47 protein-coding genes and 3 pseudogenes are annotated in these 43801 nt (G+C 60.7%); 24 read left to right on the top strand and 26 right to left on the bottom strand.

The window, feature by feature from the left end; translation table 11 throughout:
• The first annotated feature begins 32 nt into the window (after positions 1-32).
• Positions 33-1235, top strand: a complete 1203-nt coding sequence (locus tag I6F36_RS36670) for an ABC transporter substrate-binding protein (protein WP_225173118.1) — start codon at positions 33-35, stop codon at positions 1233-1235.
• Positions 1236-1729: 494 nt separating this feature from the next.
• Here I6F36_RS36670 and I6F36_RS36675 read toward each other — a convergent pair whose 3' ends face one another.
• Positions 1730-3169: an MATE family efflux transporter gene (locus I6F36_RS36675; protein WP_225173119.1), complete on the bottom strand. Its 1440-nt coding sequence runs from the start codon at positions 3167-3169 to the stop codon at positions 1730-1732.
• A 67-nt stretch (positions 3170-3236) separates the two neighbouring features.
• Between I6F36_RS36675 and gcvA the strand changes: the two genes are divergently transcribed.
• Positions 3237-4151 (top strand): transcriptional regulator GcvA, encoded by a 915-nt coding sequence (gcvA, locus tag I6F36_RS36680; protein WP_225173120.1) that lies wholly within the window; start codon positions 3237-3239, stop codon positions 4149-4151.
• A gap of 489 nt (positions 4152-4640) precedes the next feature.
• On the opposite strand, the gene I6F36_RS36685 is transcribed toward gcvA, so the two are convergent.
• Entirely contained in the window at positions 4641-4898 is a 258-nt protein-coding gene (locus tag I6F36_RS36685) for a hypothetical protein (RefSeq protein ID WP_225173121.1), read from the bottom strand.
• 409 nt (positions 4899-5307) lie between these two features.
• On the opposite strand from I6F36_RS36685, the gene ligD (I6F36_RS36690) reads away from it, so the two are divergent.
• Entirely contained in the window at positions 5308-6234 is a 927-nt protein-coding gene (gene ligD, locus I6F36_RS36690) for a non-homologous end-joining DNA ligase (RefSeq protein ID WP_225173122.1), read from the top strand.
• Between the two features lie 413 nt (positions 6235-6647).
• Positions 6648-6809, top strand: a complete 162-nt coding sequence (locus tag I6F36_RS36695) for a hypothetical protein (RefSeq protein WP_225173123.1) — start codon at positions 6648-6650, stop codon at positions 6807-6809.
• A 60-nt stretch (positions 6810-6869) separates the two neighbouring features.
• Here the strand turns inward: I6F36_RS36695 and I6F36_RS36700 are convergent, their stop codons facing one another.
• The 4 genes from I6F36_RS36700 to I6F36_RS36715 all read right to left on the bottom strand — a co-directional run bounded on the left by I6F36_RS36700 (position 6870) and on the right by I6F36_RS36715 (position 11683).
• Entirely contained in the window at positions 6870-8039 is a 1170-nt protein-coding gene (locus tag I6F36_RS36700) for a GAF domain-containing sensor histidine kinase (protein ID WP_225173124.1), read from the bottom strand.
• A gap of 216 nt (positions 8040-8255) precedes the next feature.
• On the bottom strand, positions 8256-10412 hold the full coding sequence (locus tag I6F36_RS36705) for a 3'-5' exonuclease (RefSeq protein ID WP_225173125.1): 2157 nt from the start codon (positions 10410-10412) through the stop codon (positions 8256-8258).
• Between the two features lie 72 nt (positions 10413-10484).
• The gene (locus I6F36_RS36710; RefSeq protein ID WP_225173159.1) at positions 10485-11231 is read right to left on the bottom strand and encodes an SOS response-associated peptidase; all 747 of its coding nucleotides are present in this window, start codon (positions 11229-11231) and stop codon (positions 10485-10487) included.
• A 2-nt stretch (positions 11232-11233) separates the two neighbouring features.
• Positions 11234-11683 carry a hypothetical protein gene (locus I6F36_RS36715; protein ID WP_225173126.1) on the bottom strand — a complete coding sequence of 150 codons (450 nt, stop codon included), beginning with the start codon at positions 11681-11683 and terminating at the stop codon, positions 11234-11236.
• A 77-nt stretch (positions 11684-11760) separates the two neighbouring features.
• Between I6F36_RS36715 and I6F36_RS39945 the strand changes: the two genes are divergently transcribed.
• Together I6F36_RS39945 and I6F36_RS36725 are read left to right on the top strand one after the other, a co-directional pair.
• The gene (locus tag I6F36_RS39945) at positions 11761-12042 is read left to right on the top strand and encodes a hypothetical protein (RefSeq protein ID WP_346656706.1); all 282 of its coding nucleotides are present in this window, start codon (positions 11761-11763) and stop codon (positions 12040-12042) included.
• Between the two features lie 204 nt (positions 12043-12246).
• Positions 12247-13173 carry a Ku protein gene (locus tag I6F36_RS36725; RefSeq protein ID WP_225173127.1) on the top strand — a complete coding sequence of 309 codons (927 nt, stop codon included), beginning with the start codon at positions 12247-12249 and terminating at the stop codon, positions 13171-13173.
• Positions 13174-13592: 419 nt separating this feature from the next.
• Here the strand turns inward: I6F36_RS36725 and I6F36_RS36730 are convergent, their stop codons facing one another.
• On the bottom strand, positions 13593-13859 hold the full coding sequence (locus tag I6F36_RS36730) for a DUF2934 domain-containing protein (RefSeq protein ID WP_225173128.1): 267 nt from the start codon (positions 13857-13859) through the stop codon (positions 13593-13595).
• A 154-nt stretch (positions 13860-14013) separates the two neighbouring features.
• Here I6F36_RS36730 and I6F36_RS36735 point away from each other — a divergent pair, with 154 nt between their 5' ends.
• Complete coding sequence (locus I6F36_RS36735; RefSeq protein ID WP_225173129.1) at positions 14014-14202, top strand: hypothetical protein; 189 nt, start codon at positions 14014-14016, stop codon at positions 14200-14202.
• A gap of 229 nt (positions 14203-14431) precedes the next feature.
• Positions 14432-14911 (top strand): annotated as a pseudogene (locus I6F36_RS36740) (amidohydrolase family protein); the annotation flags it as partial.
• Positions 14912-14955: 44 nt separating this feature from the next.
• Here the strand turns inward: I6F36_RS36740 and I6F36_RS36745 are convergent.
• Complete coding sequence (locus I6F36_RS36745; protein WP_225173130.1) at positions 14956-15681, bottom strand: alpha/beta hydrolase; 726 nt, start codon at positions 15679-15681, stop codon at positions 14956-14958.
• Positions 15682-16066: 385 nt separating this feature from the next.
• Between I6F36_RS36745 and I6F36_RS36750 the strand changes: the two genes are divergently transcribed.
• Positions 16067-16720 carry a GDSL-type esterase/lipase family protein gene (locus tag I6F36_RS36750; protein ID WP_225173131.1) on the top strand — a complete coding sequence of 218 codons (654 nt, stop codon included), beginning with the start codon at positions 16067-16069 and terminating at the stop codon, positions 16718-16720.
• Positions 16721-17307: 587 nt separating this feature from the next.
• On the opposite strand, the gene I6F36_RS36755 is transcribed toward I6F36_RS36750, so the two are convergent.
• Complete coding sequence (locus I6F36_RS36755; protein WP_225173132.1) at positions 17308-19146, bottom strand: serine hydrolase; 1839 nt, start codon at positions 19144-19146, stop codon at positions 17308-17310.
• Between the two features lie 896 nt (positions 19147-20042).
• On the opposite strand from I6F36_RS36755, the gene I6F36_RS36760 reads away from it, so the two are divergent.
• Positions 20043-20225: a hypothetical protein gene (locus I6F36_RS36760; protein ID WP_225173133.1), complete on the top strand. Its 183-nt coding sequence runs from the start codon at positions 20043-20045 to the stop codon at positions 20223-20225.
• 566 nt (positions 20226-20791) lie between these two features.
• Here I6F36_RS36760 and I6F36_RS36765 read toward each other — a convergent pair.
• Both I6F36_RS36765 and I6F36_RS36770 read right to left on the bottom strand, forming a co-directional pair.
• Positions 20792-22129 (bottom strand): aldehyde dehydrogenase family protein, encoded by a 1338-nt coding sequence (locus I6F36_RS36765; protein ID WP_225173134.1) that lies wholly within the window; start codon positions 22127-22129, stop codon positions 20792-20794.
• A 4-nt stretch (positions 22130-22133) separates the two neighbouring features.
• Positions 22134-23054, bottom strand: coding sequence for an oxidoreductase (locus I6F36_RS36770; RefSeq protein WP_225173135.1), 921 nt, complete (start codon positions 23052-23054; stop codon positions 22134-22136).
• A gap of 270 nt (positions 23055-23324) precedes the next feature.
• Here I6F36_RS36770 and I6F36_RS36775 point away from each other — a divergent pair, with 270 nt between their 5' ends.
• The gene (locus I6F36_RS36775; RefSeq protein ID WP_225173136.1) at positions 23325-24227 is read left to right on the top strand and encodes an AraC family transcriptional regulator; all 903 of its coding nucleotides are present in this window, start codon (positions 23325-23327) and stop codon (positions 24225-24227) included.
• 71 nt (positions 24228-24298) lie between these two features.
• On the opposite strand, the gene I6F36_RS36780 is transcribed toward I6F36_RS36775, so the two are convergent.
• From I6F36_RS36780 to I6F36_RS36810, 7 genes are all read right to left on the bottom strand, one after another.
• Positions 24299-24607 carry a putative quinol monooxygenase gene (locus I6F36_RS36780; RefSeq protein WP_225173137.1) on the bottom strand — a complete coding sequence of 103 codons (309 nt, stop codon included), beginning with the start codon at positions 24605-24607 and terminating at the stop codon, positions 24299-24301.
• A 105-nt stretch (positions 24608-24712) separates the two neighbouring features.
• Positions 24713-25609: an AraC family transcriptional regulator gene (locus I6F36_RS36785; protein ID WP_225173138.1), complete on the bottom strand. Its 897-nt coding sequence runs from the start codon at positions 25607-25609 to the stop codon at positions 24713-24715.
• A 185-nt stretch (positions 25610-25794) separates the two neighbouring features.
• Complete coding sequence (locus I6F36_RS36790) at positions 25795-26226, bottom strand: ester cyclase (RefSeq protein WP_225173139.1); 432 nt, start codon at positions 26224-26226, stop codon at positions 25795-25797.
• An 85-nt stretch (positions 26227-26311) separates the two neighbouring features.
• The gene (wrbA, locus tag I6F36_RS36795) at positions 26312-26911 is read right to left on the bottom strand and encodes an NAD(P)H:quinone oxidoreductase (protein WP_225173140.1); all 600 of its coding nucleotides are present in this window, start codon (positions 26909-26911) and stop codon (positions 26312-26314) included.
• A 133-nt stretch (positions 26912-27044) separates the two neighbouring features.
• Entirely contained in the window at positions 27045-27815 is a 771-nt protein-coding gene (locus I6F36_RS36800; RefSeq protein ID WP_225173141.1) for an SDR family NAD(P)-dependent oxidoreductase, read from the bottom strand.
• A 74-nt stretch (positions 27816-27889) separates the two neighbouring features.
• Complete coding sequence (locus I6F36_RS36805; RefSeq protein WP_225173142.1) at positions 27890-28495, bottom strand: NADPH-dependent F420 reductase; 606 nt, start codon at positions 28493-28495, stop codon at positions 27890-27892.
• A gap of 38 nt (positions 28496-28533) precedes the next feature.
• Positions 28534-29445: a pirin family protein gene (locus I6F36_RS36810; protein WP_225173143.1), complete on the bottom strand. Its 912-nt coding sequence runs from the start codon at positions 29443-29445 to the stop codon at positions 28534-28536.
• A 117-nt stretch (positions 29446-29562) separates the two neighbouring features.
• On the opposite strand from I6F36_RS36810, the gene I6F36_RS36815 reads away from it, so the two are divergent.
• The 3 genes from I6F36_RS36815 to I6F36_RS36825 all read left to right on the top strand — a co-directional run bounded on the left by I6F36_RS36815 (position 29563) and on the right by I6F36_RS36825 (position 31406).
• The gene (locus I6F36_RS36815) at positions 29563-30540 is read left to right on the top strand and encodes a LysR family transcriptional regulator (protein ID WP_225173161.1); all 978 of its coding nucleotides are present in this window, start codon (positions 29563-29565) and stop codon (positions 30538-30540) included.
• Positions 30541-30666: 126 nt separating this feature from the next.
• On the top strand, positions 30667-30915 hold the full coding sequence (locus I6F36_RS36820) for a hypothetical protein (protein ID WP_225173144.1): 249 nt from the start codon (positions 30667-30669) through the stop codon (positions 30913-30915).
• Positions 30888-31406, top strand: a complete 519-nt coding sequence (locus I6F36_RS36825) for a ribonuclease HII (protein ID WP_346656707.1) — start codon at positions 30888-30890, stop codon at positions 31404-31406. The genes I6F36_RS36820 and I6F36_RS36825 overlap by 28 nt, the downstream gene beginning before the upstream one ends.
• Positions 31407-31434: 28 nt before the next feature.
• Here I6F36_RS36825 and I6F36_RS36830 read toward each other — a convergent pair.
• A pseudogene (locus tag I6F36_RS36830) lies at positions 31435-31605 on the bottom strand (DNA ligase); the annotation flags it as partial.
• A 268-nt stretch (positions 31606-31873) separates the two neighbouring features.
• The gene (locus I6F36_RS40110) at positions 31874-32095 is read right to left on the bottom strand and encodes a LuxR C-terminal-related transcriptional regulator (protein ID WP_225173145.1); all 222 of its coding nucleotides are present in this window, start codon (positions 32093-32095) and stop codon (positions 31874-31876) included.
• A 609-nt stretch (positions 32096-32704) separates the two neighbouring features.
• Between I6F36_RS40110 and I6F36_RS36840 the strand changes: the two genes are divergently transcribed.
• On the top strand, positions 32705-33184 hold the full coding sequence (locus tag I6F36_RS36840; RefSeq protein ID WP_225173146.1) for a hypothetical protein: 480 nt from the start codon (positions 32705-32707) through the stop codon (positions 33182-33184).
• Between the two features lie 2 nt (positions 33185-33186).
• Positions 33187-33904, top strand: a pseudogene (locus tag I6F36_RS36845) (SOS response-associated peptidase).
• Positions 33905-33937: 33 nt separating this feature from the next.
• On the opposite strand, the gene I6F36_RS36850 reads toward I6F36_RS36845, so the two are convergent.
• Positions 33938-34129: a DUF3606 domain-containing protein gene (locus I6F36_RS36850; protein ID WP_225173147.1), complete on the bottom strand. Its 192-nt coding sequence runs from the start codon at positions 34127-34129 to the stop codon at positions 33938-33940.
• A 143-nt stretch (positions 34130-34272) separates the two neighbouring features.
• Here I6F36_RS36850 and ligD (I6F36_RS36855) point away from each other — a divergent pair, with 143 nt between their 5' ends.
• The 6 genes from ligD (I6F36_RS36855) (at position 34273) to I6F36_RS36880 (ending at position 39868) form a co-directional block, all read left to right on the top strand.
• Entirely contained in the window at positions 34273-35163 is an 891-nt protein-coding gene (gene ligD, locus I6F36_RS36855; protein WP_225173148.1) for a non-homologous end-joining DNA ligase, read from the top strand.
• Positions 35163-35378 carry a hypothetical protein gene (locus tag I6F36_RS36860; protein ID WP_225173149.1) on the top strand — a complete coding sequence of 72 codons (216 nt, stop codon included), beginning with the start codon at positions 35163-35165 and terminating at the stop codon, positions 35376-35378. Before ligD (I6F36_RS36855) ends, I6F36_RS36860 begins: the two co-directional genes overlap by 1 nt.
• Entirely contained in the window at positions 35375-36925 is a 1551-nt protein-coding gene (locus tag I6F36_RS36865; RefSeq protein WP_276573752.1) for a recombinase family protein, read from the top strand. Before I6F36_RS36860 ends, I6F36_RS36865 begins: the two co-directional genes overlap by 4 nt.
• A 333-nt stretch (positions 36926-37258) precedes the next feature.
• On the top strand, positions 37259-38713 hold the full coding sequence (locus tag I6F36_RS36870; RefSeq protein ID WP_225173150.1) for an amidase family protein: 1455 nt from the start codon (positions 37259-37261) through the stop codon (positions 38711-38713).
• Between the two features lie 65 nt (positions 38714-38778).
• Complete coding sequence (locus I6F36_RS36875) at positions 38779-39270, top strand: DUF302 domain-containing protein (protein ID WP_225173151.1); 492 nt, start codon at positions 38779-38781, stop codon at positions 39268-39270.
• A gap of 25 nt (positions 39271-39295) precedes the next feature.
• Positions 39296-39868 (top strand): TetR/AcrR family transcriptional regulator, encoded by a 573-nt coding sequence (locus tag I6F36_RS36880; protein WP_225173152.1) that lies wholly within the window; start codon positions 39296-39298, stop codon positions 39866-39868.
• A gap of 269 nt (positions 39869-40137) precedes the next feature.
• On the opposite strand, the gene I6F36_RS36885 is transcribed toward I6F36_RS36880, so the two are convergent.
• From I6F36_RS36885 to I6F36_RS36905, 5 genes are all read right to left on the bottom strand, one after another.
• Complete coding sequence (locus I6F36_RS36885; RefSeq protein WP_225173153.1) at positions 40138-40395, bottom strand: hypothetical protein; 258 nt, start codon at positions 40393-40395, stop codon at positions 40138-40140.
• A gap of 68 nt (positions 40396-40463) precedes the next feature.
• Positions 40464-40640, bottom strand: a complete 177-nt coding sequence (locus I6F36_RS36890) for a hypothetical protein (protein WP_225173154.1) — start codon at positions 40638-40640, stop codon at positions 40464-40466.
• 717 nt (positions 40641-41357) lie between these two features.
• Entirely contained in the window at positions 41358-41564 is a 207-nt protein-coding gene (locus tag I6F36_RS36895) for a hypothetical protein (protein ID WP_225173155.1), read from the bottom strand.
• Positions 41554-41901: a PilZ domain-containing protein gene (locus I6F36_RS36900; RefSeq protein WP_225173156.1), complete on the bottom strand. Its 348-nt coding sequence runs from the start codon at positions 41899-41901 to the stop codon at positions 41554-41556. The genes I6F36_RS36895 and I6F36_RS36900 overlap by 11 nt, the downstream gene beginning before the upstream one ends.
• Complete coding sequence (locus I6F36_RS36905; protein WP_225173157.1) at positions 41861-42238, bottom strand: hypothetical protein; 378 nt, start codon at positions 42236-42238, stop codon at positions 41861-41863. Before I6F36_RS36905 ends, I6F36_RS36900 begins: the two co-directional genes overlap by 41 nt.
• Before the next feature lie 408 nt (positions 42239-42646).
• On the opposite strand from I6F36_RS36905, the gene I6F36_RS36910 reads away from it, so the two are divergent.
• Positions 42647-42844 (top strand): hypothetical protein, encoded by a 198-nt coding sequence (locus tag I6F36_RS36910; protein WP_225173158.1) that lies wholly within the window; start codon positions 42647-42649, stop codon positions 42842-42844.
• 812 nt (positions 42845-43656) lie between these two features.
• A partial coding sequence (locus I6F36_RS36915; protein WP_225172381.1) for a twin-arginine translocation signal domain-containing protein occupies positions 43657-43801 on the top strand: 145 nt, incomplete at its 3' end.

The raw sequence follows: 43801 nt of genomic DNA on the forward strand, positions 1-43801 counted from the left end.
TCAAATCATAACAAGCTCAGGAGGGAATTTAGATGTTAATGAGGAAACTCGCGCTTTCCATGGCCGCGCTTGCGGCATTTGTCGCGATGCCGGTTCATGCCGACACGCCCGGTGTGACGGAATCGGAGATCAAGGTCGGGGCGACTTTCCCATTCAGCGGCCCCGCGTCTCCGCTCAGCAACACCGGCAAGGGCCTCATCGCCTACGTTCGTTCGATCAACGACCGTGGCGGCGTCAATGGCCGCAGGATCAACCTCATGACCTATGATGATGCCTACAGCCCGCCGAAGGCCGTCGAGCAGACCAGGAAGCTGATCGAGGGTGACGAGGTGGCATTGCTGTTCAGCCCGCTCGGGACACCCGGTCTCAGTGCGACCGTGAAATATGTGAACGGCAAGAAGGTGCCACACCTTTTCGTCGTCAGCGGGGCGACCAAGTTTGCCAATTTCACCGACTTTCCGATGACGACCACGGGACTGCCGAGCTACAACACGGAAGGCAAGATCTACGCGAAGTACATTAGCGAGACCAAGCCCGACGCAAAGATTGCGATCCTGTACCAGAACGATGACCTCGGCCGGGATTTCGTCGCGGCGTTCAAGGAGGCGCTGAAAGCCGATTTTGACCGGAAGGTGGTCGCCTCGCCCTACGAAGTTACCGAACCCACCATCGAATCTCATGTGGTGTCGCTCAAGGCCTCGGGGGCCCAGGCCTTCGTGATCGCGGGCACGCCGAAATTCACCGCCCAGGCAATCAAGAAAGCGAGCGAGATCGGCTGGTCGCCGCTGACCATTATCAACTATGTCTCGAGCTCGGTCTCCGCTACCATTATGCCTGCCGGAGCGGACAAGGCGGTCGGGGTTATTGCAGCGACCGTAACAAAGGATCCCAACGACAAGCGGTGGGCCGACGACCCGGGTATGAAGTGGTATCGCGAGCACTTCGAGAAATATCTTTCCGGCGCCGACATTGGCGACAACAATTACCTGTTCGGGACCCAGCAAGGTCAGATCCTGGAGCAGGTGCTCAAGCAATGCGGCAACGACCTGTCGCGCGAGAACATTCTGAAGCAGGCGCGCAACATCAAAGGACTCGTGCTTCCGACGCTGATGCCGGGCATTGCCATCAACACCGGCCCGAGCAACAGTATGGCCTACACGCAACTTCAACTGCAGCGCTGGACTGGAAGCTCTTGGGAGCAGTTCGGCTCGGTTTTGAGAGCCGACCAGAACTGATCAGCCCAGGGAATCTTGACGCCGCGCGCAGCTATGCCGCATGGGACCTGAAGGGCGAACCTTGGTAACATTGCTCTTCGAGTAAGGCTGTGCGGGGCGTAATCGACTGCAGAATCGCCCGGGCGAAGAGAAGGAACGCTATATTGGTCGGCGCTGGATTCCCGGCCGGATCGCGTTGAGCGCGTCTGATAGGCTCCGGGTGACGTCGCTCCTGGTCCGCCCTGTCATACAATGTACCCAGCTGCTGAAGTGGGGCTTAAGATCAGTAAATAGCTGTGATTTTGTCGGAATTCATGGACGCTTAGGATGCCGATAAACCGCACGGCGTCATTGAGCGAGGATGCTCGATATGGACGATAGCATTGAAATCAATGCAAGGTTAATTCGACGATCCCCGTACCGGCATGCTGCGACCGCCGACCACTCGCGGAATCTATCGCCAATTCCTAATCTTGCAAATTCAAGGGTCTCAGCGGACAGCCAATCTGGCTACTCTAAATCGATCCACGCGGCTTTGGTGCAACCTGGACTGGATCAAAGCCAATGCCGCGGATCAGGCTCCAGAGTGGAAATAGCCCGAACGCCATCATGCCGGCGGACACCGCAAAGAAATTCATATCGAGCCCAGCTTGCCAGAGCAGGAGCACATATCCGCCCCCCGCTGCGATGAGCGCGCGGGTGAGCGCGCCTGCCAGCGAGGCAGACATCCGGCGAGTCCCCTGGCCAATGCAATACAGCACGAAACCCAGGCCGAAGAAGCCGAAGAATGGGCCGACATCGTGAAGATATTGCACTCCCGCTCTGATCGTTTCGGGATCATCGTTGAAGAGGCTCATCCAACTCGGCGCAAACAGAGCGGCGGAGAGGCCAATTGCGGCAGTGACGGAGGTGCCGATAGCCGCCCCGATCCAGGCAGTTCGGCGTGCGCGATCGACGAGACCGGCTCCAAGGCTGGCACTGACGACCATTCCGACCGGTCCACCGATGCCGTAGGAGATTGGCACAAGCAAAAACTCAAGCCGGGACGCGGAACCGTAACCAGCGAGCGCAGCGAGGCCATGCGCGCCGACATAGGCGGTGACCAAAGTGAGTGTCACATTGGTGCTTGCGGCGATGATTGCGGAGATGCCGCCGATCTTCAGCACTGTGAGCGCCGGTGTAAGCGACAGTCGCGGAGGCAATCGCGGGGGCCGCAGAACGCCTAGGTGACCCCACAAATAGGCGGCATAAGCGAGCGTGCCGAGGGCGTAATAGATCAGCAGCGCGACGGCGCCGCCGATCGGGCCTAGCGCCGGCACGCCCAAACCTCCGAAGATGAGGATAGGCGAGAGCGCCAGCAACAGCGCTGCGCCGGAGCAGACCACAATAACGGGCACACGCAGATTACCGGTGCCGCGCACGGCGGCCATTAGCAAATTGAACGTCCAGATCAATGTCGCACCACCGAATACGATACTGGAATATTGCAGTGAGACTGTCAGCGCGCCGCCTTGGCCACCCATAGCGCTATAGATTGCAGGTCCGAATAGGAACATGAAGGTAGTGGTCGAAAGTCCGAGCGGGACAGCGAGCAGCAACGCGTACCAGGGATAAAGATTGGCTTCGGCCGCATCGCCTCGTCCTAGCGCGCGGGCAACTGATGTGACGATGCCGCCGCCGATGGCTCCTTGAGAAACAGCAACCGTCAACGCCAGAAGTGGAAACACCAGCGTCACACCGGCGAGTGCGTCCAAGCCAAGCTTGGAGACAAAAAATACTTCGATTATCCCTATCAGGACTTGTACAAGCATCACGGTGGAGTTAGGGAGCGCAAGTCTGATGATGGTCCATGCCACCGGATGCCCCAACAGCACGTCAGGAGCGACATGATCTGATTGGCCGTCGCGCGCCCTCAGGCGTCCAGCTGAGAGAGAAAAAGTGACGCCGCTATTCACAGCCAAGCCCTCCGGTTAAAGCACGCAAAACTGACCACTCCCACCGCAACTCGTCCAATCATATGATTTGACGAGTTTTGTTAGAAAAACTAACAATCTGACCATGGGCAAATTGCCGTCACTTGAAGCGATGCGGGTGTTTGAGGTCGCCGGGCGCCACCAGAGCTACTCTAGGGCAGCCGAGGAATTACATGTCAGTCACGGCGCGGTGAGCCAGAGAATCCGCCAACTCGAAGAGCGCCTCGGGGTCGTTCTGTTTCAACGCGCGGGACACCGGATGGAGCTGACCTCAAGCGGGCGGCGCTTGCATGCTCAAGTCTCGCGTTCATTAGCCGAGCTGACGATGGCTTTGGCCGCAGTCTCCTCGTCCGGGGTTGGGGCCGAAGTCACTGTGAGCGTGCTGCCGGTGATGGCAACACGCTGGCTCATGCCACGCCTGCCGAAATTCAACCAACGGTATCCCCGGATCCGCATTAGTGTGCGATCTGATCGGCAGCTTGCAAACTTCCGGTCTGACCGGGTCGATATCGCCCTGCGTCTGGGTAGCGGGACGTGGAAGGGTTTAAAAGTGTCCTGGTTGATGGACGAAGAGGTCTTCCCGGTTTGTAGTCCGCATTACAATGACGGTCATTTCAGGAAGGATCCAAGCAGTTTTGCAGACGAGCGGCTATTGATCGATCCAAATGTGCCATGGGCAGCTTGGTTCAAGTCGGCTGGCATACGGGTCGATGGCAAGATCGCCGGCAATTCATTTTCAGATGCAAATTTGCTGATTGAAGCGGCTATCAATGGACAAGGGTTGGCGCTCGCTCGGCGTTCTTGTACCCGTTCCGATTTGCTCTCCGGCAGATTGGTTTGCCTGTCAGAGCACAGCTATCGCCTCCCGGTTTCTCATTTCATGGTTTATCCCCCATCCTTGGAGACGAACGGTCCTGCAATGGCTTTTCGGGATTGGCTGTTGGCGGAGGCCGCCGGCACTTGACAAGTCGCGTCAGGATCACGGGCATATGGCCCTTGGCGGTTAACTCCTACAGGACCGCGCATGTCCGGTTATGAGGTACAATCCACTATTGTGATCTTTGCCGCTGGGCCACTAACTCTTGTGAATCCCAAGCCGCTCAGTGACGACTATATTTCGGAATGGCGTGGGTATTTGACTTGGTTGGGGGAGTGCTGCTGACGCTCGATGGCGGGAAAGTGGTCGCCTCCGTGAACAGTTTTGTTCGTGGAGTCAGTCAAGTTGCTTTCAGAAAAATTCAGTGAGCGAACCATTTCCAATATGGATGTGTCGCATTGGAGCGAGCGTGTAGATTGATGCCGCTGGCATTCGAAGTCATCCAGCCCGAAAGTTCGTGGCGGAAAAGATCGTCGAGTGCGCCAACAAGCACACGCAGACGCTCGGCGGTTTGACCGAGGCGGGCAGGCGGGGCTGTCGCTGAACTCGCGGCCGAAATCGTCGAAGCGAATTGAGCTACTGCAAGACTTTCGGCAGCACGAGCACAATCTCGATTTCCTGCTTGAGGATGCGGCTGGCTATGTCTGCGATGAGCAGAGAGAAGTCGTCCTCTATCGTAGCGGCTGCAGGTTCGTCCTTGGCGTAGACGTACAGCAGAGGACCTTCAACCTCAGCAAAACGAACACCGGCAAAAACGCGGTCGAACTCAGTCGCTCCGAGGATCGCAGCTACGCGAGCCTGAATGGCGAAGTCCTGAATGTCGGTTAAGTTCATGCTAGCCAGATAGATATTAGGTACGGCTAAACAAGAGCGCCTGCAATCACTTGGCACGAGCGTTTGTCCACATGGAAAGCTGGTTGAGCACCCTTGGCTGGAGGGGCGTAGACGCGAGCGCACCCGTAGGAGGAAAGGACGGCCAGGTCCTGTCGTTGCCGAAACGAGAACTCCCGTTTGGCGGAGAGGGTGTTCGCGGCAGGGAACGCTATCGGCTTGGTGTTCCCGAGCCGTTCGGCGGGCGTTCTCGTTGACGTTGAAAATACAACCAGGAATCGAGATCTCGGTTGTATGTGAGAACACGCTCGGAACGCCGCCTCAGCTCCGCGGTTGGAAAGACGTGAGTAAGGTAGGTAAACTGCCCGCCGTTGGCTCCAACCTGACGGTGGGCTTTTTGTGAGTTGCGTAAGTGGCGAAGCGTACCAGAAGGGCACCGGCCAAAAAGCCACGTGCCGCTATGCCATTCTTTATCAGCCCCCAGCTTGCGACCATGAAGATGAAAGCGCCTTCGGGGTCTCAGTGGATTCATGAAGTCAAATACGATGGCTACCGCGTCCAGCTTCATATCGATGGTGACGACCGCAAGGTCTTTACCCGCAATGGCCTCGACTGGACTCATAAGTTCTCCGTCATCGCCGGCGCCTTTGACATCCAAGGAAAAGCCATCGTCGATGGCGAGGTGGTGGTCATCCACGAGAACCGGACCAATTTCTCCGAACTCCAGGCAGACCTCGCCAGAGGCGAACAGGATCGCTTGCTATTCTTCGCGTTCGACCTTCTGTGGCTCGATGGCAAGGACCTTCGGAAAGAGCCGCAGCTTGAGCGGAAGAGGCTGCTGCAGGATTTGATTGATCTAAACGAGCTGGGGCAGCCCATCTTCTACAGCGAGCACCATGAGGGTGACGGGCAGGCACTGTTCGAAGCTGCAAGGAAGCTGAATTACGAAGGTATCGTCTCCAAGAGAGTTGACGCCCCATATCGGTCGGAACGTGTGGAAGCTTGGCAGAAGGTTAAAGTCGTTCAGAAGGGAAAACTCCCCGTCGTCGGGTTCATCAAGGATCCAACCGGCGTCGCCGCTCTCTACCTCGGCAAAGAGAAAGGGAAAGAACTGGTCTATATGGGCAAGGTCGGAACCGGCTGGAGCCGGACGACATCGCGCAAGATCAGGGACGCCCTGGATACGGTAGTGAGCCCGAAGCAGAAGCTCACCAAGCCCGTCAAAAAGCCGAAGGCCACCTGGGTGGAGCCGAAGTTCTACGCAGACATTGAGTACCGAGACATCACGTCGGAAGGATTGCTACGTGCGAGTTCCTTCAAGGGGTTGTCTCGGAAATAACTTATGTTCCGCCGGCCTTCTCGTTGCGAACGTACAATCGTTCGCACACAGTATAAGGAAGACACGATGGGATCAGACGATTTAAGCAGGCGGATTCCCTGGAGACCAGACTGGCATAGTTTGCGCGGGATATGCGCGAACGAGCCGAGAAGGCACCCGCACAGGTGCGGACCGACTTGCTCAAGCGCGCTTGTAACGCAGATCAAGCAATCGACCTGGAGCGTTCGTGCGCATCGTTAGGAACGCAGCTCAGAAGGCAAGCTTAGAGCGCATTAGATCCTTCCGCCCCTAGACTAGGCCTCCGCCACCCGGAGGCCTTTCCTGGCGTATTGGTCCATTTTGTCGCAGGGCGACAATCGGCTGCAACAAAAGCTCACTTGGCGACTTCTGCTTTCGGCAGGAGACCAATTTGAATGACCGACGCACTGGATAGACAAGCGCTTGAAGTACGGCTGGCCCGGTGCCTTGAGCTGGCCAAACAGTTTCCGACTGGCCCCACCGCTCAGATGTTAGAGGATCTGGAAGTCGAGCTGCGCGACCAGATCCGTGTCCTTGAATTTAGGCGATTGGCCTGAGCGCACGCGATATCGGGTTGCGTTTAGGGCTCCCTCTAAGACGCGGTCTCCCTTTGCCAGTTAGTCAGTGCGCGCTGGAAAGGTTGCAGTGAAAATGGTGCTGTCGTCCGTCGAAATGGCGGAGATCTCTCCACCATGCGCCCTTGCGATTTCCTGTGAGATATAGAGACCAAGCCCCAATCCTTTCTGGTTAGGCAGAACGTCACCGCGGTGAAAGGCGGTGAAAAGGTGCGGCATCGCTTGTGCCGGGATCGGCGGTCCTTTGTTGATCACCTGGATCCTAAAGCCCGCATCACTAGACTTGGCAACAATATTGATCGGTTTATCGGGCGCGCCATATGTAATCGCGTTGCCGAGCAGATTGGATATCATCTGGCTCAATCGGCCCGCGTCAACGTTCACGGCCGCTGGCGCGTCAACATCCGACACGATGCGGCGGTGGGAGTGCACTCTTTCGAACTCGGATACGATCTGCGTTATGATGGGCTGCAAGTCCTGGGGGTGAGACCTCAGTTGCATCCCGGATCCCAAACGGGAGCGGGCAAAATCCATGACATTATCTATCAAGCCCGCCATCCGATTGACGCTACCGTGCAAGAGTGCAATCCAATTCTTTCCTTCCTGATCGACCTTCTTGTCCAGGAGCCTGAGACCTCCCTGGATCGAGGCAAGCGGATTTCGGAGGTCATGGCCGAGGACGGCGATAAATTGCTCGCGAAGCTCGGCATTCTTCCGTTCCGCTGCAAGCTTGGTCTCGGTCAATTCCACTCGGTCGGCTGCATCGAGATGCGCCGCAATCAGTTCTGCAAAGAGCTTGAACATGCCCACGACTTCGGGGGTATTCAGCTTGCGCGGTTTCGGGTCGATCGCGCAGAGCGTTCCGAAGAATGAACCATCCGGAAGAATGATCGGCACCGAGATATAGCTTTGGAAGCCGTACAGGGCCGGCGTATGGTGGTTGCAGTACTCTGTGTTCTCGCTGACATTATCGATGATCACAGCCTCGCGGCTTTGGCGGATCTCGTGGCAAATCGTGCTCTCGATCTTCAGCTCGTCACCCGGCTTCAGTCCGAAGGCAAGGTCGTCTCGTGAGGCACAGGTAATCCATCTGTCGTCGGTGACGCGGGCAACTGCGGTAAACCCCATGCCCGTCGTTCGGCTCACCACGTCTAGAATGCTGGAGACGGCGGCAATCCCGCTGACTTTTGCGATGTCATGTTCGAATTCCATCCACCCCTCACATAGGAACTCTTTATCCCGGTCTGAACTGCTTTAGCCTAACCAGATAAAGTCCTGTCTGCACAGCGGGAAATGCGCCCTGCAATGCTGCCATCGAACGCCCGCCCGCTTATTTTAGTCAGCGCTCTTTGGTTATAGCGGTAGCGAGCCTTGTCTCGCTGAACTGGCCGACGTCTTGATTGTGGTGAACATCCGTCCGGAGCGCATCTAAGCCGCTTCAGCCTCCAGCATCTCCTCGCTACGCCTTTGATTGATGAGGTTCAACAGATGCGCCGAAGCTCGCGCATCGCACAGCGCTCTATGGTGATTTTCGAGCTCGATCCCGTAGATCTCGCAAAGCTTGCCCAGCCCGTAAGATTTGTGCCCCGGATAGCGGCGCCTCATTCCGGCGCACGTGCAGAGCTTCGGAAACCGAAAGCGTCGCCCGATACGCTCGAATTCGTAGGCAATGAAGCCGTAGTCGAAGCTGACGTTGTGAGCGACGAAGATGCCGTCGCCCATGAACTCCATGAAGCGGTCCGCGACTTCGGCGAACAGAGGTGCGTCCCGAACCATTTCGTTGGTGATGCCGGTCAGTTGAACGATCTTTGCCGGGATGGAACGTTGCGGGTTTAGGAGTGAGTGCCACTCGTCCACGACACGGTGGTTGCGCACCTTCACAGCGCCGATCTCGGTGATGCGGTCGCCGTTCGACCATGAGCCGGTGGTCTCGATGTCGACAACCACATAATCCTGCTCGGGGTCAAAACGATAATCCACCCGACCGATCTCGGCCACGATGCCGGCGGCGCCGAGCTGGCGAAGGCGGGTCAGTTGGTTACGACGGATCACATCCCCTTCGGCCTTGACCTCCATGAAGGAGGCCTTGCCGTCCTGGACCAGCATCAGGTCGGGGAAGCCGTCTCGCATCCCGCGGAAATCGTCGCACATGCTGCGGACGATGCTGGCGACGCCGGCAGGATCGGATCCTTCGAGCAGGGCGCGCAGCGCCTCCACTTGTACGTGATCCCAGCTGAAGATCCCGTTCGCGTGGCCCCATCTCGCTGCGACAGTGCGGAGGATCAACGGGAGGGCGGTTCCAGACGCGATGGCCGTCAACTTCTCGTCGATGGTCGCGGCGAACAGGCGACGGAAGCTGCGGTCCGTCAGACAATGAGGTAACCAGTCGAACTCGCTGGGCATCCCCGTGCTCTCGAACAGCTCGTTCCAGAAGAGCAGGCCGAACAGCGTGTGCCACAACACGTTTTCGGTAAAGAAAACTTGGGTACCCTCGCGCCGCAGCACGCCAGCGACGCCCGCCTCGGGATTGCCGCGATGGGTATCGTCAACAGTGATCGTGCGGCCGGAACGCAGTAGCTCAGTGTAGAGGCCTGTCCGTCTGCCGCCGAACTTACGGGCATAGAAATCGGTGGCGAAGAGATGTTCGCCGTCGCTGGCGGGATCATCGATCATACGCTGCAGCAGCGCTTCGGCCTCGGCCTTGTCGCCATTGTTGTAGAGCAGGCGAACCAAGCGCTCGTTGCAGTCAGGGGAAGGCCCGGCACGGTAGAGCTGCCGTGCGAGATCGCTCTCGCCCGCCTTCTCGTAGAAAAGCCCCGTCTGATGCGCGGCTCGGCAGCGGAGATCGGCGGCAAACTGAGTCGTGCAGGGGGGCCCGCCGAGCACGTCGATGGCGGCCCCTCTGAGCGCGGTCTCCGATCCGTCCTCCAGGCTGTCCAGAACCTGGCTGTAATGGAACGAGGCGAGCGCCTCCTCGGCATCGCTGAAGCGCGCGCTGAACGATGTCTCGCGGTTGGTACGAAGGATTCCTAAATCGCGCAGCGCGAAATTCTTTAGATCCACCTCGGTCTTGCCGAAATACAGGTAGAGCAGGAACTCGATCGGCCGCGTCCCATCGAGCGCAATGAAGTTGCGGGCGCCACAGTGCTGCGCGGCGACCGAAAAGGGGATGCTCTGTAGATAATAATCGATGAACTTCGGCTTCGACCATGATTTGCGGACATCTCCTCGCCCGGCCGCCTGCGCGCCAGTCACAAGGATGTCCTTTGGCAGGCATGAGACGAACGCTGCATAGTCCGCCTCGCCGAGCTCGCGTGCGTGACCGACTGCAGTCAGATCGGATGCCGCCCGCTCGACGTCATCGATCTCGGGGTAGTTGAATAGCGATCGGTTGAATATGGCACCGCGCCGGTTGATCATGCGGACCAACAGGCATCTCGCATCCCTCGATAGGCCCTCGAACCTCGCTATAAAGCCGTGATGCTCCGGACCAAGCACGGGCGCGTACGTCCGCTGCACGAACCCCAGCATTTCGGTGAAGTGGTCGAGATAATAGTAGACGGGCAGTTGCGGCAGTTTGGCCAAGCGGACCTTCGCGGCAGAATCGTTTGTTCTATTTCTGTTCTAACGTCGTCCTCGGAGTCAAGTGTCGACTGGCTACTGACCAGAGCCGGCGACATCTGCGGTCGCAGGCGCAGCGTCTTCCTTCACGCCGCGCGCGACGATCTGCAGTGTGCCGTCAGGAAGTGGCCGCTGCAGTTTCAAGGCTTCGTCCGCCGGAGCCGTCATCCAGATCTCGACCTCCTCGGGCGTGGTCAGGATCACTGGCATGGCCTTCGGATGGATGGCGAAGACTTCGGCATTCGCCTCCGTCGTCAGGAACGCATAGAGATCGTTGGTGGTCTCGCCTTCCTTGACCTTCCTGACCGAGGTCCAGTTGGTCCAGATGCCGGCGAAGCAGGCGAGGGGACGGCTCTCGTCGAGTGCGAACCAGATGTCGCCGCCCTCGGCCTTGTTGAACTCGCTGAATGAGTTGAACGGCACGAGGCAGCGGTTCTCCGCGCCCAGCCAGCGCGTCCAGTGCTTGCTCTTCAAGTTGCGGATGTTCGTCGTGCCGCTGTCGGGCTCCATTCGGAGCAATTCCTTGAAATCGACGGTCTGGCCCTTGGCCTGCAGCTTCTCGGCGCGCTTCTTCGTCGCGTCCATGAGGGCCTTCGAAGATGACGGCATGCCCCAGCGCGCTGTCGCGAGCTCACGGCCATCCGGGCCGTTTCGGACGATGGGCGCCTTGTAGTCGGGAAACACGCCCGGCATCGGCGCGAGGTTGCCAACGTACCGGTTGACCAGGCGGAACAGCGCGCTGATGGCGGCCTGGTTCGTGGTGATCGAGTAGAGATTGCACATCATCAGGTCTCGGAGGGAGCGGAGCGGGGGTGGTGCGCGAGTTGCAGCAGCGTTGCGGAAGGGCGACGACCCGCCTTAGCACATTTGTTGCAGCGGAGCCTGCCGGCGAGATCATGCACAAAAGTTGTCGTGACATGCGGCAATGCAGCCAGATCAACATCGCGACGGGTCTTGCAGCGCGAGCACTGGATTTCGAGCCATGGGTAGCCGCCGTTGATTGCCTGATCGATCGTGGGCGAGGGATCGATTGGCTCGCCGTTCGCCCACATGCGTTCGTTCCAGCTCTCACACAGGAGGCGATCGGCCTGCTTGATCAGCGCCTCGCCTTCGGCGCGAGCCGCTGCGGACTGCGCTGCCAGTATGGTGGTCATCGCACGTGCCTTGCCGAGCTCCTTGCCCAAAGCCTTTCGGTCGCCACCGGAGAGCGGCGTCGGGTGATGCTTCGGAGCCATCCGGGACGCGGCTTATCAAGTCAGACAGGCTCGAAGGACGGCCAGCAGCCATCCTCCTCATATCGCCCGGTCCGATTTTGGCAGGTGTTGTTCAGCAGGCGTTGCGCGACCTCCTTGCAGATCGCGTGCTGCCCGTACAGGCGGATGGCATCGGCCTTCTGGATCTCAACAATGCGCTCGCACCGGCGGCAGGAAACGCGAAGAACGTGCTGTGGGAGCTCAGTCAGGCGAAGTCCCACGCTCCGTCCCACGGGCTTAGCGTCAGCCGGCAGTTCGTCAAACAGGGCCCGCCAATATTCCTCCGGCATATCGTCCTGGGGACGAAGCGGGCGCGCCTCTGCGGGCTGATTACCCCTTGACCTTGATAGCTTTTCCATTTGTTTCGGGGTGGGCATCCGCCAACTCGCAGGTCGATCGCTCATGCCGCGAATTAGAACATAAAGAGAACAAAAGTCGAGTCCGACCAAATGAGGCTGGCTGAAAATTTTGCGGCCGGAGGAGTCGGAACCAGCCGCTATGGATCGTCTTGAATCCGAGCCACCTTGAAACGGAGTACTGCGTACATGGCCCCGCGCGCCAACTGGAAAGGCTTCCTGCGTCTGTCGCTGGTGACTTGCCCCGTGGCGCTATACCCAGCGACGTCAGAGTCGGAGAAGATCTCCTTCAATCAGCTCAATCGGCAGACGGGTCACCGCATCAAGTATCTCAAGGTGGATGCGGACACGGGCGATGAGGTGCCCAACGATGACATCGTGAAGGGCTATGAATTGGAGAAGGGCCAATTCATCAAGGTCACCAAGGAAGAGCTCGAAGAAATCGCGCTGGAGTCCACTCGCACGATCGAAATCGACGAATTTGTCGACAAGAGCGACATCGATCCGCGTTACCTGATCCGCCCCTACTACCTGCGACCCGACGGCAAGGTCGGCCACGACGCGTTCGCGGTGATCCGCGAGACCATTCGCGAGATGAACAAGGTCGCGATCGGCCGTGTGGTGCTAACCAATCGCGAACACATCATCGCGCTCGAGCCCATGGACAAGGGAATGGTGGGAACGTTGCTGCGGTACCCTTATGAGGTCCGCAGCGAGCAGGAGTATTTTGACGAGATCCAGGACGTCAAAGTCACTAAGGACATGCTGGATCTAGCCAAGCACATCGTGAACCAGAAGGCTGGCAATTTCGATCCTGAAAAGTTCGAGGACCACTACGAGAGCGCCCTGGTCGAGCTGATCAACCAGAAGCGTGCCGGCAAGGTGATCCGGCCGAAGGAGCGGCCGAAAGGCGAGAACGTCGTCGATCTGATGGATGCGTTGCGCAAGAGCGTGGGTAGGGAAGCCGCTCCAGCGAAGGTCGACAAGCCCGCCAAGAAGGCGAAGAGGGCTGCTGCTGGCCAGAAGGAGATGTTGATGCCGATAGCCGGAAAGAAACCGGCAAAAGAGGCCGTTTCCAAGAAGTCGGCGGTCGGAGCGCGACGTAAATCGGCTTGACGCTCCAGGCGCCATAGCTTGGCTAATGGCGCTGAAGAAGGCCTAGGCGGCAAGATCGAACGATGCGATTAAGGCACGCACATCGTTGGCGAGCTCGCGGTAGTGTTGGCACGCCCGCTGGTACAGTTCGCGATTACTTCCTTCCGATCGATTAGCGATCAGCTCGCACTCCGCAGCGAGGTTTTCAAACCGCTCCAACTTAGCCTGGAAGCCACTCATTGCCCGACCCACATTTTACTCAAAGGACGGCGACGATATCCGCCCAACTTGGTCAGTCAAACATATTCAGTGTTGCATGTGCGAAGTCTGGTCCTTCCGCTGTTTATCAGCGGTTGCAGAGAAGCGATGGGATGTCGCGCAAAGTGTGAAGCTACTGATATCCTCGTTGAAAATTTAAAGGTGGTCATGCGCGCCGTGCTCTAAGCGGATGTCTCGTCGGAACGCCCTTTGATTTCACGCTCCGCCTCAAGCCAGAAGTCCACGTCGCGACCTACGGGGCGGCCCGCGTGCTCCCAGAGCTCCCGCGCTCGCATCTTGATCTCTCGATCTCGCGTGGACGGGAATAGCCTCTGCCTCAGTTCGTCGGCAAACCGTCTCAAGCGGCTGGCGGTGCTCTCGTCTCGAATGTAGCTTGCCGCCTTTGTCGCTAACTCGATCTGGTGCTCCAGCTTCGCCTGGTCGTCCATCTGAGCCGCTCCCATCCTCTTTTGACGAAGACGACTCCAACAGCGGGCTATTGTTTCGCCCGCAGGCTCGCTTCTACAATGGTCGTCTGACTCAGAGTTCACTTTTGCACACAATGGGCTCTTAGCCTCTTGGGCGGATGCGCCCGCCCTCCTGATGGCCGAAGGAATGAAGTGCGCGGGGCTCGCGCGCGCCGGCCGGAACACGGCAACGCCGAATTCGTTTTTCGTGAATGAGCACTTACGTCGTGGTTCTGATCAGCGCGTTTTTGATTGTGGCGGTAGCGAGCTTCGCCTCGCTGAACTGGCCGACCTCCTGATGGTGGTCGAGACCATGACCGAATAGCTTCCTGACGGACGATGCAATCGCAAGATCAGCGCAGAAGGACCTTCGGTGAGTGCGTCATCGTTTCGGTTCGTCTTTGAAAGTGTCTGCTCGTCGCGCCAGAGCGGACCAGATTTGCTCAACCTGAGTTCTTCGCATTTTGACCCAACGCGGACCCGCCGTCCGAGGCGTCGGTGCCGAACAGTCAAACCCTTGCGCCTAGTCGTTCGCCGCCGGTGCGGGCGGCACCGGCCCCGGCAATTTCGCCGGCTTCCGCAAGCATGTGATCGAGCCGAGCCAGGTCCGCATTCTCGCTTATCTGCACGTCTCGCATGCCGGCATCTTCGGTTTCTCGCACCGGATCATGGTCGGCGAGAGCACGCGCGCCATGCTCGCCAACGGCTTCTATCCCGACACCATCTCCTCCGACATCCACCAGCTCTGCATCGACGGCCCGGCCTTTGACCAGGTGACGACCATGTCGAAATTCTTGTGCATGGGCATGGAGCTGTCGGACGTGATCGCGGCGTCGACGGTGAATGCGGCGATGGCGCTGCGGCGTCCCGAGCTCGGCAGCCTCAAGCCGGGCAGCGTCGGCGACGCCACGCTGATTTCGGTGAAGCAAGGCCAGTTCGACTACGAGGACGTCGTCGGCGAGCACCTGATCGGCGATCGCAAGATCGTCTCGGAGGGCGTCGTCATCGGCGGCCGCTGGTGGCATCCGAATTGAGCGGCGGGCGCGGATCGTGACCGCGCGCTCGCATGGCGCACTGATCAGTCGCGTCCCGCCTCCATGATCGCCTTGGCGAGCCGCGCCGGGTCCGAGAAGCACAGCTCGTGGCTTCCCGGCACCTGCACCAGGCGAAACAGGCCGAGCTTTTCCGACAGCCGCGGGTGCCAGGGATGGCTGTGCGGCATCGCGACGTCCTCGGTGCAGTTGATGTAGGATTTGGCCAGCGGCATCTCGGCCGGATTGCCCTTGAGCGCGATCTTGTCGGTGAAGGTCGCCAGCGGATGCGGATTGAGCACGTCATAAGCGCGCTGCGCCGTCTCCAGATCGGCATCGTTGATGAAGGCCTCGCGCCAGATCGGGAAGGGCAGCACCACCGAGCCGTCGCCGCGCTCGGCCGCGATGGCGTCGAACAGCCCGATATAGTGCGGCGGCACCATGTCGTTGAGGCATTCGCCGTCGTTGGGCACGAAAGCATTCCAGTAGACCAGGCGACGGATACGCTCGGGCGTGAGGTCGGCGACCCCCGTGATGACCATGCCGCCATAGGAATGGCCGAGCAGGACGACGTCCTTCAGATCGTTCTCGGCGAGGTAGTCGGCGATCGACTGGATCGCTTCTTTCAGCCCGGTCGTCTTGGCATCGCCCGGACGGTTGCCCTTGATGGTGGGGGTATGGACCTGATGGCCGGCGGCGCGGATCGGCGCGGCGACCGGCTCGAGCTCGGCGCCTGTGTGCCAGGCGCCATGGACGAGAACGTAGGTCGACATATTGTGGCTCCTCCCCAGGGTGTGGTTAGATCGGCGCAGCGTCGCCGCAGGCTAAGTGTGGACCGGCGACCGATTTGCCGCTTGGCTGGTCGCCCGCGGCTGGTCCGGTATTGAGGGCCGTCCGGATCTCGCATCAGCGATCCTTCTAGCGCCGCTCGTGACCCATAGCGGGCATTCGACAGCTTTTCTGGCGACATTGTGCTGGGCCCCTTTCTGTAGGCCGTGAGTGGGTTTAGTCTGCTTCAGAGCTGCTCCTTGAGACGGGATGCGCCGACATTTCCGTTAGGACTGAATGAGCGACGGGCGTGCTATCGGCGAGCATCGCATACTTCAAGGCCGATAATCCTTTTGTGCCGGTCTTCCACGAATCACATGGGAGAGCACTATGAAATCAGCGCTCGGGAATCACGTCACAGTCGTCGCGCTATGCTTCGTGCTAGCATTGGCGGCAGGCAACGATGTTCGTGCTGACGATAGGATGGTCAAGATCGTTATGATCGGCGATTCGATGACCGAAGGAAAAGTGCCCGAACTTGATCGCATCCCGATCCAACTCGAATTTGCGTTGAAAGCGAAAGGTCACTCAGTATCAGTTACCAACGCGGGCGCGGGCGGTGACTCGGCGGCGAAGGGACTCGGCCGATTGAGCCGAGTTGTCAAAGACGACACCGACGCGGTGATTGTGGCACTCGGTTGGTGGGACATGGACAGGGGGCTCGATCCAAACGTCACGCGCGCTGCCCTAGCAGCGATTCTGGAGAACCTTCAAGCTCGGAAGATTGCTGTGCTCCTCTGCGGGGTGCGAGCGCACACAAACTTTGGAGAGGAACATGAGAAAGCATTTGCCTCAATGTTCGCGGGCCTCGCCCGTGAATACAATGTTCTATTCTTCCCGGCCATCAACGATGCGGTTCTGGGCAATGCTCAACTGAACGCTGTGGACGGCCTGCACCCCAACGCGGCTGGGAACAAGGCGATCGTCGCGAAGATTCTTCCAACAGTTGAGGCTCTCATAGATCGAGTGCGCACCAGATCGTGATCCACCGGTTTTCCGAGACGGTGAAGGTATCGCAGGAGTCCGCTATCGGCCCGAATGCGAAGTTCGGGCGGCGCCCACAATCGTCGGCTCATCCAGGTAGACCGGAAGCAACCGGCCGATCTTCCAAGCGGCCCTCGTTGTGCGTCGGCGTGGGCTCTCAACCATGATCGGCGCGGGGGCCCACCACTCCATTTCATTAAATTCAATGGTCTGAAGGGCACATGGCGACGCCAATTAGGCGTCACTATTCGATCAGCATTCGCAAGCCTCGCGCAGCGCCTTGTTGCGCCTGGCCCCGGTAAGATTTCCAGCACTATACTTCCCAGCGCTCTTCCCATTGCGGAGCACCATCATCGAGTATCGCGTCGATGTCAGTGCCATCCGACGTCTCCCTCGAGATCGTGCTTGGCTATGCTCGGCCTGTAGCTCATGATGTCGGCGCACTTCATCATCTGCCCCTTCCAGGACGCGCCGGCGAGCCGCCGATGAAAGCAACGAGTTAGAGGCTGGCGCGCTTTGGCAACTGGATGAGCGTCCGCCAGAATCCTCACCGGGTCGTGGAACACTGTGAATGATCCGACACCACCTCAAATCGCGTCGCCCGCCGGCCAATCGGTGATGCCGTTCTTGATCGTCCATCCGAGATTGTCGATCGCCGTTCGCATGGCATTGAGCTGGGCGTCGTTGCGGGTGTTGGCGAGGATCGCCCAGCAGAAGCCGTCGGAGGTCCGGACCAGTTCGCTGATGGTGCCGGCGAAGTCGCCGAGATGCCACCAGTTGCCCGCGCTGTTCACGGCCCAGCCCTTGGCGTAGTTGGCGGCTCCGCCGCCTGCAGCCAGCACCGTGGTGGCGGTCGCCATGGTGGCGACGGTCGTGGACTGGAGCAGGTCCGGCCTCGACGGGAAGCCGTCGAACCGGAGCGCGATGCGCAAGAGGTCCGTCGGGTTGGCGATCCAGCCGCCATGGGCATCCATGCGAGCGACGGGCAGGGCGTAGGGGTTAAACGTTCCCTGCTGGGTGTAGGTGACCTCGTTCGAACGGCGCTGAGCCAGGGTGTCTCCGGCGATGTGCATGTCCGTCACGCCGCAGGGCGCGAGCACCCGCTGTCGCACGAAGTCGGCGTAGCTCAACCCGGACACCTGCTCCAGCACGCGGCCGAGCACGCAATAGCCGAAGTTCAGATAGTCAAAGATCGCACCCGGGTTGTTTGCAAGCGTGAGGCCAAGCATCTGGCCGATCAGATCCGCGTGTGTGGCGCTGGGCTGGCCGAACATCGGGTCCTGCGCGCCGCTCCAGCCGCTGGTGTGCTCGAGCAGATGCTGCACTGTGATTTGCGTGACCCGCTGATCCGGATATGGCAGTGTCCCGAACTGCGTGCCGAGGATGCCGCCTTGCCCGAAGACCCGATCGGTGAGCGCCAGCAATCCGGCTTCGATCGCCCGGAAGACCGCCATCGAGGTGATCGGTTTTGACACGCTGGCGATACGAAAGAGGTGGCTTGGCAGGACCGGCGTTCCGGCGCTATCCGCGTTGCCAAAGGCGCGTGCGAACATCAGCGCGCCGTTGCGGGTCATCGCGATCGAGACACCGGGCACGTTGTGAGCGGTCATGAAGTTCTGCACCGCCTGGCGGATCGTCGTCTCATCGCGATCCGACAGGAAGGGCTTGTGCCAGATCGAGGCGTAGTGAACCGTGCCACCCTCGGGATACCCGTTTACCTTGACCAGCCGATAGCCGCGATTCACCAGGGCGTTGAATTCCGTCTGATGTTGCGCAGCGTCGATCCCGTGCCGGGCCTGCCAGGTCAGGTCCGGTCCGCGGCTCCAGAGTGCCGCGTAGCGGGTTTGCCCGCCGTCCAGGTAGCCGCTCACCCGGTGCAGGATGAAGCCGTGGGTGGCCCAATGATTGAACTGCTGCTGGTATTCTCCGGCCGTCATGCCGTGGCGTGCCACCCATTCCGGCGTCGTTGTCCGCTCCCATATGGAGGCGAAGCGCACTTGGCCGGCTTCGGTGTAGCCACACAGGTCCACCGGGCGGAAGCCTTCGTTCGGAAGCGTGTCCACCTGGTTCTGCCATTGTGCCGGGGTCAGGCCATGCCGCGCCCTCACTTCCGGCGATGGGATGGCCTGCCAGATGGAGCTGAAGCGTATCCCGCCCGCCGTGTCATGACCGCTCACTGCGATCGGGCGGAAGCCCTGGGCGGGCAGGGTCGTGAACAGCTGCTGGTGCGCGGCTGCGTTGATGCCGTGGCGTACCTGGGTTGCGGGTCCCGGTGATTGCTCCCAGACGCCGGAGAACCGTTCGACGCCGTTGGCGCTGCCGCCATTTACGTCGATGGGACGAAAGCCCTGGTTCTTCAGAAGATCGAATGCGCCTTGAAAATCAGCGCCCGAGAGGTTGTGACGGGCCTGCCATGCGGTGACCATGTGCGCCTCTTGCTTGCCGATGTTGCGACTGATGCTTCAACAGACAGAGCGACACCTGGCTCAGCGCCTCGTTCGCTCTTCGTGAATGACGTGCAATACAGTCCAAGAGTATGGGCTTTCGGAGAGCGGCGGTGTGAGCTCGCTCACGTTCTGCAAAAAAATGGCGGCGTCATGAGAGTCGCATGGGGCTGTGTTTCGGCGTAGGGTCTCGACCATGATCGGCGTACGGGTCCCGCCATACAATTCAATGAAATCAACGTCCTGAAGGGGTCTCGACGCCGCCGATGGGGGTCAATGTTCAATGAGCATTCCTTCTTCGAAGACCGCGCGCAAAAGCGCGGTGGTCGCCGTGTCGAAAAAGGCTTCGATCCGTGGGGTGACAGTGACGAATGACATGATCCAAACGCCGGCAACTCGCGTCACCAGGGGGGCGACTGGAATGTCGCGTGAGTCCCCTTCAGCGCCTCATCAGCGCCGCACGGTCGGCGTCAACAACGTCATCGCAGCTCCGGTCCCTCTCCTTCGATCCGGGTGTTTTTCGGCGCCCGGCCGAAGTACTGTTTGCGGCCTATTATCTCGCCTCGGACTGCTCAAAAAGGATGCGCCTCAGCGCTGGAACGGGGATGGTAAACTAGAGGTTCTTTGTGCGAGATCGCCAAGCGCAGCTCGCCGCGTTTGCGCGCGAAGCACGGGAAAGGTGCCGTTTCGTCCCACTCGTCTCGCAATGGAGCGGACGATGTTTTTAATGTTCGAGAGATTGTCCGATCGGTCAAAGAGGCATTGCGAATTTCGATGCCCACGCTGCGAGCGATGGCCCCGATTGGTGAGTATCGATCGCAAGCCAGATGGCTCCTACAGCTTTTTCGAGTGCCGATGTGGTGTCCAGATATTAGATCGTGTTCAGCGTACGCAAACATTTCATGAATGAATTGCGAAATTTGGAGGCTCCTGTGCTGCTTGCCTATCTTCCCATCATCTTGTTCGATGCCTGGGCGCGCGCGGGAATAGCGATGCTGCCCCAATGGGCTCCGACAGCAAAATCTGCAGCTGTGAAGCCGACGATCATCTTGCTGGAATGAGTTGCTGCACCGGCGGTCCGTCGACATCGAATCCGCATCGCATGGGCGACAAGGATAAGTGAACCTTTTCGGCGAGGCCGTGTCGGGCCGCTGCGGCCGTTGCCGCCGAGGACGAGGTGGGGCCGCAGCTGTCCTGATTACCCGCCGTTCTTCGGAGAGCCAGCTCTGGAGCTGCGTCCTGGCGACGACGGCCGTGGCGGACCCCAGGCTTTCTGGAATCACAGTTCGCCCGGCGAACTGCTGGTCCAGGTCTGTCTCCTGCTTGATCAGCTAGTGCCGATCGGAGTGGTCTCGGTCTTGATCGCGGCGAACATATCCTGGAACTTGCTCCGCTCTCGCGGCTCCATCCCAGTCGGTCCGCGAGTTCGAGCACATGCCGCTGCCCCCGGATAGCCGTTGAGCTCGGCCGCGAGTGCGAGCCCGATGTCTCGCCCCGCCCGAAGGTCCGCGATCTGCCGATCTGAAAGTAGCCGATCAGCGTAGCTTGCGGTTCTTCGCGCGTCCTGTTGCAGCAGGAAATGCGGAGTACCCGCGCTCTGATGGCGGGTACTCATCGACTTCCAGGATCAGGCGGCCAAGGGGTTCACGTCACGGTGCCAAATGGCGCGCTCGTGAGAGAAGGCCTTGAAGCCGTAGATCGAGTGGTAGGCCCCAATCCCGCTGCCATTGACGCCGCCGAACGGCAGGCTGCCGTCGAAATAATGGCCGGCCCATTGATTGACCGACACACCACCCGAGGTCGTGTGCTGGATGAAGGCCTGAATGAAGCTGTCATCCTTCGAGAAGACGAGCGATCCGAGCGGCTTGCCGTGACGCTGGATGGTCGCGAATGCCTCATCTGCCGTGGCGTACGGCATGACAACCGTAACCGGCCCGAAGATCTCGTCCTGCATGATGTCCGCATTCGAGGGGACGTCGGTCAGGATCGTCGGCTCCATCGTTAGCTCATTGGGGCTCGAGCTGCCGCCGAAAGCCACGGTCGCGCCGCGCTCGACCGCATCGTCGATATAGCCGCGCACTCGTTCGAAGTTGCGGACGTCGATGAACCTGCCTGTCCTGGCGCTGTCGAACTTGGCGCCGGTATAGCTCTGCTCCTTGATGACCGCGGCCATTTTTTCGATGAATGGAGCCTTCAGTTCTTCAGGAACAAGCACGTAATCGATCGACAGGCATGTCTGGCCGTTGTTCATCGTCCGGCTCGTCGCCACGGCCGCCGCCGCCGCATCGAGATCCGCTGTGCGGTCGATGATCGCCGGGTTCTTTCCGCCCAGTTCAAGCGTGACGGACGTGAGGTTCTTCGCAGCGGCCGCCATGACGATCTTGCCGACCTTCGGGCTACCGGTGAAGAACACATGATCGAATGGCTTCTCGAGCAAGGCGTTGGCGACTTCGGAGGAGCCTTCGAACACCGCCACCTCGGATTCTTCGAACACGTCCTTGATGATCGTGCTCAGAACCGCGCTGGTGGCCGGCGCCATGCTGGCCGGCTTGATGATGGCGCTGTTGCCCGCCGCCAGGGCGCTGATCAGCGGCTCGACGCAAAGGTGGAACGGGAAATTCCACGGGCCGAGAATGAGCACGACGCCACGCGCTTCATAGTGAACATAGGCTTTGACAGAGGGATCCTTGATATTCGGCTGGACCGGCGTCGGCGCCATCCAGTCGTTCAGCTTCTCGATCGCTTCGTTGGCCGTGTCGATGCAATTCTGCACGTCGAACGGCATTGCGACCTTCGGACGGCCCATGTCCTGGAAAAGCGCGTCCGCGACCTCTTCCCCCGCCTGCAGAAGGCGGTCCCGAAGGCGGATGATGCGCGCACGGCGCTCCTCAGCGCTGCTGGTCTTCATCTTCCAGATGTTCGCCTGCTGAAGCGCGAACACGCGATCGATTTCCACATTTGCCATGGCTCTATTCCTTCTTTTGATTGATGTGTGTGTGCAGCCGAGCGAAGGGCCGGCTTGGGCAGCCGGCCGCGAAGATCGCTCTGGCGGCTTCGTCCTGATGGTCCGTCGAAGCGGACAGGTCCGCCCACTGATCGATCTCGGCCGAGCGTGCCGCAAGCTCGTTGCGCGCAAACTCGATCGCATCGGAGCCGACGAGGAAGTGGACGGGGGGCTTCTCCGCCCCTGCCATCTTGACGATCGCGGGCCCGAACCTGGTGGGATCGCCAAGCTGCTGGTGGCTGTGGCTCCTGTACGCAGCTTCGACGGCATCGCGGACCTGGTCATAGTCGGCGATGCGGTTGCCGGCGAAGCGGACCGAGCTCGGAGCCAGGAAGTCGGTTCGGAAGTAGCCGGGCGACACCACCGTGACATTGATGCCGAACGACGCGACGTCCTTGGCCAAGTTGACACTGAAGCCTTCGACGGCGAATTTCGACGCGCCGTAGAGCGTGCAGAGGTCGAAGGCGACCTTGCCGCCGATCGAGCTCAGGTTGATGATGTGACCTGACTTCTGTTGGCGCATCACCGGCAGCACGGCGCGCGTGACGCGCATCAGGCCGAACACGTTCGTCTCGAACTGACGCTCGATGTCTTCTTCGGAGGCTTCCTCGAAGAGGCCGAGATGGCCGTAGCCTGCGTTGTTCACGAGGACATCGATGCGGCCAAAGCGCGCGACGGCGGCATCGACCGCTCTCCTGGGCGCCTCGGCATCGATCACATCCAGCGACAGAAACAGCGTGCGGTCGCTGTTGTCGCCAAGGGCCTTACGCACGCTGTTCTCGTCGCGCGCGGTGGCGACCACGTTGTCGCCGGCCGCCAGAGCCGCGCGAGCCACCTCCGCACCCAGACCGCGGGCGGCGCCAGTGATGAACCAGGTCTTCGTCATCGTCTTTCTCCTCTCGATCGTTGGGCGGCTTTTCATGTTCGCCGCGACGAGGAGAAATTCGCCGATACCGTCGATGAGGCGGTAGATCGTTCTTCCGCCAGAATTGCCTGATCCTCCGCGGCCTACCGATCAGGCGAGCATGGCCAAGAGCCTCACGGGAAGGAACGCGTCATCTGGAAGAATAGGCAATTCTGACGGAGCATCGATGTACCCGGCCTATCCTCCCCGCCATTAGAATTTCCGCATGTTTAATTCTTGATGAGGTGCGCCGTGTCACATCTCGAGCGGATGAGGACCCTGGTTACCAGGAATACGCATTCGGACGGAATATTCTCAACGGACATTCCGGCGCTCGCGCTTGTCCGTTATCCGCAAGCCAGTGAGCCGCTGCATATGCTCTACGAGCCGGCGCTCTGTCTTGTCGTGCAGGGCGCCAAACAAGTCGTGCTGGGATCGGATCTCTACCGGTATGACCCAGAGACCTACCTGATCGTATCAGTGGACCTGCCGGTTGTGTCACAGGTCACCAACGCTTCGCGGGAGCGGCCTTTCCTCGCTATCCGGCTTGATCTCGATCTCGCAGCCCTCCGCGACCTTGCCGTCCAATTGCGATTGAGGCCGGGACGCGATCAGGCGCACCAGCCGGGGCTGCAGCTTCACCAGGCCTCCCTTGAAGTCGGCGATGCCGTTTGCCGCTTGCTCGAACTGCTGGATCATCCTGAGAGCATTCCGATCCTCGCACCGATGGTGAAACGGGAGATCCTGTACCGTCTGCTGGTGGGAAGCGGCTCTGCTCGCATTCTTCAAATCGCCGTCGCCGAAAGCCGCCTGTCCCGGATCAACAAGGCGATCGCGATGCTCAAGAACAACTTCCGCCACCCGCTTCGGGTCGAAGTTCTCGCAGACCAGGCCGGTATAAACCTGAGCAGCTTCCACCTGCACTTCAAGCAGGTCACCGGCATGAGTCCCTTGCAATATCAGAAGGCGCTTCGGCTACAGGAGGCTCGACGGCTCATGCTCGGGCTGTCCCTCGACGCGGCCACGGCAGGCTTCAACGTCGGCTATGAGAGCCCTTCGCAATTCTCCCGGGAATATGAGCGGTTGTTCGGAGCGCCGCCGGTGCGTGATCTGGCGCGTTTGCGCGGAATGCCCTCCCACCTGCTGGAGGGATGATGCGGCCATGCCCACAACATGATTGAAGGCGGAACCGCCAAAGCTCCGCCTTCGTAAGCTTCCTCTCCCGCTCAGGCGCGGGCCGGCTTCGATATCATGCTGAACGCGCGCAGATCGAGTTCGCCTTCGACAAGCGAAGGGATCGCCTCGATGAAGCGCTGCATGTGGGGAAACTGGAAATGCGCCGTCAAGTCATCGGCCGATTTCCAGTTTTCGTAGACACACCAGAGCTCCGGGTCATTGTTCGAACGATGGACGTCATAATTGATGCAGCCTGGCTCGGCGCGGCTCGGTTCGACCAGCGCCAGAAGATGCTCGCCGAGTCGCTCGCTCTTTCCCTTTTGCGCCCGGATGAATGCGATGTTGGTCAGTTGGGTCATGGCCGTTCTCCTTCTTCAACGCTCATCGCGTCGAAGCCGAAGATCGGTCATTCCCTTCGTGGGGAGGTAGAACAGGAGCCCGACATCCTTGCACGATCCTACGCCTCACACGAACGCCGGCTCGGTACGCAGCTTCTCTATGTCGCGCTTGGGCGGGAGGCCGAAATGGCGGGAATATTCGCGCGAAAACTGGGAGGGGCTCTCATAGCCGACATTGAAGCCGGCGGTCGCGGCATCCACGGCATGCGTCAGCATCATCCGGCGCGCTTCCTGAAGCCTGATCTGCTTCTGGAACTGGAGCGGGCTCATCGACGTGACGGTCCGGAAGTGCTCATGAAAACTGGACGTGCTCATGTTGACCTGGGCAGCCACTTCCTCGACGCGGATCGACCGCGCATAGTTCGCTTTGATCCAGGATATCGCCTTGCCGATCTGGGACAGCTTGCTTTCGCCATATGCGATCTGTTGCAGACGGCTCGCCTGCTCGCCCATGAGCAGGCGATAGAGGATTTCGCGCTCGGCCAACGGCGCCAGAATTTGCCGGTCGGTCTCCCTTTCGACGTCGAGCAGCGCCGCCATGCGGACGACGGCGTCGAGAAGTTCGTCGGGCGCGGTGCTGACGTCGAGCCCGCTCTTCGGTGGCTCGTGGCGCGCGCCAGTCGGGAAGGCATCCTGGATGACGCTGCTGATCGCGATCGGGTCGAGGTCCAGGCGGAAACACAGATAGGGCCGCTCGGGCGAAGCTTCGAGGATCTGCCCCGTGACGGGCAGCTCGGCGCTGACGATCAGAAACTGCGGGGGCTCATAGAGGTAGATGTTCTCGCCCAGCATCGTTTGCTTGCGACCCTGGGCGACAAAGCAGACGGCGGGCTTATGAAAGACATGGATTGGATCGGTCGGCCTTGTCGAGCAAAGGACATGGACCCTGGCCAAAGAAGTCGCCGATACGCCGTCGCAGGTTACGTTTCGTGATAAAGTGTCGGCCAACTTTTCTATCAGCATTTCCGCCTCTGCTTAACAGTCCGGCCCGAATACGGGAGCGCTCGCCCATCGTATTGAGTTCTCTTCATTATTCATCAGCGTCGCGGCCTCAGCAAGATCAGAGCCTGCTGCAGGGACAGCCACGCGAACATAATGGGTGCACCGGCGCTTGCTCGGCGCCGGCCGCCTTGCTCACGCCCGATCCGTCAGCCAAGCGGAGGGATCACGCCCAGCTGCTGCATGACGGAATAGAGGTTCGCCACGCCCCAATGCTCGGTGATCTTCCCGTTGACCACGCGCATGGCGTCGACCGTCTCGAAGCTGACCCTCCTGCCGGTCGGCGGCACACCGAGGAAGGTGCCGAGATGAGTGCCGTGGTAGGTCTTGTAGGTCGTGACCACATCTCCGTCGGCGCGCTGCCAATGGATCTCAGGCGTGAAGTCCGGAAACGCCTCGCGCAGGCGCCGGTAGAGCTCAAGTACCGCGGCCTTGTCGGGCCGGCCACCGGGCTGCGGCGTATGGTCATGGAAGTTGTCGGCGAACAGCTCGTCGAACAGAGCCCAGTCGCCCCCTCCCTGCACCTCGATAGTATTGCGGCGAACCACCGCCTTGGCGGTCTCGCTGATATCCTGCGTCATCGTCTTCTCCATCTGGCTTGGCTGGCGGGGACCGCCAACCGGCGCGAGGTTCGCAGCATGCCCGCGCCGGTGTTTTGGATGCGCCTTACGCGGCGAGCTTGGCGGCCGTCCTGGCGACGAGCTCACCCTGATGGCGCGCACCCTCGAGCTCGATCTCGGAAGGCTGGCGCGAGCCGTCGCCGCCGGCGATGGTGGTCGAGCCATAGGGCGCCCCACCCACGATCGCTTCCACTGTCATCTGACCGGCATGGCTGTAGGGCAGCCCGACGATGGTCATGCCGAAATGGAGCAGGTTGGTGATGATCGAGAACAGCGTCGTCTCGTTGCCGCCATGCTGGGTGGCGGACGAGGTGAAGGCAGCGCCGACCTTGCCGTTCAGTGCGCCGCGTGCCCACAACCCGCCGGCCTGGTCGAGGAAGGCCGCCATCTGCGACGACATGCGGCCAAAGCGCGTGCCCGTGCCGACGATGATCGCGTCATAATGTTCGAGCTCGGTAACGGTCGCGACGGGGGCGGCCTGGTCGAGCTTGAAATGCGCCTTGCGCGCAATCTCCTCCGGCACCGTCTCCGGCACGCGCTTCACATCGACCTCGGCGCCGCCCTTGCGCGCACCGTTGGCGATGGCATGGGCCATCGTCTCGATATGGCCATAGGAGGAATAGTAGAGAACGAGAACCTTAGGCATGGTGGCCTCCGTGATTGCGGCTGCGGCCTGCCCGCGCCGTGGGTGTCTTGACTGTGCCGACAGACGGGCAAGAGGAGAACCCGAATACGGTCGATCAACAGGTTCGATCTTTTCGGTATGTTGGCGGTCGCCCTCAGATGACGGCCAGGAGACCACCATCGACCTGCAGGACGATGCCGGAGATGTAGCTCGACAGGTCCGAGCCGAGGAACGCGACGGCATCCCCGACTTCCGAAGGCTGGCCGAGGCGGCGCAGCGGCGTGCGCTGGCGGAACCCTTCCGACGCCGCCGCAATGTCCGGCGTGGACCGCAGCAGTTTAGTGTCGATCGTGCCGGGCGCGATCGCGTTGACGCGGATGCCGTCCGGCCCGAGCGCGTCGGCGAGCGACTTCGCCATCAGGACGATGCCGCCCTTGCTGGTGGAATAGGCGACCGTAAAGCCCGCGCCGGCGATGCCTCCCATGCTCGCCATCATGACGATGCTGCCCGTCTTGCCTAGCGCCTTCATCTGCCTTGCCGCGGCCTGCGCTCCGAACAGCGTGCCATCGAGGTTGACGGCCATCAGCCGCCGATAGTCCTCCTCGCTGACGTCAGCGCCGTCGCTCCTCAGCGAGATGCCGGCATTAAGGACCATGACATCGACGCCGCCGAACTCGCGCGCGGCCTCGACCAGTTCGTCGTTGTCGGCCCGGCTTGCGATATTGGACTTCTGGAATTTTGCCTTCACGCCCAGCCGCTGGATCTCGGCGGCTGTAGGCTCGCCGCCCTCGCGCGGCGTCTCGACGATATCCGACACGATCACCGCCTTGGCGCCGTGCCTCGCCGCGGCGAGCGAAATGGCGCGGCCGATACCGCTTGAGCCGCCGGTGACGATGACGCTCTTGCTCTCAAGAATATTGCTCATATGCGTTCTCCTGGCCGCGCGCCGTGGAACTGGGCGCGCGGTGTCTGGATCTCAATTGTTAGGTCGAAGTGCGATCAGGCCTGCTTGATCAGCGAATGCACCATCAGCGGTCCGCCGAACTGCTGCAGCCGGCCGCCCTCGGCCAGCCTGCCGAGCACGATGGGGGCAAAGCCGAGCCGTTCGGCCAGGGCTGCCACCTCGCCGGCGGCCTCCGCGTCGTCGCTGGACAGGAAGACGGTACGGCGCCCGTCCGCCACCTCGGGCTCGGCGGCGAGCACCGCGGCCGGCAAGGTGTTGAAACCCTTCACCACCCGCGCGCCCGGCGCGGTCTCGGCGACAATCTCCGTCGAGGGGCGGCCGCCGAGATCGGCCGGCGTGAACTCGGGGAACTTGATCGCGTTCGTCGCGTCGACGACGATCCGGCCGCCCCAGTCGCCCACGCCGGCGACCGCTTCCGGAACCGCCGTGAAGGGCACGGCGAGGATCACGATATCGGCCGACAGCGCCACGGACAGCTCCGACGGATGAATGCTCTCGCCGAGCTCGCCCGCAAGATCGTTGAGCGAGGCAGCCCCGCGCGTGTTGGCGAGACGGACCGGAATGGACTTGCGGGCGAACTGGCGCGCGAGAGCTGTGCCGATCGCACCGGAACCGATGATGGCGTAGGTCATGACTTGCATCCTTTCTTGACGATGAGTTGTGGGGGATCGCGGTCGCGTCAGGAGACGCGCCAGCGCGGCATTTCAGGGAGAGGAATGAATTCGCTGTCTCCAGGCACGCCACGGAATCGGCCGAACTGCCAATCCTCGGCCGCCTGATCGATCCGCTCGCGCCGGCTGGAGACGAAGTTCCAAAAGATGTGGCGCTTCTCCGGCAGTGGCTCGCCGCCGAGCATTATCAGCCGCGCTGGCCCGTGGGCCACCACAACGATCTCGGAGCCCGGCCGCAGCACGACGAGCTGGTCCTTGCCGAAGCGGCCGGTCTGCCCCTCAACCTCGATCGCGCCGTCGACGACATAGAGCGCTCGCTCGACATGCTCGCCGTCGATGCGGAATCGCGCGCCATCTACAAGCGCCACATCGGCATAGAGCGTATCCGAGAAGACCCTGGTCGGCGCGCGCGCACCGCCGAACGTGCCGGCGAGCAGCCGCACATCGGCGCCCTCGCCGGTGAGGCGCGGCAATTCGGATGCCGCAACATGTTGGAAGCCGGGATCGGTCTCCTCCAGTTCGAGCGGCAGCGCCAGCCAGGTCTGGAAGCCAAACAGCCGGTCCTCGCGCGCGCGGAACTCGGCGCCGCTACGCTCGGAGTGGACGATGCCCCGACCCGCGAACATGAGGTTGACCTCGCCGGGCCGGATCGTCTGGACGTAGCCCTCGCTGTCGCGATGATCCATCTCGCCGTCGATCAGATAGGTGAGCGTGGCCAGGCCGATATGCGGGTGCGGGCGAGTATCGACGCCTTCGCCAGCGCGGAACACCGCCGGCCCGAAGCTGTCGAGGAAGATGAACGGGCCGACCATGCGGCGCTTGGCTGAGGGCAGCGCGCGCCGCACGTCGAAATCGCCAAGATCGCGGATGGCTGGAAGGAGCACTTGCTCGACTGGATCGGTGGTGGATTGCAGGGTCATCGTCGCCTCGCTGGCGGCCGTTCGAGGGCCGCTGATCTAATGACCGATACCTAAGCCCTGTGGACTAAGCGGAAAATACGGATAAGATCGCGCGAAACGTTCGAGGAATTCGATATGATATCCGAGCCAGGAACCCCGACTCTCGATCAGCTGCGGGTGCTCCTGACCATCGTCGATGTCGGCAGCTTCGCGGGCGCGGCCCGCAAGCTCAACCGCGCGACGTCAGTCATCAGCTATTCCATCGCCAACCTCGAGGCGCAGCTCGGCGTGAAGCTGTTCGACCGGGAGACGACGAGGAAGCCGCAATTGACTAAGGCCGGTCGTATGGTGCTGGCGGAGGCGCGAACGATCTCGGGCGGGGTGGATGGGCTCCGCGCCAAGACGAAAGGGTTGTTGCAGGGCCTTGAAACCGAATTGCACCTCGTCCTCGACGTGCTCCTGCCCGAGGAGCGTGTGGTCGATGCGCTCCTGAGCTTCCGGGACGCGTTCCCTACGGTCTCGCTTCATCTCCATGTCGAAACGCTGGGTGCGGTTACGCAGCTCGTGCTCGACCGGGTCGCGACGGTCGGCGTTAGCGGACCGCTCGATGTGGTGGGAGGCGTCGAGCGCATTGGTGTCGGCAGCGTGAGGATGATCCCGGTCGCGGCCCCGCAGCATCCCCTGGCGCTTGCTGGCAAAAACCCGCCGGGCGCCGGGCGCGAACATGTGCAGCTCGTCCTGACGGACCGTTCGCCGCTCACCCACGGCCAGGACTTTGCCGTGGTGAGCGCAAGGACGTGGCGCCTTGCCGACCTCGCCTCGAAGCACATGCTGCTCAAGGCCGGCATCGGCTGGGGCAACATGCCGGAGCCGATGATCAGGGAAGATCTCGAACGCGGCCTGCTAGTGCATCTCGACATGCCCGACAGCATCGGCGGCGACTATGTCATGCACGCCGTCTACCGCGCGGACTCCCCGCCGGGACCTGCGGCCTCATGGCTCATCGAGCGGCTGCGCAATCAGGCCGCCGCGGCTCCGGGTCCCATCTCGCCTGTGCCGGACAGAATGACTGGCTCGCGCGGTGCCGCCGGCCGGCGCACGAAATCGAGACCTTAGATGCGAGGCCGCCGGTTCCTTCCGCAAAGCGCTTCGCAGTCGATGGAGACGGCACGGCTAAACTTCAGACAATCGCTACAAAGTTCACCGACACGCTCCGCAAAGCTAGTCTTTACCAAGGCCGATATGTCCCAGTATCCACTCGATGTGTTGCGTCAGCGCTATGTCGTCGAGAAAAGACCGCTCGAGGCCAGCGTCGAGCAGATCTTGCGGGCCGACACCCGCGCGGGAGCGCAGGCGATCTTGGCTTCAATTGATAAACGCCGCTTCGAAAATAGGTCCGAAGGGCAGCGCCTCCGCAAGATGCTCCGCTTCGAGAGCTCTCTCGGGAAAGCGGCTGTCATGCCGTGGCAGGCGTGGACGAGGCCGGAATGAGCCCTCTCGCGGGGCCGGTCTCCGCCAGTGCCGTGATCCTGAGACCCGGCACGCGGATCATCGGGATCGACGACTCGAAAAAACTCGATTCCGCGTCCCGCGAAGAACTCGCGAAGGAGATCAAGGCAAAGGCAGAGAGTTGGTGTGTGGCGTTCGTGGAGGTCGAGGAGATCGACACGATCAACATCTATTGGGCGGGCGTTCAGGCCATGCAGCGTGCAGTCAAGGGACTGGGATTGACGCCGCAGCACTTGCTGATCGACGCAAAGCGGTTGAAGGAGATCGACATCCCCCATCAGGCCATCATCAAAGGCGACGCCAAGTCCGCCAGCATCGCCGCCGCCTCCATCCTCGCGAAAGTCGAGCGCGACGCGGTCATGCGGACTCTCGAAGCGCGTCACCCCGGCTACGGCTTTGGACCCGTACGCAAAGCTCTCGGGTTGCCGCCCCTACCGCCCTGGCCATCGGCCTCCGCGCGCGAAGTCGGCTGACCGGGGCTTTTGCTCCGAATTCGCTGTCTCATTCTCGCGACCAGCTCTTTTCGCGAACGACGTCCTTGGCCTTTTTGTCGGACCGCAGGCCGAGATAGACTGGCTGGCGCAGCTCGCCCTTGCTGGTCCACTCGGCGAACTTCACTTCTGCGACCAACGAAGGACGGACCCAGGTTGTGACCCGCTCATCCTTCACCTTGACCGAAACGTGAACAGGACCCCGGAACGCCGAGGTTTACCAGCGGACCATAAGGTGACTGGCTTCTTGCACGTGACGTAGATGCCCGCGCGAACGACGTCCGCTGTTGGCCCATCTGCGAAGTTGCGCTGGGTAGCACGGAGGTCCGCTTATCGCGGCAGAGCGGACTAGATTTGCTCAACCTGAGTTCTTCGCAATTTGACCCTCAACGGACATGCGATCAGCAGGGAGCGACACGTAACCGTGGGCAAGTTGGCGAGTGTCCTAATTACGTGACGCCTCGATATTGCGCCCATTCCGCAAGCCGCCTTGCGGCTGCTGCGATCTCGGCCTCTGAGCTAACGCCCAGCCTTTCAAGCAGCCGAGCGCGCTGCTGAGCGATTTGCTGCCGAGTGCCGCCAAGCCTCGCTGCGATCTCCCGGTCGGTCTTCCCGGCAGCAATGCGCCTCAAAAACTGCTTTTCTCGGGGGCTGAGAATTAGCTGCTTCATGTGCGAGTAGTCTGGCCGCTTTTTCCAAGGCGAGATTGATTATCCTCAAATCTAGCGGGCCAAGATAGGTTAAATGCGCCCGCATTGAAACTTACTACGGTGCGAGCCGATGCTGACCGCTGCGGAATGCCAAAATCTGGCGCGAGCTTATAAGAGCCAGGCAAACGAACCGGGACTATCTGGGAGAAGGGCAACTCTCCTCCGCAACATCTCGCGCAGCCTCTCCGGTCTAGCCCACCAACTGGAGATGTTGGCGGCGGATCAGGGTGACGATCTGCGCCAAGCGCGGCAGTGAGGCCGCCTCAGTCGGCGACCGCGTTCATATCGGGCAAAGCCTGCCATGTCGCCTGTTGGCCCATCAGCGAAGTTGGGCTGCCTGTGACGGAGGGCCGTTCATCGCGTCAGGAGCGGACCAGATTCGCTGAACCTGAGTTCGTCCCAGTTTGACCTGTAGCTTGTGGCCACTACCTGACCCTCACAGAGGTGGCCGCTGAGGCCAACTCGGTCGCTCTCCAAGGATCATCTTGACAAAGCTCTGGGGCCCCAGGCGGGCGCCGGCCCTAGGCCTAGCGGCTTCTCTCAGCGACGATTCGGCACGATTATGGCAGCATGTCAGCCGCCCGCATCATCAAGCCGCCGCCCATGTCGGGCGGTGACCGCAAATACTACGCCCGCCAGATTCACAAGGCAGAGGTTACCTTCGCCAATCTTGTCGAGCAGGCGGCCATGGCTCACGTGGCGGCAGACGCTGCACGCGCCCAAGCCTATGCCCTAGATTGCGCGGCCTGGAACACGGCCCTCTTCATCGGAGAACTGGACCACGCGTCGCCCACGATAGCGGCTGCAATCGCCGGAGGATTTTCACTCCTGGAGGTGCGCTGCGAACACTGCAAGCACACCGAGATGATCGACCTTGCCTTGGTCGTACAGCCGCGCGACCGACAGGTCGCGCTGATGCGCAGCTACCTGTACTGTAGCCCTTGCCAACGGACTCTCGGCAAGAAACGTCGGCCCGATCTGATCGGACTTCGTCCCGCCGGTGATCCGCAGCCCGCAGCACCATCACGTCGCACGAAGAGAGCCTCCTGAGGATGTGCAATCTCTACAGCATCACGACGAACCAGGCTGCGATTAGCGCGCTTTTTCGCGTCGTCAATCAGTACGTCGGCAATCTCGCCCCTAAGCCGGGCGTTTTTCCTGACTACAAGGCGCCGATTGTCCGGACCGGCTCGGGCGGCCGCGAGCTGGTCCTGGCGCGCTGGGGCATGCCATCGTCGGCACAGGCTCTGATGGAAGCGACCAAGAAGCGAGCCGCGAAACTCGAGGCGAAGGGCAAGACCGTCGACTTCAAGGAGTTGCTTCGGATGGAGCCGGATTCCGGAACGACCAACATCCGAAACGTCAGGTCGAAGCACTGGACGCGCTGGCTGGGCCCGGAGCACCGATGCGTGGTCCCGTTCAACTCGTTCAGCGAGTTCAACAAGGCGGAAGGCGGCGATGTCTGGTTTGCGCTCGATGAGAGCCGTCCGCTCCTGTGCTTCGCTGTGGACCAACTGGACATCGGTTCGGAAGGTCAAGGAGGGTGAGACCACCAACGATCTATTCGCGTTCTTGACGACCGAAGCCAACGCCGAAGTCGGCGCCATCCATCCGAGGGCGATGCCCGTCATCCTGACCACCCCTGAAGAGGTCGAGACCTGGATGAATGCTCCCGCGGACGAAGCGCTGAAGCTGCAGCGTCCGCTTCCGGACGGTACGCTGCAGATCGTCGCTCGCGGAGTGAAGGAAGATCCGGTCCTCGGAAGCTAAAACGCAGCGTATTCAGCTCACTCGGCGAGCTTCCTATTTGGGCCGCAACCGCCGCTCGACCTTTTTACGGCTGCTGCCAACCTTCTTGACCGCTTTCTTGACAGCGGATGCCGATCGGCGGGTTTTCTTAGCTTCGTACCGCACTTCATAGTCCTGTCCGCCCGCCACGCGAGTGCGGTCCTGTTTGCGGCCACGCGCCGATTGCTTCTTCGCCTTTTTTGCCATGTTCGCTGCAACCTCCATTGTCTTGCCAAAACGCCATGGGTTTCAGAAGGTTCCGTAAGGCGGAGACCACTCACGGCAGCACGCGGAACGAATCACTGCGAAATGACTCGAATCCACGTGTTCGTTGCGTGGAGTTGATTCAGGTGGCGTTGCAGCGTCGGAGGCGGTCGGCGATCGGGGTCAAGGCGCCCTTCCCGGGCTTCATCAAGCCCGTTCTCGCCCAGCAGGTCGAGCGCGTCCCGCGCGGCGATCGCTGGATCCATGCGATCAAGTTCGACGGCTACCGCGCCCAGCTCGACGTCGCCAACCACGACTGGACCAGGAAATTCCGCAAAGTGGCGCACGATGCCGACCTGATCCAGGCGGCGTCGGCCATCATCGACGGCGAGATCGTGGTGCCGGGCGAAAATGGCAAGACCGGCTTCGCGACGCTTCAGAACAGCCTGACGGGCAAGGCCGACAACCTCGTCATGGTCGCCTTCGACCTGCTCTATCTCGACGGCCGCGACCTGCGGCGGCTGCCGCTGCGCGCGCGCAAGGCCGCGCTGAAGAACCTGGTTGCGGGCTTGCCGATCGAATACAGCGATCATTTCGACATGGACGGCGCCGAACTCTATCGGCGCGTCTGCGCCGGCGAGCTCGAGGGCGTGGTCTCCAAGATCGCGGACTCCCCCTATGGCGGCCTGCGCGGCAATTACTGGGTCAAGACCACCTGCGCGCACCGTGAGACGCTGGCGATCGCCGGCTTCAAGATCAAGGACAACCGCTTCGACGGCATCTTTGTCGGCCGGCAGCAGGGTGACGAGCTGCTCTACGCCGGCAAGGTCGAGCACGGCTTCGAGCTGGCCACTGTCAAGGATCTGCAGCAGCGGCTGAACAAGCTGGTGCGCAGGACCCAGCCCTTCGCCAAGCGCATCCCCAACAGCGGCATCTGGGTCGAGCCGCGCCTTGCTGCCGAGATCGAGTATCGCGCCAAGTCGGCCAACGGCCATCTGCGGCACCCATTCTTCATGGGCCTGAGGGAGGATCTGTGATGGCGCGCCTGTCCCACGCCGAGCAGATCGAGCAGAGCTACGATCTCGCCATGATGGCGCTCGCGGACTATCTCACGCACGAACGAGACGCCGAGGCCACGCTCAAAGCACTGATCCGCATTCTCGATCGCGACGCCCTGCGCGATGCCATCACCGAGGTCCTGGTCGACGCCCGCGTACACCTGCGGCCGAAGGTGGACGCGCCGGCGCCATGACCGGTGGCTCGAAAGCCGCGCAATATGTGCGTATGTCGACAGACGCACAAAGATATTCCTTGGAAAACCAAATGGCTGCAATCGCCGCCCACGCCGCTCGGCGTCACATGAAAATTGTGCGTACCTATGCTGACGCCGGCCGCAGCGGGCTTCGAATTCAGGGACGCGAGGGCCTTCAGGATCTCATCCGCGATGTTCAACTGGGCCGAGCCGATTTCGATTGCGTCCTCGTCTATGACATCACCCGGTGGGGACGGTTCCAGGATGTCGATGAAAGCGCCTACTACGAATTCATCTGCAAACGCGCTGGCGTCCGTGTTCACTACTGCGCCGATGAGTTCGAGAACGATGGGAGTCTCGCCTCCATCGTACTCAAGAACATTAAGCGGGTTGCAGCAGCCGACTACAGCAAACAACTCTCGAAAAAGGTCTTCCTGGGTCAGTGCAACGTCGTGTCTCTGGGCTATTGGCGAGGCGGACCGGCCGGATATGGATTGAGGCGCATGCTGCTGGACGATCGCGGCAAGCGTCGAGGCATCCTCGAGTATGGTGAACAGAAGAGCCTGAAAAGTCAGCGCACGATCCTCGTCCCCGGCCCCGCTTCAGAGCAGAAGGTCGTGCGGCGCATCTTCAGCGCATTCGCGAACGAGAAGAAAAGCCGCACGCAGATCGCCGGCGACCTCAATGAAGACGGCATTTTCAACGCGCGCGGCAAGCTTTGGACTTCCCTGACCATCAGCAACACGTTGAAGAATGAGGCCTATGCCGGTCACCTGGTCTACAATCGGCGCTCGCAAAAGCTTGGCGAGAAGCAAGTCACGAACCCTCCCGATATGTGGGTGCGCCGAAACAACGCGTTCAAACCCGTCGTCGCACCGCGCTTGTTCGCGAAGGCGCAGCGGCGGTTGGCGGAGGTCGAGCATGGACGCGTCCTGACCGACGATCAGATGCTCAATCGGCTTCGTGCTTTGCTCCGTCGAGAAGGTCGCCTCTCGCTAAGATTGATGATGACCACGAAGGGAATCCCCCACAGCAAGACCTACGCACAGCGTTTTGGGTCGCTGGCGGAGGCGTTCAGGCGGGTCGGATACGAACCCAAATCCCGCTACTGCTTCAAAGAGACTGCCGCCAAGGCCGACCGTTTGATTGGTTCGGTCGCCCGCAACATCATCGCCGAGGTGGAAAAGCGCAGGCGCAGCATCAGTTTCCTGCAAGAACTGCGCTTGCTGACCATCAGCAGCAGCGTGACTATTTCTCTCGCCCTGGCGCGAGTGGTGTCTGACGGTGAACGGTACTCGCCGCGGGACCCGCGATGGGAACTGCAGCGGCTCAAGTACAAGAAGTCCGACCTGGTCCTGGTCATCAGGCTGCAGCCGAGCCAGGGAGGGATTAAGGATTTCTTCCTGTTGCCCGCCGCGAATCTGCCGGAAACAAGGGACGGGCGGGTCCGGATCTCAAATCGTGTCTTTGCTGAATTCAGGTGCCCTTCGTTCGCAGCTGTAATGAGCGCTCTGCATCAGCGGCTAGACGGACCGCAATGGTCGTGATCGGCAGATCGATGCAAGCGTGCATCCGGGGCCGAAGGCGGAGTGCTAGCGCGGGCATGACAAAGCCCGCGCGAGGGGACACCCCCGGGCCTACATCATTAGCGGACCTGTACCGCAGGCCGTTGCACGGGCAGCTTTTGACCCAATGCAGAAGTCGCTAAACCAATCATTGCCCGCAATCGTCCATCGGCACTTCACGCGCTTGTGTCCCTAGCAAGTCGCTATCTTCATTGAATTACGCTCGTCATTTTATATTATGACCGTAATGGCATTGAGCTGGACCGCTCTTGAGCGGCGGCCGGGTGCCGCCAAACAGCTCCTGGCGAGGATTTCATGGACGACACGACCACTGCCTCATCACGACAAACCGCAGATGTGAGCTCGCTTGGGCTCGCAGCCGCTGCAGCAGCGGTTCGCAAGGGCGACATCACCTCCGAGGCCTACACCGCGGCCCTTTTGCAGCGCGCCCGAGCGCTTGCCGAACTGAACGCCTTCATCACCATCGACGAGGCGGAGGTGCTGGCGGCCGCGAGGGCCGCAGACAAGTTGCGTGCGGCCGGATCGGCGGCCCCGCTCCTTGGCATGCCGCTTGGGGTGAAGGACAGTTATTTGACGAAAGGGCTACCCACTAGTCTGGGAATCGAAAGTCTGGCTCATTTTGTGCCGCGCGAAGATGCCGACGCTGTCCGGGCCATTAGGGAGGCGGGCGCGTTGATCTTCGGCAAGAACAATCTTGTCGAGATGTCTTACGGCTTGACCGGTCACAACGCACGTTATGGTCAGGTGAAGAATCCGCACGCGCGGGATCACATGTCAGGGGGCTCCTCAAGCGGCTCCGCCGCATCCGTGGCTGCTGGACTCGTTCCCGCGTCCTTGGGCGGTGACACCGTGGGGTCCATCCGGGTGCCCGCATCGTTCTGTGGAGTCGTGGGCTTCAAGCCAACCACGGGGCGTTGGCCGCGCAACGGTGTTGCTCCGATCTCCCATACACTCGACACGACGGGCGTATTTGCCCGAAGCGTTGAGGACTGCATTCTGGTTGACGACGTCGTGACTGGCGAACAGGCTGCGGAGTCCCCAGAGGGCGACTACGGCTTGAAGGGAGCCCGGCTTGCCTTCGCCCCGCGACAGTTCCTGGATCTGGTTGACCCCGAAGTCGAGTCCCGATTCCGTGCGGTGGTGCGGCAACTGCAGGACGCCGGCGCCGAGGTCGTGGAAATGGACCTTGGCCACGACTTCAATTCCCTCGTCCAAACGGCGACATGGGGCATCTTCGCTCATGAGACGATGGGCGCGATTTCGGAGTTTCTTCGGCGCCACGCGCTTCCGACTACGTTTGAGGCCATTTACGAAAGCCTTAAGCCTCAGCTTCGGCAGGCGTGGGAGCACATCGTATTGCCAGGTGGTGCAGGTGCTACCTCCGCAGAGGCCTATCAGGTGGCGCTCAACGTGAGTCGGCCGGAAATTCAGCGTCGCCTCGACACGGCGTTCGTCGCTCATGGGGCGTTGGCCATTCTGCAACCGACCACGCCCTGCACGGCGCCTTCGATCGGGGAACAGGCGACCGTCCACATCGCGGGGCAGGACGTCAGCTACCTCGCTCTGGCGAACCACACCGTGTCGGCAAGCAGCGTGGGACTGCCCGGTATCAGCCTTCCTGTCGGCCTGTCTCGCGCCGGGCTGCCGATTGGGCTCGAACTGGATGGCCCCCTAAGAAGTGATCAGCGGCTTCTCAACCTTGCCCGCGGTATCGAAGGCATCTTGGGTGCCAAGTCCGGTTCAACCTAGTGTCGTTGTTGCTTCGCGGGGCGAAGGGGTCCTGCAGACAGCGACAAAGATTAGAGGATCACCAGATGTCCAATGCACTGCACTCAACGCGTGCCATTCCGGTCGAGCACGTTACCATCCGCTCAACAAAGCCCTTCAAGGACGTTCGAGCCAAGCTCGCGACCTTGGCGCCACGCATCGATGACGGGATATTCACTCTCTTGCGATACGGTGAAAGTGAGCGCGCGCTTCGAGAGTTGGAGGCATGTCCGCCGCTCACTATTTTCGGGCAGCGTGACCACGGCGCGCTCCTAGCTGTTGCTGGGCTGACACGCCGATCCATCCAATTTGATATCGGAAATCCGCTCACCGCATCCAAGATGACCCGCCATCGATTGTCGGCGGGGCTCTATGCACCCATTCGCGTCCTTCTGCGCGAGGATGAAGATGGCGGTGTCGCGTTTGAATATGATCGGCCGGCATCCCTGTTCAGTCAGTTTGGCAGCGAACATGTGAATGCAGTTGCCCAGCAACTTGATCGCGACCTCCAGGCCCTATTGGAAGCGGCCGCAGCTTAACGGATATTGATGGAGTGGAGAGAAGATGCGTTTCGAGAAAGGACACAAGGCAGCGACGCGACGACATATCATCGATGTAGCCTCGAAGTGCATACGCCAAGACGGTATCTCCGCCGCCGGGATCGCCGGGATCATGGGCGAGGCCGGTCTGACCAAAGGCGCATTCTCTCCGCACTTCGAGTCTAAAGACGCACTCGTTCGCGAGGCGCTGGCGAGCGCGCTCAACGACCAACAACATCGCCTCGATGAGGATCGGCGGACGGGCCTAGCCCTTGAGGGGGCGATCCGGAGATACCTCAACCGCGCTCACCTCGAAGATCCGGCGAACGGGTGCCCTTCGGCGGCGTTGCTCCCGGAAGTCGCCCGCCAGCCCCTGTCCACTCGCCAGGACTACGAGAAAGCGCTGCGAAGCTACGTTTCGTCGCTGGCTGCACTACTCCCGGGTGCCGACTCTGCAGCGAGCCGCCGTCGCGCGACCGCCATCTTCGGTCTCATGGTGGGCACCCTCCAGTTCGCGCGGGCCGTCCCCGACACCATCCAGGCAGAGCAGATCCTGGAAGGCGGCGTTGAGGCCGCGCTGCAGTTGGCGAGAGTTTGATCTTGCTAAGTTAGGAACGATGCAGCGGTGCGGGAAGATTTGTCACACCGCCGGAACGAGCCAACACTCCGGACGCCCACTAGTTGACCGCCGGCAATGTCTCCTTCTGGCCCCCGTAGGCGACCTTCAACCATGTCTGCTGCCATTGAGCGGTGAGCGGACATGTAGAGCGGCCCAAATCAAGCGCGTGAATAGGCCCAAATCGGCGATCCGCTGGGGCGGCCCGCTTTCGTGGTGATTGGCAGTACAGCCGCGACAGCGGCTCTCACTTAACCAAATGCTTCTGTTTGCCCCGGTAGCCGCAAATACGTGCCGCTCTCATGCAGCTCCAACCAGCCGCGCTCCTGCGCCAACGCAACTGCGACGCTGAATTGTTCGCCCGTGCCGCCCTGTTTCAGGAAAGGCACATTGATCAGCTCGATGAAGACGCGTCCGTCCTGCACGGGTTGAATGCCGCTGGCGATCTCGACCAGCTTGCGGGCGGCCGTTTCGGGGTCGGCTAAGGGGCGAGCAGATGTGTATTTCATAGTGGCGAGAGATACATTGAGTCGCCGTAGCTGACCAACCAAGTGGGTGACTTGGCTTCATTATGAGGCTACTTCGGCTCTTGCCTGCCATCCAGTTCGCGAGCGGCCAAGCTAAGCTCCAGCTCTCTGAGCTGTTCGAGCATGTGTTCTACAATCTCTTCGTAGTCAGATGGCGTGAGGGAATGCACGCCGCGCAAGGTCAGTCGATTGTGGAGGATTGTCGCCATCATGGCTTTAACGCTCATGGGCAGTCTTGGTCCGAAATGGATAGTCATAAAATCGAGCTGAAGTAGACGCCATAGATGCAGGAGGTGCAACCGCACGGCTGCTCGTGTTGGCTCCGTACGATTACGGACCGCTGGCCCTATGTTGCGTTGCGAAGCGCGCGGTGTGAGATCAGGCGCCTCGCTGAATTCGGGTCCTTCGAAACAGTTCATTAGCTTTCGTGTGGCTTGCTAAGAGCGTGCCGATTACCGCCGATTGCGGCACATTGGAATGGGAATGCCGGCCCCGGCTGTTTACCCCAGTCCTGCGGCTGGGGCCGTTTTGAACTTTCGCACCCGTCGTTCAATACGGTTTACAGCCATGTTTAGAGGCATTGCCATCGCGCTATTTGGAATGGGCATCTTTTCGCAGCTTGATCGAGCGTTCTTCTATGGCCGCCATACCGACGCCGCGCTCAAGCTTGCGCGGGAGATGGGCCGAGGCTTTGGGCTAGGATAGCCGGCGCTGCGCTTAAGGTCGCTCGGGGCTACTTCTTCAGAAGCAGTCCCAACGTTCGTGCCATGCGCCTCACCGATCCGGCGTGGCGGCCAAGTTCGGCGGCTATCCTCGCTGTGCCAACTCCCTGCCGAGCCAGCGTGATCAATCGACGAACCTCCTGCTCGGCCCATTGCTTTGGCTTCGGTGTTTTCATGGTGAGCGCGACCTGCAAAAAGTCGGAGAAGCTTCTCGGACGATCGTCACGTCGAGAGAGGAGATATGTAGCTTCGGTCTAAGACGGTCGGTATCACCGCGCCATCGAACAGCACGGTCACGCCGGGGCTGCGAATACTTGTTTCAACAATGGTGCCGGTCTTGTGGGCGAACTCTGGGAACTGAACAATTCCCAGCTCGCTCATCTTGAAACGACTGCCGACAACAAGCCTGTCATCCTGCTCAGCGCTCATTTTGCAATCCGAACCCGTCTCTTCGTGAGCCGATATGACGCTTCTGAAGGCTTGCCTTCGCCTTCGTCCTTGCTGTGACGAATTGAACTCCGACGTGAGACCCGTCCACCCAAACCAGCTCGCAGCGCCGAAATGCCAGTCCGGTGGACGACAGAACCAGGAAGAATTCCTGTGCCTTCAGGGGGTCCGTTGAGCCCTCGACCTCAAGCTTGGCGCCGCTAGCAGAGGCGTCAACGAGAAGGCAGCTTCTTCTCCACGTGCCATCAACACCCATGATGCTCACGATGTGTTTGTGTTCAAAGCGAACGCGGCGCGCCTTTCGATTGTCCTCTGTCATCTGCAATCCACGATCTCAAATTAGTGAATTCAAATAAACAGGCCGCCTCCCTGCGCGTCTCTGCAATCAGCAGATCGATCCGCGCCGACTGAGCCAGTAGAGTGCTTCTGGTCATCTCATTCAGCGAGGTCTGTCCGACGATCAACCGGATGCAGCCATTCGCGAGTTCAAGAATGAAGACCGCCTGACGAGCGTCCTCTATTGTCTGAATTTCGAGAGCTTGAACTCGCGACAACAGAGCGGCGATGTTGGCGAGAATGTCAGGCAGTTTCTGGCGCGAGCGGGACGTCTTGGAGCTCGCGTTGTGCGGCTGGCGAAATTTAAGCACCGACGACATCGTCGTAATCTCTATTTGGTTCGGCGGCAGTGCCGAAAGGTATCGCAATGAAAATACAGGTATACGCGAGTACAAAAACAGGCCCACTCGGGCAAACATTGCGGTAGTAAGAACGGCCACGCCTATCGACCGTAGAAGTCTGTGTTCAAAGATTTAACTCAAAGCGGTTGAAAAAAAGTTAGCAAGTTGCGAGCAACCGGTATCGTAGTACGCAGGTTGCATCGAGAGCGGATCGAAATTCGGCGGGCACAATGATCGAATACTCCGGGCTAGCCGTGCGGTGAAGCAGAAGTCGCTGAGCGTTGCACGTTTGCAACCCGCATAGCCGTTCGAGGTGGTAAGCTGAGCGCTCAGAATGACTGAAACATATTTCGTGCTTTCTTCAATACGATTAGCGGGGGGCGAAAAGTGTTTGATGTCTATCGCAATGAGAAGCGCGGTTTTCTCGTTCTAAGCACAGGCTCTGCGATACCAGCAGTTTACTCCCAGAATAAGTGGCGCAAGAGCAGAAAACGAGTTCTCAAAGTCAGCGACGAGATCAAGTCAGCCGTTCAAAGACAGGGCTATTACGTTCGCAGCTTGCGGGTTACCAAGGACCAAATGTGATCTAAGTCGAGCAGGGCAGCGATGCGCGGGCTGTCGGTCGCCGGGTTCGTAATGGCTCGTCGGCCGCGCGCTGGCCGAGGCTGGCCTGATGAACAGGCGAACCCTGAGGGTCCATAGGTTTCTGACGACGAGCCTAGACGAGCGATCGAAGGCGATCTAGCTGGATTGTGCGCGCAACCAAGGTTGCCCTCGCCCCTCGCCAACCCCCAAGCGAGCTAGCGGGATCGCCACAACAGTGGAAAGTTCCTTCGAGAAAGGAAATCCATTGTCATGGCTTCAATCAAAATCCGCGAAGATCGCGTTCGTCGTCAGCTCGCCAAGCGGGATAGGCGTCTCTGCAAGACGCCCGCGCGATCCTGGCTGCGAGCATTCTATAGCCCCGGCTATGACGGCTACTGGACTAACCCGCGTTCTCTCTCATTTCATGACTTCCGATGTTGGCCCATCGGCGAAGTTGCGCCTCGGCGGTCGCAAGTCCGCTCGTTGAGCCAGAGCGAACCAGATTTGCTCGATCTGAGTTCTTCGCGTTTTGGCCCTAAGCGGAAGTCGTCCAAAGATTCAGGCGTCTTTTCCGGACGCACGAGATCGTATACTCTTTAAATAGCTGTCGTCGCAGGCGGGAATGCCGAATTCCTCGCGGGACTGAACGGACAGCAGTCGTGCCATCGGCAGCGTTGCACTCGAAAAACCGACTTCCTTTTTCGCCGGTCCTTCAGCATTCGCATTCCAACGCGGGTGCGCGCAAGGCGCGCCCGGATGCTTGGAATCTGAAACGCGGGCCCCAGAGCGTGCCTGCAAGGGAGGAGATCTCCATGGCTGACCACCCCACCATTTCGACTGAATATGACCTGGCATCGCCGACCCTGCCGACCACGGCGGTCACTCGCCGCTCGCTCCTCGGCGGGGCCGGCATCGCAGTTGGCGCCGCCGTGCTTGCGTCTCCGCCGGGTATGTCCG

The sequence above is a fragment of the Bradyrhizobium sp. BRP19 genome (assembly GCF_020194195.1).
GTDB classification, from domain to species: domain Bacteria; phylum Pseudomonadota; class Alphaproteobacteria; order Rhizobiales; family Xanthobacteraceae; genus Bradyrhizobium; species Bradyrhizobium yuanmingense.

Coding starts and splice junctions, on each gene's coding strand:
- I6F36_RS36735 (WP_225173129.1), top strand. CDS start 14,014: ATGGCCGAAGGAATGAAGTGCGCGGGGCTCGCGCGCGCCGGCCGGAAC.
- I6F36_RS40110 (WP_225173145.1), bottom strand. CDS start 32,095: ATGAAGCAGCTAATTCTCAGCCCCCGAGAAAAGCAGTTTTTGAGGCGC.
- I6F36_RS36810 (WP_225173143.1), bottom strand. CDS start 29,445: ATGACCCTGCAATCCACCACCGATCCAGTCGAGCAAGTGCTCCTTCCA.
- I6F36_RS36695 (WP_225173123.1), top strand. CDS start 6,648: ATGACCGACGCACTGGATAGACAAGCGCTTGAAGTACGGCTGGCCCGG.
- I6F36_RS36700 (WP_225173124.1), bottom strand. CDS start 8,039: ATGGAATTCGAACATGACATCGCAAAAGTCAGCGGGATTGCCGCCGTC.
- I6F36_RS36750 (WP_225173131.1), top strand. CDS start 16,067: ATGAAATCAGCGCTCGGGAATCACGTCACAGTCGTCGCGCTATGCTTC.
- I6F36_RS36850 (WP_225173147.1), bottom strand. CDS start 34,129: ATGGCAAAAAAGGCGAAGAAGCAATCGGCGCGTGGCCGCAAACAGGAC.
- I6F36_RS36670 (WP_225173118.1), top strand. CDS start 33: ATGTTAATGAGGAAACTCGCGCTTTCCATGGCCGCGCTTGCGGCATTT.
- I6F36_RS36905 (WP_225173157.1), bottom strand. CDS start 42,238: ATGTCGTCGGTGCTTAAATTTCGCCAGCCGCACAACGCGAGCTCCAAG.
- I6F36_RS36710 (WP_225173159.1), bottom strand. CDS start 11,231: ATGTGCAATCTCTACTCGATCACCACGAACCAGGCCGCCATCAGCGCG.
- I6F36_RS36820 (WP_225173144.1), top strand. CDS start 30,667: ATGTCCCAGTATCCACTCGATGTGTTGCGTCAGCGCTATGTCGTCGAG.
- I6F36_RS36730 (WP_225173128.1), bottom strand. CDS start 13,859: ATGGACGACCAGGCGAAGCTGGAGCACCAGATCGAGTTAGCGACAAAG.
- I6F36_RS36745 (WP_225173130.1), bottom strand. CDS start 15,681: ATGTCGACCTACGTTCTCGTCCATGGCGCCTGGCACACAGGCGCCGAG.
- I6F36_RS36860 (WP_225173149.1), top strand. CDS start 35,163: ATGGCGCGCCTGTCCCACGCCGAGCAGATCGAGCAGAGCTACGATCTC.
- I6F36_RS36790 (WP_225173139.1), bottom strand. CDS start 26,226: ATGACGCAGGATATCAGCGAGACCGCCAAGGCGGTGGTTCGCCGCAAT.
- I6F36_RS36805 (WP_225173142.1), bottom strand. CDS start 28,495: ATGCAAGTCATGACCTACGCCATCATCGGTTCCGGTGCGATCGGCACA.
- I6F36_RS36885 (WP_225173153.1), bottom strand. CDS start 40,395: ATGAAATACACATCTGCTCGCCCCTTAGCCGACCCCGAAACGGCCGCC.
- I6F36_RS36870 (WP_225173150.1), top strand. CDS start 37,259: ATGGACGACACGACCACTGCCTCATCACGACAAACCGCAGATGTGAGC.
- I6F36_RS36900 (WP_225173156.1), bottom strand. CDS start 41,901: ATGACAGAGGACAATCGAAAGGCGCGCCGCGTTCGCTTTGAACACAAA.
- I6F36_RS36890 (WP_225173154.1), bottom strand. CDS start 40,640: ATGAGCGTTAAAGCCATGATGGCGACAATCCTCCACAATCGACTGACC.
- I6F36_RS36880 (WP_225173152.1), top strand. CDS start 39,296: ATGCGTTTCGAGAAAGGACACAAGGCAGCGACGCGACGACATATCATC.
- I6F36_RS36765 (WP_225173134.1), bottom strand. CDS start 22,129: ATGGCAAATGTGGAAATCGATCGCGTGTTCGCGCTTCAGCAGGCGAAC.
- I6F36_RS36755 (WP_225173132.1), bottom strand. CDS start 19,146: ATGGTCACCGCATGGCAGGCCCGTCACAACCTCTCGGGCGCTGATTTT.
- I6F36_RS36725 (WP_225173127.1), top strand. CDS start 12,247: ATGGCCCCGCGCGCCAACTGGAAAGGCTTCCTGCGTCTGTCGCTGGTG.
- I6F36_RS36800 (WP_225173141.1), bottom strand. CDS start 27,815: ATGAGCAATATTCTTGAGAGCAAGAGCGTCATCGTCACCGGCGGCTCA.
- I6F36_RS36715 (WP_225173126.1), bottom strand. CDS start 11,683: ATGGCTCCGAAGCATCACCCGACGCCGCTCTCCGGTGGCGACCGAAAG.
- I6F36_RS36780 (WP_225173137.1), bottom strand. CDS start 24,607: ATGACCCAACTGACCAACATCGCATTCATCCGGGCGCAAAAGGGAAAG.
- I6F36_RS36840 (WP_225173146.1), top strand. CDS start 32,705: ATGTCAGCCGCCCGCATCATCAAGCCGCCGCCCATGTCGGGCGGTGAC.
- I6F36_RS36865 (WP_276573752.1), top strand. CDS start 35,375: ATGACCGGTGGCTCGAAAGCCGCGCAATATGTGCGTATGTCGACAGAC.
- wrbA (WP_225173140.1), bottom strand. CDS start 26,911: ATGCCTAAGGTTCTCGTTCTCTACTATTCCTCCTATGGCCATATCGAG.
- I6F36_RS36895 (WP_225173155.1), bottom strand. CDS start 41,564: ATGAGCGCTGAGCAGGATGACAGGCTTGTTGTCGGCAGTCGTTTCAAG.
- I6F36_RS36875 (WP_225173151.1), top strand. CDS start 38,779: ATGTCCAATGCACTGCACTCAACGCGTGCCATTCCGGTCGAGCACGTT.
- I6F36_RS36770 (WP_225173135.1), bottom strand. CDS start 23,054: ATGACGAAGACCTGGTTCATCACTGGCGCCGCCCGCGGTCTGGGTGCG.
- I6F36_RS36685 (WP_225173121.1), bottom strand. CDS start 4,898: ATGAACTTAACCGACATTCAGGACTTCGCCATTCAGGCTCGCGTAGCT.
- I6F36_RS36785 (WP_225173138.1), bottom strand. CDS start 25,609: ATGCTGATAGAAAAGTTGGCCGACACTTTATCACGAAACGTAACCTGC.